A 57671-nucleotide genomic window follows, 5' to 3' on the forward strand; every position below is an offset into this window, starting at 1 on the left:
GTCCGTATTTTGAACAGTCTGTATTGGCATACTGCCAGTCGCTCAGAATGCTGTTGTCTTTCACTGATGGCAAGATTCTCATACAGTAACTCGGCCGCCTTATGCTGTTCAAGCGCAAACAATTCCTCTGCAAGTTCAAATGTAAGCGGAGCATAGTACGTAACATTATCCATGAGTACGGATACAACTTGAGCTATGCAATCAAGTCTATTCAATTCTGTGCAGCGCTGTAAAAATGCTTTGACCCTGCGCCAGTCCACAGATGCATCTACTATATACTCTTGCACATAACGGCTATAAAAATAATCCTCTGGCTTTCCCAAGGCCCTCGTAACACAATCTAGCTGGTGCACAGACATGGCACGATTGCTCATGACCATACCACTAACTGTCCCTGCATTAAGTCCAGCCAGAGTTGCAAATTGACTCATGTTCAACTTATGCTCTCGCAAATAATTTTGGATTTCTGCTTGTATCGTAGGTGTGATTTGCATAGATAAACCACCCTTCCAGTATGAACTTATATCAAAAGAATACAGCCTCTGCAATTGAACATGTGAAGTTTATATTTCATTTTGAAACCATACTATTATACCAAGTTTTGGAACAGGTGCATATAACTCAGTATGGAGCCTACTGTATTTCAACTTTCTGGATCAACTGTAAATATAAAAATAGCCATTTTTTAAAAGATATAATATTCAAAACCGTGACAATAGCATTCAGTAAAGAATTCACATTGGGTTAGCATAACACCAACAGCGCTCCAAGATATGGCTATACAAACAAGGAGCGCCGCTAGATATCAATTGTACAATTCAAAATCAATGTCTTACAAATTATCCTCAGGCTATCGTCTTGCTCTTCTACCGCTTGGCAGACACCTCTGCGTGCAGCTGCTCTATTAGCGTACTGGCCTCCATACTGCTGTTCTCGTCCGTTCCTCGCTTCCGAACAGACACCAGATTCGCATTCATCTCACTCTCTCCGACGATGATCATATATGGGACCTTGTGCAGCCCGGCTTCTCGGATTTTGTAGCCAAGCTTCTCATTACGACTATCGAGCTCGACCCGGAGCCCCGCTGCTGCGAGTGTACGCTTGACGCTCAATGCATAGTCCACGTACCGATCAGACACTGGCAATATCCTTGCCTGGACAGGCGCGAGCCACAGTGGAAAAGCACCTGCGTAGTGCTCGGTCAGAATCCCGATGAAGCGATCTATAGAGCCGTAGATCGCACGGTGGATCACCACAGGACGATGTTTGCCATTATCCTCTCCAATGTAGCTAAGCTCGAACTTCTCCGGCATCTGGAAATCCAGTTGAATGGTGCCACACTGCCAGCTTCGCTTGAGCGCATCTTGAATATGGAAGTCGATCTTCGGTCCGTAGAAGGCCCCGTCGCCTTCATTAAGCTTGTAAGCCACGCCGCGTTTCTCCAGCACGCTCCGTAGGGATTGCTCCGCCTGCGTCCATAGCTCTTCCGAGCCCATGGAATCATCTGGACGTGTAGATAACTCAATCTCATAGGAGAAGCCGAACACACCGTACATGTAATCGATCAGATCAATGACACGCCCAATCTCCTCTTCGATCTGCTCTGGCAGGACGAACAGGTGCGCATCATCCTGACAGAAGGTCCGTACACGAGTCATTCCGCCAAGTGCCCCAGAGAATTCGTGACGGTGTACCTGACCGAATTCGGACAGACGGATCGGCAGCTCACGGTAGGAATGACGGCGGTCCTTGTAGATCAGCATGTGGCCCGGACAATTCATGGGCTTGAGCGCGTATGTTGTGTCGTCCACATTGGTGAAATACATATTATCCTTATAATGATCCCAGTGGCCCGACTGCTCCCAGATCCGGTTATTCATCATCAGAGGTGTCCGAACCTCCTCATAATCCAGCTTCCGCTGAACCTGGCGAGCGAAATCCTCAAGCTCTGTACGCACGGTCATCCCGTTCGGCAGATAGAACGGCATCCCTGGTGCCTCCTCAGAGAACATGAACAACCCCAGCTCCTTACCAAGCTTGCGGTGATCACGCTTCTTCGCTTCCTCCAAAATGTGCAGATGTTCATCCATCTCTACTTTCTTCACGAATGCTGTTCCGTATATCCGCTGTAGCATCTTGTTCTTGCTATCTCCACGCCAGTATGCACCAGCTACATTCATCAGCTTGAATACTTTAAGTCTGCCTGTCGAAGGGACATGCGGCCCGCGGCACAGATCCACGAACTCACCTTGCTCATACAGACTGATGATGCTATCCTCAGGCAGTTCCTGAATCAGCTCCAATTTATAAGGATCACCCAGCTCTGTAAACAGCTTAATGGCTTCCTCACGACTGACTTCTTTACGCACAATCGGAAGATTCTCATCTGCAATCCGCTTCATTTCCTTCTCAATCCTGTGCAGATCTTCGATATTGAGCGAATGCTTCAGATCCATATCATAATAAAAGCCATCTACGATAACCGGACCTACACCGAGTTGCACCTCCTTGCTGCCATACACACGCCTAACAGCCTGTGCCAGTAGATGCGCCGTACTGTGCCGTATGACCTCAATGCCTTCGGCTGTGTCCTGAGTTACAATCTCGATCTGGGCTCCTTCCATCAGCTTGGTGGACAAGTCTACGATCCTTCCATTTAGCTTGCCTGCCACAGCATTCTTACGTAGACCACTGCTGATCGATCCAGCCACATCCTCAATACTACTGCCCTCTACATACTCCCGAACCGAGCCGTCCGGCAAATGAATACTTACTGCCATTTCTGCTTCCTCCTCGTTCTTGCTTTCTTTTGCCCGGGACGTATGCTGGTTATGTGAATGCAAAAAAACACCCGTCCCGGTATCAAGGGACGAGTGTGTGCTCGTGGTTCCACCCTAATTCGACCATTAGCAGACTCACAGCAATGACGAGATATCAATGCGGGCAGCTTCAGGTCCTTAATTGGCATCCAATAACGTGGACGAGTCGGCGGCCTATACTAGCGTCTCTGAACAAGACGGGGTTCCAGGCTGCGGCTACAAAGGGGTAACTCCACATTCGACAGCTGAAGAGGCTCGCACCAATCACCCCTATCTCTGGCAGCCCGACATGGGAATCATGTCTTTGATCATTGCCTTTGAATATGCTTTTTATCATACAAGGAGATTTTTGAAAATGTCAAGCAACTTTTTAGAATCCGTACGCCAACCCGCATCATAGCGGGAAATAAGGACCCAAGAGGTCAGGGCAAGCAAAGCATTCGCTATGATGTCTGCCTAGTGATGTCTGCTTAGTTCACATCGCCTATGTACACATTTGCTTGGATACGGTCACGAATGATCCGTCCGAGCTTGCCAGGATACAGTCGAATGTCCTCCAGCTCCTCCAGAGCCACCCACTCAATCCCGATCTGGTTAGGATCTGGTACGGCCCCACCCTCAAGCTTCACGGTCGGGTTCTTCAGCTCACATTCAAAATAAAACTCCACCTGATGATAATCCGAATCCCATTCCGCGAATTCATGATTCCGACCGATATATTCACGGATATGGATGATATCCTTGACGATCACCTCGGCTCCCAGCTCCTCCAGACATTCGCGATATACAGCCTCAGATAGCGGCTCACTGTGCTCCTGCCCGCCACCGGGGAACAGGTAAGCCTCCCCGAACTGATCGCGATTCTTCGTAAGCAAGAGCTTGCCACCCTGCACGATGACAGCCTTGCAGGAATTACGAATTGGCTTCATCTGTATTGTCCCTCCATCAGGTTTGCTTCCGAATTGCTCATAACTTGCTTATGACTTACTCGTGAATTACTCTTCACTTGTTGGCCCGTTCATGCTTCTGACTGATGCATGGACTTCTCTCTTGCAATTGACAGATCTTGTTTACTCTTGCAGAGTATTGGCCAATTCTACCAGCTATCAAGTACTACAGGACCTCTTCAATACCTGCGCGAATGCTCTCGATCGAGGACACAGGCTCAAAGCGCTTGACGACACGCCCCTCAGCATCAATCAGGAATTTGGTAAAATTCCATTTAATCGCATTACCATGCAGCCATTCTGGAGCCTTGTCGGCCACCATCAGCTTCAGCAGCTTCGCATTGATATCGTCCTCGTCGAAGCCCTCAAAGGCAATGGCTTTGCGCAAATAATCGTACAATGGATGAGCGTTCTCCCCATTCACATCAATCTTGGAGAACATCGGGAATTTCACGCCATAGTTAATCTGGCAAAAAGCTTCTGCATCCTGGCTGCTGCCCGGCTCCTGCTCGGCAAACTGATTACAAGGAAAACCAATGACCTGTAAGCCACGCTCCCGGTATTCATCGAACAGCTTCTGCATATCGTCGAATTGCGGTGTATATTTACATTTGCTAGCCGTATTCACAATAAGTACAGGTCTTCCTTCATATTGATACAGCGGAAAGCGCTCACCATTGGTCTTCGTTACATTAAAATCATAAATAGTCGCCATGTTGTCCACTACTCCTCGCTTTGCTCAGCATTCGTAAGATGCTTAAGATATAAAATTACGGTGACGCTTACCATACCTGAAAATTATAACGGGTACATCTGCATAAGGAAAGCTGTCTATTGCGGTGCATCCTTCACGAACAAAGCCATAGCGATCAAATCCGCATAGCTGCCATCCTCCAGCCTGATTTCGTGACGAAGCACCCCCTCCTCCATGAACCCAAGTGATCTGTACAACTGGATCGCCGCCTGATTATGCTCGAACACCTCTAGTTTCAGCTTGGCAACACGATCATGTGCCCTCGCCCAATCAATCAGCACCTCCATCAGCGCACGTCCAATACCACTTCCGCGATAATCTTGATGTGTACTAACACTGAAGCTTCCCATGTGGGCAATTCTAGATTTGTGTCCACCGTGAAAGGACAGAAAGCCCACAAGCTGCTCTTCATGTTCCGCCAGCAGGATGAGATGATTGTCCTTGTGCTGGATCTCTTCGATCCACATCCGTTCCTGCTCAGCCGTAATTGTGAATTCTTCAGGTGTTGTTAGCAAATACTGCTCTGAGCGAATAATGGTCTGATTATATGCCAGGACACGCTCAGCATCCATGCCTGCTGCAGGACGAATGAAGATATGCCGTCCCACCTTATCTACCAAGTGACGTATACACGAATGGCTCATTTCTATGCACCCCTCCTACTCAAGTAAGTATTCCTATTAAATGATTTTTAGATCAGCTCATTCTTATGAGTTTCTACATAGTCATAGAGATACACAAATAGCTCACGATCGGTATACACGTATAGCTGCTGTGCTATATCCGCGATGAATTCAATGTCGATGCCATGTCTGTCCTGAAAGCTCGTTATGGAATGCACCTGGAGGGTTATTTCTGGACGGCTTGACTTCAATTCCAGTCCCTGCTCCTGTTCGTCTCTGAGCCAATCCGTTCATATTCAACTCCGTGTCCAGCTCGATCATCAGCATCACATCCTGCAGCACGCGCGGTAGCAGCTCGAAGCTCTCCCACAGCTGAGTTCGTGGAGCTCCGTACATGCTGTCGCATATCTCGCCCACGATGTCCTCTCCACTCCCATGTGCTAGCGTATCAGTCGAGATTACCGTGAGGAGCAGCTGTCTAATGTCCACAAAACTCGCCCTCCCTCACAAGCTTCCCCGCAATAGTCCATTTTCCTCCCCTGTCAATCATGCATCAGTGAGCTCTATCGGTCCCCTTCTTCCCGTTCATTTCATTTCTTGTATATGTAGCTTGACCTCATCAATCCATTGGTGATCAGCATCTGCCAGAATGGTAGTCCAGCCTATGGCCTTGCCCATTGCCAGATTCTGCTCAGCATCATCTACGAATACAACTGGCTGCGAGCCGGGTAACTGCTCCTGAACAAGCTGGAATATACTCGGATCAGGCTTCGAGCAGCCAACAGTACTGGAGATTGTCATAGAGGTTATATATTCGCTAATTGGTTCTAACACAGGAACAATCCACTCTGCCCGATGATTGCTGAGCAAGTGGATCTGGAAGCATTCGCTCCATTCCTTTAATTTATCCCACGCGGGCAGCGGTTGAAGATGCTTGGTAACATGGACATTGCTCAATACTACATTTTCGTTGGAGGACTGCTGCTGGAGCCAGGCCCAGAACCCATCTTCGCGGATCGTTCCATCCCACAGTTGCTGGCGAACTTGATCCTTATAGAGACTTCGTAGCGTTGTATATGGTACCTTGAGTAGCTCAGCTGCCTCCTCCCAGAATACAGGCGTGATATTGGTTAGCAGCACTCCTCCAACATCCAATACTAAATTTGGTTTTTCAGTATGCATATGTCCCTCCATCTGTCCTATATCCCATAGTGAATTACGGATTGTTTTGATACAAGTGCACTGTCTACGACTTGGATAATTAAGCTAAATTGATGAATAACACACTTTACGATATCTATCATATTATTACTGAGTAGCAAATGCTATCTTCTAATAGATTCTTCATGAGAGCACCTCTTGGTGCCGACCTAGCATTTACATTCCGTGATCTGCCAATTATAATAGGACTATCAAAAGAGCTGGCACTTCATGTGTGAATAAAGCGATTAAAGGATGTAACTCTCCTTTAATCGCTTTTTTTGTGTGAATTCAGTCATAAATGGAGGTATTGTCTGTGAAGAAAAGAATCTACGAATTACTCATGCTGGTTATCGGGGCATTTCTATTTGCCCTCGCTGTCAATTTATTCGTCATACCGAACGATTATGGTGAAGGCGGCGTAACGGGGATCACCATCATTTTATACTACCTCCTCGGCTGGTCTCCGGCAATGGTCAGTATCGTTCTTAACGGGATCTTGCTGATTGTCGGCTACAGGCTGCTGGATAAAAAAACGACACTATATACGATCATAGCGGTAGGCTTTAACTCACTGTTCCTGTATCTGACCGAGCATTGGGAGATATCATCGAGTGAGGCTTTCATTAACGCTATTTTTGCAGGGCTGTTGGCTGGAGTCGGCATCGGGCTGATCATCCGCGTGGGCGGTACAACCGCAGGGACGACTATCCTGGCGCGTCTAGCCAACAAATACTGGGACTGGAATATTAGCTACGCCCTGTTATTCTTCGATCTGATCGTTGCTGGCTTCTCGATCTTCGTCATTGGGATTGAGAAGACTATGATTACGGTCGTCATTCTTTATGTAGGAACGAAGGTCATGGATTTCATTGTGGAAGGCTTAAATCCAAAAAAAGCAGTGACGATTATATCAGCACAGCATGACAGCATTGCAGCGCAGGTAACGAAGCTCATGGACCGGGGTGTCACGGTGCTGCGGGGCTCCGGCTATTACACGGGGCAGGACAAGGAAGTGCTGTACATCGTCATCAGCAAGCAGGAAGTGTCCATGCTGAAGAGAATTGTGCGGGCAGAGGACAAGAACGCCTTTGTCACCATCCATGACGTGCGTGATGTTTTTGGCGAAGGCTTCATTGATATCTCGAAGTAATTATCAGAGTGTGCCAGTACCAACATCATCAAATCGTCGGATCATGGTATGTCCATGAGGCACGAACGTATCCGAGCTTCATACCGACATGCTCCATATTCCGGTGGCTTTGGGACAGATACGCACATTGTCCGACCACGAGGCCGCAATTCGTGGCGTAGGCTTCCGTTATCCGTCTGATCAGCAGCAGCCGATGCAATCCTTGCTGCCTGAATTCGGGAAGAGTTGCCGCGAAGGTCAAAGAAGCCTTGCTATCCTTGATATACATCACTGCGGCCGCAGCTGGTCGATCATCCACGTAGGCTATGTAGAATTTCCAGCCTGGGCGATGAAGCAGCACCTCATTGTTGCGGGTTACATAAGGAATGCCGTCATCTGACAACCCCGCGCCTCTGCAGTGAATGGTGGCATACAGCTCCATTTGTCCCTCCTTGACCTCTTCAAGGCGAACCTGCTCTGCAGGATTCAGGATGTGCCGAGGCTCCGCAATGAGGGAGCAGTGATGGCCTGCTGGATACAGGCCCAGCTCCGACAAATGCCTGATCAGTCGCTCGTTCGCCTGTTCCGGAATAATCTCCAGCTGAGGCTTGCGCCCTCTCTCACGATAGAATTCTAGTATCGGCTCAATATACTCAAGATCTGCGCTCGTTATCCCTTTTACCGTATTAAAAGAAGGCCAGGGCATAGTCTTGCTATAGTAACAGACCGCATGTCCGAACCTCTGCAGCTTGATTCCCTCCGGGTTCCCCTCTCTCTGCTGTATAGCAAGCATACGATCTGTCATGTAATCGATCTCCGCACGCTCGATCTCCTGTACTAGTAACAGGGACGGAAGCAATTCACTATGCTGATTCACTTTACATCACCTTCCCTTGTAAAAATCTCCTTAATTGTCCGTCATTCCAATGGCTCATCTCTAACAGACCCAGATATGGATCACCCTGCAGACCAAGCAGTTCACCGAAGGCTGGCTCCGTCTTCAAGCCCTGTCTCTTCAACTCCCGAACCCTCTCTCGATATGTGCTCCCGAGCAGTGTCAGGATTTTATGCTCAATCCGCATGTGCCGATAGCCATTTTGCTCTACCGTCGGGATTGGCTGGCCGAACACTTCAACCCACTGCCCTTCCTGTTGGAAGGAGATTACGATTCGCTGAATACCGTGTACTGCGCGAATGGCCTGACGAAACCCAGGCTGCTTCCTGTAAACCTCCATGATCGCCGAGCAAGCCTCCATATCATGAACCTCACATATAATATCCAGATCGCTATCCGGTAGAGCTATATCAATCGGTATAGTCCCTACTAGCAGTGGGCTGAAGCCTTCCAATCGCTCCATAATTCCCAATCGCTTCAGAATATCATAGCATCGTCTCTGTCTGGGATTACCTTCCTGCATATAGTCTATGCTCCTGAAATCCTCACTGTAGTCAAGCTCTATCATGAAGCATGATCTCCTGTCAGCTTGCAGAGCTTCCCCAATCGGCCTTGAATCTCCAGTAAGACTGTTCCTGAACAACCTGACTGGTCGGCTTGCTGACCGAAAAATTTCATTATGGACTCAGCGGCCTCAGCATCTACAGCGTTTATCCACATGCATTCCAGCATGGTATTCATCCCATCCTTCCGTTCTGACTGGCTAATGCATTCATTAGCCAGTACTTAGCTTAGACATTAATAGCATTGGAGTTCAGCATCGTCACTATATTTACCAAGCTAACGCACAAGAATGTGTCTCTTATCTGAAGGTATATCCGCCCACGCCTCCTGTCAAAGGATTCCTGCAGGTTACGTTCCCCACCTACAGATCTATTAAGTCAATTCGTATCCCCGGGCGCCTGCCACTGCTGTCTGTACTCACTGGGGTACATCCCTGTCTTGTTCTTGAAGATTCGGCTAAAGTAATGCGGGTCACTGTAGCCGACCGACTTGCCTACATGCTTGATATCCATATCCCCGCAGGTCACCAGCATCCGCTTGGCCTCATTCAGCCGCAGGCCTGTCAAATACTTGAGAGGCGTCTCGCCCGTCACCTTCTTAAAGCATTTCCCAAGATAGTCCACCGAAAAATGCAGCTGCCCCGCCATATCCTGCAACGTAATTTCATGCATGTAGTTCTGCTTCAGGTACAGCTTGACAGCCTCGGTTATATCTTCGGCCTGAAGCTGTTCATCGGTCACCGCGCTTACCCGGGCCAGCGAATCATTCACACGGCCCAGCTTGATCTCAAGTGAATGCAGCAAGGCACGTAGCTGTTCCTCCGTTAGCGGCTTGAGCAAATAATCTTCAACCTTATAGGTGATGGCCTGTCGTGCATATTCGAATTCATGATGACCGCTTAGGATAACAATTTTGACATGAGGATACGCAAAATACAGATGCTTCGCCAGCTCCAGCCCATTCATAATCGGCATCTGGATATCCGTGACGACCAGATCCGGTACAGCCTGCTCCATCAGCTTCAGTGCCTCCTGCCCGTTCCTGGCTTCGCCAATGACCTCAAAGCGGGAATCCAGTTCACGGAATTTACGGGACACATTGCGACGGATGAGTGCTTCATCCTCCACAATGATCGTTCTATAGGTCATCGCCATCGTTAACCGACTCCTTTCGAATAGAACCAGAGATTGCAATTTCCACCCCACCAGTGGGTAGATTCGTGATATGCATATCTGCCGCATCGCCATACCATAATTTCAGCCGAATCCATATATTTTTCATACCCATTCCGTTAATGCGCATATTGGGCATACGCTGCCAATCTCGTGAGGATTCCATATACTCTTGCATAGCCTTCATGGCCTCCGGCTCCATGCCTGGGCCATTATCCTCAACTGTTATTTTCCATATATTGTTCGTCTTATCCTGCTCACCCATAATTCGTACACGCCAGGGAGGTGTATCACGAAGACCGTATTTCATGGTATTCTCCAGCAGCGGCTGGATCAGCAGCATCGGAATCTGATTATTCTTCATTTCCTCCGGGATGCTAAATTCATATTGCAGATCGTCCTCAAAACGAATCTTCATGCACTCCAGGTAGCGCTCACAATACTCCAGCTCCTCTGACAACGGGACTCCGTTTTTGCTGGACCCTGAAATGTATCGAAGCATCGCTGTAATATGCCCGCAAAAGGCTACAATCTCGTCGTTCATCCCCTCCTCTGCCATAATGCTGATGTTAGCAATATTGTTATACAGAAAATGAGGATTCATCTGGGATTGCAGCGCCAATAGTCGAGCTTCAGCTTCTTCGGTCTTGAGTGCTAACAAATCCTGAAAGGACTGTACCAGCTGCTGATTAAGCTTGAAGAACGTATCATTCAGCTCATCCAGCTCGCGAATCGCCCCAGGGTTCTCCAGCTTGAGTAATTGGCCGGGCTTCTGTCCCGTCGCCAGAGCTTGCGCATCTGTAGTGCGTATCAACTGCTGGAGTCGGTGCAGCGGAAGGGTCACGCGCTTGGATATGAGATAAGATATCAGCAATATACATGTGAGTGTAGCGAGGGTCGCTCCAACCACCAGCAGCGTGACCCGATTCAGTCCAGCGAAGAGTGATCGCTGTGATTGTGTCACGACGATTGTCCATCCCGTCTCTGGTGATACGGCATACGTCATCATCTGCTTGGCAGTACCGCCAAATTCAGCCACCTCATGCATCGTCTCAGGCGAGTAATGCCTGCTGTGGATTAATTCCTCATAATAGTCACCGACAGCAGACCATTCCCCAGACTCGGAAGTAAAGGGATATAATACGGCATCCTGCTCATCCAGCACATAGATGGAGACCTCCTTGTTATCCGCGACCAGCTCATGGGGGTAACGGAACACCGTCGCTGCGTCCTGCAAAATCTCCACTACCCCCTGGCTAACATAATTTCCGTCCTTATACACACGGGTTAGCGACAGGTACCGATGCTCGGAGGGACCAGATGCCGTGGGGACTGGGAGGGAGCCGCCCTGTAGCATTTGCAGTACACGCCAGCCATTTCGTCTCCAGGTCTCCTCATACCAGGGTCTTTGTGTCAGATCAACAACCCGCTGGCCATTGAACGCTCCGGCACCGAGCATTTTACCGTTGCTATCATAGATATTGGCCTGCTGTGCCGTATTCGAGCTGCTGATAATTGCCAGTATGACGTCAATCAGCGTGGTGTTGTCCTTGTAGAACAACGGGTCCACAGCAGCACGTTTCTGCTCATCCTCTGCCAGAGACAAATAATGGCTAAAGTGCTCCTTCACCAGATTGGAATACACAATATTCATGGAGAGGTTGTTCATCTTGATGATTTCCTGATCCAGATTACTCACAATGGATGTGACCAATTGCTTCTGCTGATCAGCACTGCGACTGCGGATGTCATTTGCCAAAAATACATACAACAGGCTTGCCACCAGAAGTGAGAAGATAATGAATACGACCGAGTAGTAGGTAAAAAGGCTTTGCTGCAGCGTTCTAAAACGATATCGCATGTTGCTTTCACCTCTCCAAATCATCCGCGTTGCTCACTTCCATACGAAAATGTCCACCTCAACAGAACGCTTTTGTCTATTGAGTGACCTCCACTTTCAAAGTAAAGTTATGCACATAAGAATACGCTTACATTTCCGATTCTGCAAGCGATCACAAGCATATTTTAGGGGAGGCTCACTCATGAAAAAAAGAATTCTCGCTCCACTTGCAAGCTTGCTGCTGCTGTCCGGCCTATTGCTGGGCGCATGTAGCTCGTCAGGAGGCTCGGGCGGCTCCGACAAAGTAACTCTGACCTTTGGAACCAGCCAGACGGGTATCCCTCGTACAGGTATTATGCAGGAAATGGCTAAGCAATACGAGCAGGAGACTGGCGTTAGAATCGACTTTCAGGTCGTTCCAGATGCCCAGTGGCGTGACCTCATTAAGGTGAAGCTGGCCTCGGGAGAGGCTCCGGATATTTTCAACGTGGACGTAGACCCACTCAGCATGCCTGCCAATGTGCGACCTGAGGAGAACGCCATTGACCTGACGAATGAGGAGTTCACCTCTCGCATGTCTGAGGAGATACTGCCTACCGTTAGCCACAAGGATAAAGTATATGGCGTCTCCTTCGCCCCGTCCAAAATCTGGTACGTCTACTATAACAAACGCATCTTCAATGAGCTTGGTATCGAACCTCCAACCAATTATGCCGAATTCAAGGAGATCAGCCAGAAGATCATGGATAAGGGTATTACCCCATTCTATCAGGCTCCAGCTAGCGGCTGGTACCAAGTGCTCCCATTGTTCGAGACGGGACCCAATTATGAGAAGCTCGCACCTGGGACCTATGACAAGCTGAACAATAACGAGATGAAGGTCGAGGAGCTGACGCAGCTCAGAACGGTGCTGGAGCAATTGAATGAATTCGCAGAGCTCGGGTATTTTGGCAAGGACTTCCTGTCCAATACGGTAGAAGCTGGCATCGAGGCCTTCGGTCAGGAAAAAGCGGCCATGCTGCTACGGGTGCCAGGTACAGAGAAGGAAGTATCTGATGCATATCCTGCTATGAAGGACAATATGGGATTCTTCGTTATGCCTTGGGGAGACAATCAGACGATTGGCGTCAACCCCGGGGGATCGGCGGCCATGTTCGGCAACAAAAACAGCAAGCATCCTGAAGAGGTGCTGAAGTTTTTCCGCTGGATTACGCAGCATGACAATCTGCAAAAGGTATTTGACGGGGGTGAGGGCAATCTGACGATTTGCTGGCCAGAAATCGAACCTAAGCTGACTCCGGACTATATCGAGTATGAGAAGGCACATGAGAAAGGCACGGTTATGCAGGCTGCTGTCAAATACATTGACCCGCAATGGATGGATATTGGCAAGGACATCTCAGGAATGTTCGCAGGTGCGATGACGCCGGAGCAGATTCTACAGAATATTGATAAACGCCGGGCAGAGCAAGCCAAGGTGCTGAAGGACGAGGCGTGGCAATAAGCCGCGCATTCCTCCGCAAGCAAGCCTGCTCACGGCAGGAAGGAAAGTGTGACCTGATATGAACCCTAACAAAATCTATCCATGGTACTTCTCTTCCGGGGCGATTGTGTTATATGCACTTTTCATCGTCGCTCCTGCTGTGCTGGGAATCTATTATTCCTTCACAGACTGGAATAGCTATAGCCCGGACAAGAACTTTATCGGACTTGAGCACTTCCGCACCATTCTGGCAGGCGATCCAACATACCTGTTATTCATTAAGAATACGGTGCTGTTCACGCTGGTGACCTCCATTGCAAAGACAATCATGGGTCTGCTCCTCGCTCTGCTGCTCGTCAGCGGAGTGAAGGCGGCCAGCCTGCATCGGATGATCATCTTCTCCCCGCAGGTGCTCTCATTCCTGATTATTGGTCTGGTCTTCAAGAGTCTGCTAGATCCCAATAACGGCTTCGTCAATGTCACCCTGCGTTCGCTCGGTTTGGATGCGCTCGCTCAGAATTGGTTGGGCTCACTCACCTGGGCGATGCCATCCATTATGGCCGTGGACACCTGGAAAGGGATGGGCTACATCATGGTGCTATTCATTGCTGGCCTACTCGCCATTCCCCGGGACTATTACGAAGCAGCTGCGATTGATGGGGCTGGCTTCTGGCAGCGGCTACTTCGCATTACGCTTCCCATGCTGATGCCTACCATTACGATTGCAACCGTGCTGAACATTACGTACGGACTACGAGTATTTGACGCCGTCTATGTGCTAACGAACGGAGGCCCAGGGAACGCAACGGATGTCATCAACACCGCTGTCTACTCTTCCTTTGCCAAAGGATACTGGGGTCTGGGCAGTGCGCTGTCTACTATCCTGTTCCTCATTATGGCCATCATCTCCGTGTTCATTATCCGCTTGATGAGCAGAAAGGTGGAATTGTAAATGCAATGGCGCAAAAGGCTTACCTCCATCGGACTCAATGCGCTTGCCTGGATTCTGAGCCTGATCGTGCTCATTCCCTTCGTGGTTATTGTGCTGAATTCATTCAAGTCGGACGCTGAGGCGAAGGTGCTGAAGCTAAGCCTGCCTGAAAAATTTATATTCGAGAATTATCAGATTGTCTATGAGCAAGGACATTTGGGCCAATCCTTCTTGAACAGCCTGCTACATGCGACTTCGTCCTCCTTGCTGCTGGTATTCGTAGTAGCGTTCTCGGCCTTCACACTCTCGCGTAATCACTCCAGGCTCAGCAACGTTCTGTACTTTTTCCTGATTCTCGGCATTACCCTGCCGCTGAACTACATTCCGCTCATGGAGGTCATGAAGACGCTTGGCATGATCAATTCCCATCTGGGCATGATCCTGCTCTACACAGCTATGGGGATACCGATCTCTCTATTCATCACGTATGCATTCGTCTCAGGCATTCCCAAGGAGCTGGATGAGGCTGCGATTATGGACGGCTGCAACGGCATCAAGCTATTCTGGAAAATTATTATGCCGCTGCTGGGCTCCGTACTAGTGACTGTCTTTGTCCTCAACTTCCTGAGTGTGTGGAATGAATTCACCGCGCCGCTGTATATGCTCAATACGGTCGATATGTGGCCGATGACGCTAGCCGTGTACAATTTCTTTGGACAATTCAGTGCACAATGGAACCTGGTCAGTGCAGATATCGTGCTTACGTCTCTGCCTGTGCTGCTCGTATTCTTGCTGGGACAGAAGTATATTGTGGGCGGACTTACCTCAGGGGCGGTTAAGGGATAGTGGCGTTAGCGGATACAATTCGGGAACAAAGGTCGAGAGCGGATGTGCTACATTTGTCCGCTCTCGACCTTCTGCTTCAGGACGATCCTACTCATCTTTTTTTATCCAAGTAAAGTTCGTTATCTCTACCCTGTAATGTGCGGCACCAATCCATTATTGGCAATGACGTCCTTATACCAATAGAAGCTCTTCTTCCGCTTGCGCTCCAGGGTTCCATTCCCTTCGTTGTCCTGATCTACATAGATAAAGCCGTAGCGCTTCTCCATCTCGGAGGAAGAATAGCTGATCAGATCAATGATTCCCCAACTCGTATAGCCCATAAGCTCTACTCCGTCCAATATCGCTTCATGCATCTGTTCGATGTGTGATTGGAAATAAGCAATCCGATAATCATCCTGAATGCTGCCGTCCTCTTCAATCTGATCATAGGCACCGATCCCGTTCTCCACAATGAACAAGGGTACCTGATAACGATTGTACAGATCGCACAGAGATAACCGCAGGCCAACCGGATCAATCTGCCAGCCCCAATCATTCGTCTGTAGGTACGGATTTTTGACCCCACCTGTGGTATTGCCACTTACCTTCTCCAATCCCTCGCTATTGGCACTGGCTACCAGGGACATGTAATAGCTAAAGGAGATAAAGTCTACCGGATGGGTACGCAGAATCTCATCGTCTCCCTCCAGCTTGTCGATGACAATTCCACGCTCGCGGAAGAAACGGTCCATATACCGTGGATAAGCACCGCGCACCTGTACATCGGTGAAGAAATAATTGAATTGATTGTTGCGGTAGGCAGCCAGCACATCCTGCGGATCACAGGTATGCGGGTACGTCAGCAGCCGGGTAAGCATGCAGCCAATCTGGGAGCCTGGAATCAGCTCATGGGCATATTTCACAGCGAGACTACTTGCTATGAATTGATGATGCAACGCCTGGTATACAGCCTGTTCGACATTGTCGAAACGGTCCGGTACAATCCCCCCACTCGTGAATGGATGCCGTACAAGACTGTCAATCTCGTTGAAGGTAAGCCAATACTTGACCTTGCCTGAATAACGTTGGAATACAACTTTACAGAAGCGGACGAAAAAATCCACTACGCGACGATCCGTCCAACCACCGTACTCATTGACGAGATGCATGGGCATTTCATAATGAGACAAGGTCACCAGCGGCTCAATTCCATGCTTGTGCATTTCATCAATCACGTTATCATAGTACAGCAACCCGGCTTCATTCGGCGCAAGCTCGTCTCCCTTTGGGAAAATCCGTGTCCAGGCTATGGAAATCCGAAGCGTCTTGAGCCCCATTTCTCCGAACAAGGCCATATCCTCAGGGTAGCGATGATAGAAGTCGATCCCCCTGCGCTTTGGATAATCTCTGTCGGATTCATCCTCTAGCGCCTGCTGAATCTGCTCCTCCGTGATGGCTTGATGCTTCTTATAGTCCTGCTTGCTGACATTTTTCTTGAAGATCGCAATATCCGCTGTGGATATCCCCTTTCCATCTACATTCCAAGCTCCCTCTGCCTGGTTAGCCGCAATGGCTCCTCCCCACAAAAAATCCTTAGGAAATGTTCTGGTGATCTCTGCCATGTCTGTCTCCTCCTTAATTATCTACATGTCTGCTTCTATTGTGGTCAAGTGAACCATTCTAAGAGTCGAGTAGCTCATTACCTGCTAATGACGCGGTTAATATGGATGATCAGGTACATCGTCTCTTCGCTGGAAATATGATAGCCGAATCTCGCTTCAATATAACGTCGAATGGACTCTGTACACAGCTCTTCCTCCGGGTACTTGCTCATAATTTGCCCAAGTAGATCATGATCCTGGGACTCTAGCATCTTCTGCTCCAACAGACGCTGGACGAAGAACTGCAAGTGCGTCAGAAATCGAGAGTAGTTAATGCTCGTCGTATCCAGCTCAATACCGAAATGAAGCTTGACGATATTCAGAATGTCCTTGACGGTATTTGTCATCAACAGCACCTGGTTCATGTTATCCTCGGTCTGTGACGCATTCACCAGATGGAAGGCAATATTGGCGCCCTCTTCCTCGGGAAGAGCAACACCAAGATGCTGCTCCATTAGCCCCAAGGCATGAAGCCCGATCCCGAATTCCTGTGGATAAAATTTCTTGATCTCCCACAGCATACGATTCTGCAAGGTCATACCCTCCTTGTAACGTTTGACCGCCATATACAGGTGATCCGTCAGGGACAGGTATAAATGCTCGTTCAGTTCCCTAGATAAGGCTTGCTTGGCATAGGATATGATTTCGTCCGCCACGATCAGGTATTCCTTCGGCGTCTCCTTCATTAATGCAGTCAGATCGGAGGAAATACTTTCATTCTCAAGGACATATATTTTCTCGATTTCATGCTCCTGTATTTCATCCTCCGGTTTGCTTTTGAATCCGATGCCCTTCCCCATCACGATGACTTCCTTGTGGTCATCACGCCTCGCAAGCACAACACTCGAATTGAGAATCTTAATGACTTTCATATCCTATGACCTCTCACTTTCTAGGCTGATTTCTCCTGGTGTCAGAATGCTGTGATCAGGGGCTTGTCCGGCCCGATCTCATCCCCGGCTCCGTGTCCGAGCACCTCCAGGTAAGTGCCTGCATTCGTTATAATGACTGGCGTTGTCGTATCATAGCCTGCGTCCTCAATGGCATTCAGGTCGAACTCTATCAGTAGATCACCATGACGAATGGTATCGCCTTCCTGGACATGGACGTTAAAGTGCTCTCCCTTCAGCTTAACCGTATCCAGTCCTACGTGGATGAGCAACTCTACCCCGTCTACAGACTTCAATCCGATGGAATGCTTGGTCTTGAAGACCGTCTCTACTGTACCGTCAAAAGGAGCTACCACTCTACCCTGATGGGGCCTGATCGCCATCCCCTGTCCCATAGCTTGCTGGGCGAAGGCTTCATCCTGCACCTCACTCAGCGGTAATGCTATCCCTTCGATTGGTGCAAATACAACACTTCGAGACTTAATGTTCTTGCTCCGCACTTGGGACATCTCAGCTGCTGCTGTGACTCCTGTAGTGTGGGAAGGAGATCCACTGGCGTTACCAGACGGCTGCTCAGCGGTCGTTGCTGAAGCCTCGTCCTTGAACCCAATCACATATACTGCGATGAATGTTACCACGATCGATATTGCCGACGTAATTAGCGCATTCACCAGATTCGAGCTATCTTCACTGATAAACATCGGCAAGGATGCCAGTCCCGGCCCAACCGCCGCGAAGGCTTTCAAATTCACCAATCCGGCGTATAATCCAGCCGCAGCCGCGCCGATCATACTGGCGAATAAAGTCTTCTTGAGCCGTAAATGCACACCATACAATGCAGGCTCAGTAATACCGAACAAGCCGGAGATCCCTGCTGGCAGAGCAATTTGCTTTAGCTTAGGGTCCTTAGTCTTGACAGTAACAGCCATAGCGCCTGCTCCTAGTGCCATATTCGAGCACAGCATGGCAATGAGCACAAGCGTCTCATAACCTGGTGAAGCGATAGCTGCAAAGATGATTGGATACAGTACCTTGTGCATACCGAACATTACGATGATCGGCATTAATACCGACAAAATGACTACGGTCAGCCAACCGATTCGTTCCTGAATCCATACCACGCCCGCGGACAAGCCAGTACCAGCATAGTTGCCAAGTGGTCCCAACACAATCAGAGCGATTGGCGCTACAATGACGATTGTAATCAGCGGCTTCAGGAAGATCTTCACAGGTCCTGGCGAGATTTTATCTGCAAATCGTTCAATATAGGACATGAACCAGACAGTCAATATAATGGGAATGACCGAGGTCGAGTATGTGACGGACGGGACGGGTAATCCCATGAAAGATACAGGCGTATCTCCTCCTAACAAGCTAATCAGATTCGGATGCAGCAGTACGCCACCAAGAGCTACAGCTACAAACGGATTGGCCTTGAATTTCTGAGCACTTGTAAAAGCTAAGAGTACCGGCAAGAAATAGAAGGCTGAGTCAGCGATTAGGCTTAGAATAAGATACGTCTGACTTTCCTTGGACATCACACCCGTCACCGTCAACAACAGCAGCAATGCCTTCAGCATCCCCGATGCTGCAATCGCTGGAATAATCGGCTGGAATATGCCCGCAATCATGCTCGCAAAGCTGTTAAACAATCCCTTGAGACTACGATCTGCCGGAGTCGTCCCTTGCGAGGTTCCCTCTGTATTCATATCCAGCATCTTTACTAATTCATTATAGACGTAACCAACATCGTTCCCTACAATCACCTGATATTGTCCGCCACTATTGACCGCACCCATGATACCGTCCAGCGCCTTGATCTCATCTGTCTTCGCCAGCTCCGGCTGGCGGAGATTCATACGTAGACGAGTAGAGCAATGGATGACGTTGCTGATATTGCCTTGTCCGCCCACCTTGTCGAGTATAGCGCGGGCTGTCTCTTTATAATTCATGCTTCAACACTCACTTTCCGGAAAATAGAGAATAAAAAAAGACCTAAAGAGGGTAGGAACATAAAATGCTCACTACCCAATTCAGGTCTTGCCTGCCGAACAGTAACACGCCAGATTGGATATGATGTATGGAATGCACAGCTCTGTGCATCAAGTTAGATATGTTAATTAATTATGCTTATAGACCTTTACCTCACGAAAGATCATTGTCATACAATGTCCCGGGCTCTCTCGTGAAATAAAACGTTTACACGAATCAATATATCATTGCCTCCTTGAAATTGCAAGCATTTAAGACAAGGGAATTCTGTTCCCGCTTTGAAGCGGTCATCTATCTAAGATAACCGCCATTATTAATATCGAAGGTAGCACCGGTATAGTGCCTCGATTTGTCTGATAGTAAAAAAATTACTGTATCAGCAACACTCTCGGGGCTTAGCGGCTGTTTAATCAGTTGGTGATTTAAATATTGTTCCTTTCTCCATACAGGGATCTCCTCCATCATGCTAGTATCTACCATCGTTGGGGCTACCGCATTTACTCGGATATATGGGGCAAAGTTCATAGCACAGCTCTTGGTTAGCCCTAGAATGGCTGCTTTGGACATCCCGTAGACGGCATCTGAGCTTCCTTCCAACCCGGATACAGAGGACATATTAACGATCGTTCCCTGACGCTGCTGCTGTAACAGCATTTCACCAAAGCAACGTGAGACATACACGCTCCCCATAACATTTACGTTCATCACCTTGGCCATTTCGTCAGGTGTATAGTTCAATAATGACTTACCTAAGTAAATGCCTGCATTGTTCACTAAGCCATTCACATCGGGGTGCTTCTCTGATATGTAAGCAAAGAAGGAACTCACGTCCTCGTATTCGCTGATGTCCAGCCTGTACGTAGATAGCTGCTCCGTATTTGCATCGGCCTGAAGCTCGGTTAGCGCATCTTCATTGATATCACATGCCATCACTGCCGCACCTTCTTGGAGGCATTGCAAGGTAATAGCCTTTCCTATTCCTGAGCCACTTCCCGTGACAATAACCTTCATATGCTGTAGCATAGCTGCTCCTCCTTTAATAAACAGTGCTCTTCTAGCGGCCCCCTCCTGAGCGAGAATAGTACGAACTAGCAGGGCGCTCAGGGAAAGCTCCTTAGATTTCTCATACTCCATGTAGAGTTAGTTATGACTCCCTGAATGGACAATCAAGAAGAATAATCTCTTGGGTCCCGGGACGTAGCTCGATTCGACCTCCCAGAGGCAAGATCAGCTTCGGGTCCGTATGCCCCGCATCAAGATCCACTACAATCGCTATATGATCAGCCCCGAATTCATCCTTGATCACATTTACAATGATTTCATTCAATCGCTGCTTCTCTTCCTCCGTATAATCCTTGGCTCTACCAAACATAACACCTTTGATTGGGGTGAATATTCCCTGCATTCCGTAGTTGCGGAGCATATAGCCTACTTGATCAGGTGAAGGCTTGTCCTCTGAAGTTTCGAAGAATAGTATTTTATCCTGCCAGAACGATCGTTCAGGCCAGAATTCGGTGGCTTTCATAAATTCGAGCACTTCAATGCAACCGCCCCACAACGTACCTTGCTGTACGGAATCTCCCTGTAAAAAAGTCCAGCCCTTCTCATTATCGTAGAATTCCTTGCACTCCCCAAGCGTCTCCAGCCTGCTCCATTTCTGATACCCATTTGTCCATCGGGGATACGGAGCATAATGATACGGAAAATGATCCGTGAAGAGCATTGCCCTTACATGCTCCAGATGCTCAGAAGGAAGACTCCTCATCTGGGCGATTCCAGCCATAATAGACGGCCCATAAAAAGTAACCATGCCTAATTGATTGATGTACGCCAAAAAGGTGGTCGCATCTGAGAAGCCCATAATAAACTTTGGATGATTGATGATGGCTTCCTGATCTAGATACGGTAAAATTCTTATAGACTCATATCCGCCAATAGAAGTGATTACCCCATCAATTGTGTCGTCCCTGAAGCATTGGTTAATATCCTCCGCACGTAACTGAGGATGTCGATACAGATCGTCAGGAGACATTCTTGCCGTCGGCATTTCAACAATTTCAAACCCCAGAAGCTCTTGGAGATTCTTCAGTCCTAACTCATAAATATCTGGGAATAGGTAAGGTAAGCCATTTGACGGCGATATGATAGCAATTCTTGAACCTGGCATGATCCTTTTAGGCTTCAACATATAGTCCCTCCTATACATCCCTACTGTCTCTTCGATTAGATCTTCTCCGCCAAAATATATCTGATAATATATTCCTTAGTTTGATTGTTCTGATAGAGCAATGTCTCCTGCCTGCTCCCCATATCCAGAATATGCAAATCTGCAAAATGCTCTCTTAAATCTTCCTCTCCAAAAAAGTGAGCATACTTCCCAGAGGTATACTCGTATGTACCCTTCTCCAGCTCTCGACCCATACCGAAATGCTGATCCTCGTCGGAAAAACAGGTGAAATATAGCATGCCACCAACTCTTACATCATCAATGCAGCGTGCAATAAGCTGTCTCCGCTCAGGCTCCAAAAATAAATGCAGCACATCATAGCAATAGATCGCATCAAACTGCTGCGGAGATATGACAGGCTCCAGTACAGAACCCTGAATGTATTCACTTGCTGTGTCCCATTGACGTGCAAGCTGAATAGCCTCCGCTGATAGTTCTATACCTGTTACCTGAAAATGGGCAGATAAAGCTTTGCTGTTCCTGCCATAGCCCGCCCCTGGAATAAGGACTCTCTTAACATGATGTGACTTGAATAGCTCAATCGCATGAAATACGGTAGGACTCGGCTCGGTTCCCCAGATCATTCCTGACTGTAAAAAGCGCTCGTTCCAATATGATCCCATCTTTATCTCTCCTAGTTCACGAATAGTCAGCACATTGCACATTGTGCATTGATCATCCAAGTACAGCCTGAACTAAAATAAATTACTAATCTGCTAGAAGCTATAATTCCATCGAATATTTCTTTATTATATATCTTCTTCAAATAATTAGATGTAATAAAAAGGACCAGACATAAAGTCTGGCCCTGAATACTTAGCTTTCCATAATAACATCAATAGCTTCTATTGAATAAGTTCGGATTGCTGAAGCAAATTTTGAAGCAGCTGCGCTACCTCTGCACGAGTAATTTCTCCCTTAGGGGCAAGCAGCGAAGCTGATCGACCCTTGGCAATATTCTGCGACAGATTGGCAGCCATATGCGCCCTTGCATAGTCCGCAATGGAGGCTTGATCCTCGAACGATGCCAGTTCGGCTTCTATTTGCTCCTGGGATGCGGTCTTCTGGATGCCAGTGAGCTCCATCGCTTTGGATATGATCGTCATCGCCTGCTCACGAGTAATATGATCCTGTGGAGCAAATCGACCATCCTCATATCCTTCGATCAGTTGATACTCACGTGCGGTCTGGACGTACCCCGCGAACCACTGGGAGGCTTGCACATCAGTAAAGGCTGTATCCCCTTGGCCAGGAGTCAGTCCCAATGCTCTGACCACCATAGCCGCAAACTCCGCCCGCGTAATATTCCGGTTCGGCTCGAATCTGTCTGAAGCAACCCCTGTAACGATCATGCGGGAGCCCATATTGGAAATCGCATTCTCCGCCCAGTGATTGACCGTATCCGGGAAGGTAACAGGATGCCACACCAAGGAATACATACTGTTCGTCAAGCTGTTAATGACCGCGTAATACTGACTGTCCTGCTGCCGTACATAAGTAGGTACATGATGGATAGAGCCATCTGCTCCTACCACTACTCCAGTCGTAATCTGATTAGGATCAACCGTGTCTGGAATAAGCAGGTCTCGTCTTACATAGCTACTAAAGCGATTAATATCCGTAGTAGTATCCTTGTAGGTAGCTGTCATCGTAAAATGAACCGGCTCCACCAGCCATGTAGCGCCTGCTTGGGAAGAAGCAGCCTGCAGCAGATTCTTATCCGCTGGGCTGGCCTTGGCAATCGTAAGCTTAAAGTCTACGTCTGCAAGGTTGGCAGCTGCACCTAAGTCGATTGCTATATCACCAAGTGGTAATTGGCTGGCTGATAATTGATAGGAAGCACTAGGTGTTGTGAATACCAGTACAGCAGATCGATCTGCCAGCTGTTGCACAATACCTCCGTTGAGTACAGCCGTAGTCATATCCGAGTCTACCTGTACCGGAATCGTTACCACTGCGTTATTCCCTTCCCGCTCTAGCCACTCAAGTAGCTTAGCAGAATCAGGTGTAATCGTAGTGATCGTCTGATTATTGACAGTTGTTGTGTCCAACGTTCCGATATTCTCGGCTCTTCCATTCACGAGCACCGGAACACCATTTGGCAATGGCTCCGTTGGAGTTGGATCGCTCGTCCCTGGAGTATTCGGTGCAGGTGTTGTTGAACCTCCATCTTCACTGCTCCCCCCACCAGAGCGTCTTGGCTGGACGACAAAGGTAACGGTAGCTGTAGCAATAGCTCCTTCTCCATAGACGGCACTTACTACAGTCGAATATGTGCCTGCAGTCAACCCAGCTATCGGCTGAATTGTCCAACTGTCAATCGTCTCACCTGACCCTATATTGGTAGCACCCGTATGAAGCTCAAAGGAATTAGAATCACTGGAGTATACACTTTCGATTACTGCCATGGTATTGCCGGCATTGGTCATCAGCAGCGGTCTTGCTGCAGGACGTGTATATCCAGCCCGAACTTGATCAAATACAGGTGCAGCCATAGCGAGCTCTGAAGTCTGTTCACCAATTTCCTCGAACTCTGCAGTTACTGTTACGTCTCCCGCTGGCATTAGGAATGAGCCATTGCTAATTGGGAAAGCTTCCAAGTCGAAAACGTACTTCAGGGAGCCTGGTTGAAGTCGCTTCCCTGCTTCAGGCACAACGGACACTGTAATTGGGACTCCTGCAGAAGCAGTTGTCGGATTAACCGTGATTGTACCTCCAGCCTGATTAGCAACATGCACCGTGTACTCCACTGGAACCTCAGGGGCGGCTGTCACTGTGATCGTCGCTGTGCCTTGCTTGCTGCTGTCTTCCGTGGACGTCGCCGTGATCGTGTACGGACCCGGTGTCGCTGTTGCAGACACGGTAACCAGGCCCGTGTTGCTCACCAACACGTTACCCGTCAGATCGCTACTGCTCCACGTTACCGTCTGAGCTGCGCCACCACTGACGCTCACCGTCACATTCAGCTGTTCCGTTGCTCCCTGCACCACACTTGCTGTGCTTGGGCTCACCGTTACGCTGTTCACCGCTGGAACCTCAGGGGCGGCTGTCACCGTGATCGTCGCTGTGCCTTGCTTACTGCTGTCTTCCGTGGACGTCGCCGTGATCGTGTACGGACCCGGTGTCGCTGTCGCAGACACGGTAACCAGGCCCGTGTTGCTCACCAACACGTTACCCGTCAGATCGCTACTGCTCCACGTCACCGTATCCGCTGCACCACCACTGACGTTCACCGTCGCACTCAGCTGCTCGCTCGATCCTTGCACCACATTGGCTGCACTTGGAGTGACAGTCACGCTGTTCACCGCAGGTGCTTCTGTCACCGTGATCATCGCTGTGCCTTGCTTGCTGCTGTCTTCCGTGGACGTCGCCGTGATCGTGTATGGACCCGGTGTCGCCGTCGCAGACACGGTGACCAACCCCGTGTTGCTCACCAACACATTGCCCGTCAGGTCGCTGCTGCTCCACGTCACCGTATCCGCTGCGCCACCGCTCACGTTCACCGTCACGCTCAGCTGCTCGCTCGATCCTTGCACCACATTGGCTGTGCCTGGAGTCACCGTTACGCTGTTCACCGCTGGTGCTTCTGTCACCGTGATCGTCGCTGTGCCTTGCTTGCTGCTGTCTGCCGTGGACGTTGCCGTGATCGTGTACGGACCCGGCGTCGCCGTCGCAGACACGGTAACCAGGCCCGTGTTACTCACCGACACCTTACCCGTCAGGTCGCTGCTGCTCCACGTCACCGTATCTGCTGCGCCACCACTGACGTTCACCGTCGCACTCAGCTGCTCGCTCGATCCTTGCACCACATTGGCTGTACTTGGAGTGACAGTCACGCTGTTCACCGCAGGTGCCTCTGTCACCGTGATCGTCGCTGTGCCTTGCTTGCTGCTGTCTTCCGTGGACGTCGCCGTGATCGTGTACGGACCCGGTGTCGCCGTTGCAGACACGGTAACCAGGCCCGTGTTGCTCACCAACACATTGCCCGTCAGGTCGCTGCTGCTCCACGTCACCGTATCCGCTGCGCCACCGCTCACGTTCACCGTCACGCTCAGCTGCTCGCTCGATCCTTGCACCACATTGGCTGTGCCTGGAGTGACTGTCACGCTGTTCACCGCAGGTGCTTCTGTCACCGTGATCGTCGCTGTGCCTTGCTTGCTGCTGTTTTCCGTGGACGTCGCCGTGATCGTGTACGGACCCGGTGTCGCCGTTGCAGACACGGTAACCAGGCCCGTGTTGCTCACCGACACATTGCCCGTTAGATCACTGCTGCTCCACGTCACCGTATCCGCTGCACCACCACTGACGCTCACCGTCGCACTCAGCTGTTCCGTTGATCCTTGCACCACGCTTGCTGTGCCTGGAGTAACACTCACGCTGTTCACAATAGGTACGACTGCCAAGGTCGTCGTATTGATAATGCCTGTCGTGAAATCCTGTGTGTAACCCACAGCTACCGCTTTTCCGCCTACCACAGCAATGTCTGCATAATCAGCCATGATTCCACTATTCCCTGGATTTTCCTGCCAACTCATCCCATCCGTGGATACGGCCACTTTTTCAAGCTGACCTGCCGTGTAGAATTGTCCTGCGGCAAAAATGACTGAATTCAACGCTAGTGTATTACTCACAGCATTATTCTGAGTCCATACCAATCCGTCACTGGAGACATAGGATTTCCCTTCGTCTCCTACAGCTACGAACCTGTTGTTGCCGTAGACTATGTCCGTAATCACTTGAGCTGATGGTGCAGTGTACACCAGGTTCCAATTCACTGCATCAACAGACCGATAGATTCGGCTTGGCTGATCCTGCGTATAGGTTGTGGCTACATACACACCATCACCATACGTTAGCCTGTAAAAATCCAAGCCGTTCCCCCCTGTAAATACCACCGCAGGCGCTGCATTGCCGATGTAAGAGTATACTCTGTCTCCTCCTACCATAACGTAGCGGTCCTCAGCAGGATTATAGACTATGTCCTGAATCAGCGTATTATTCAATGAGCCATGAACAGGTACCCATGATGAGGAATTTTGAGGAGTCGTCGTTCTGAGTACACCTTCCGAGCCCGTAAGATACCAGGTCGAATTCAAGTGCTTGAGATTCGTCGGTTCAAGGGCTAGACCCAGATTATATTCAGTCCACGTTGTCGTATCTGTGGAGAGATGATAATCCAGGAAATACCCCAAGGACATCCACGTGCCTCCACCGTATTCCGTCAGCGTTTGAAAGCTGTTCGGGACCTGCTTCGCGTTAACCCATGTTGAAGCACTCGCCTTTGGCGCCCAAGCGAACAGGCCCAAGGAGTGAATTAGCAGGACAATGGCTAGCGTAGCCCGGATGACACTTCTTACACCTTTTTTTCTTTTACAAACAATCGCTTTCACCCTCCTCGTTCATTGAATCTGCTTCATACAACTATGTAATTTCCCTGAGAAGTAGACCAAATGCTGGATATGGAAATCACTCTCAGTATAAAGGAAAATCGGTCATGCGTAACACGAAATTTGGTTCATTTTTCCTTCGATAAGAGACTAAAGACCTATGTGTGTTGTATATTATTTTACATTAATAGATGAAAATAACTTCAACTTTTCGTAATTCGAGGTAAATTTCCAAATTCTTAATGACAATTACCAACATATTCTGATATAAACATCATATAGTAACCTTTCCGCTGACAGACAGCCTGATAGGAGGACTCTATGTGATCACTACTGTTGCTGCCAAGCCCGAAGATGAATTCTTTCTGTTTCAGTTGTACTCCTTAACGCGCCAAGATGAATTGTTGAGCTGGGGATGGGGAGAGCAGGAGAAGCAAGCATTCTTGAGTATGCAATGGAGGGCACAGACCATGTCCTATGCCGCTGCTTACCCGAAGGGGCTTCGGGAAATTGTACAGCAGCAGCAAGCCCCTGTTGGTCAGCTGTATACCAGCTGTCACGGTAATCAATGGTTACTTATCGATATCTCGCTTCTTCCAGAGTATCGTAATCAGGGAATTGGCTCCAGCTTAATTCAAAGACTGCAAGAGCAAGCCCGTAGAGCAGAAGCTAACATTCAACTGAGTGTGCTTCCTATGAGCAGCGCAGCACGGCTGTATCATAGATTAGGCTTTCGGCATGTGAGTAGCTCTGGATTGCACCACATCTTGGAGTGGAGCTACCTACACAACGACAACGACCAATCCAAACATTGATGAAGAAGGGTGTGTGTTAGATGGGTGAAGGGTACTTGGGTGAGATCCGCCTGTTTGCAGGCGACTTTGCTCCAGAGGGATGGGCATTATGCAACGGCCAGTTGCTTCTGATTAGTGCGAATGAAGCATTATTTAGTCTAATTGGCACCACTTATGGTGGAGATGGTCAGACGAATTTTGCGCTTCCTGATCTACAGGGCAGAGTAGCCGTGCATCGCAGTCAGACCAATTTGTTGGGACAAAAAGCAGGCAGTGAGACCGTTACTTTAGCTTCGTCTCAGCTCCCGGCACATACTCATATCGCTAATGCCTGGACAGGTGCGACAGACAAGTTGGACAGTCCAGAGAATGCTTTATGGGGCGATTCTCCTCGGAAAATTTATTTTTCAGGGACCCCGACGGCTACGGTCAATATGAATGCTAGTACCGTTAGTAGCGTTGGCGGCAATCAGCCCCATGATAACATGATGCCATCTACTGCGATCTCGTTCATCATCTGCTTAGAGGGTGTATATCCATCTCAATTCTAGACGGTGCTTTTTCCTAATTCATTTAACAACGTTTTTATAATAGTTTATGAGTGAAAAAATGAGTTCCAACAGACTTAACCATTTTTATTAGGAGGTCATACTATGGAGCCGTTCCTAGGCGAAATTAGACTGTTTCCCTATAATGCCATCCCCAAGGGATGGGCCGCTTGTGAAGGTCAAATTCTTCAAATCAATATGAACCAAGCACTATACTCCATTCTCTCCAATGTGTATGGAGGTGACGGCCGAACGACTTTTGCGCTCCCCGATTATCGTGGACGCACGCCTATTCATGTATCCACCAGCATTCCTCTCGGTACTTCTCAGGGAGAGGCTTCGCACACACTGACCGTTAATGAGATTCCACAGCATACACATCAGGTATTCTCAAGCCCTGAAGCTCCAAAAGTGGCTTCTCCCAATGGAAATACCTGGTCCGCTGTAGCAGATTCCTTCAGTCAGCATGCGACAACTGCAGGCACAACCGGGGGAAATGCTACACAAATGGCCATTGGAAGCATCAAAGAATCGGGGAGCTCAGCTGCCCACAATAATATGCAGCCTTATCTCGTACTGGTCTACGCTATTGCTACTACAGGGATCTACCCCCCAAGAAGTTGAAGTAATTATAAGGAGGTAAGTACATGGCTGACGCATTTACTGGCGAGATTCGAATTTTCTCTGGCAATTATGCGCCCCGCGACTGGGCTCTGTGCAATGGTCAATTACTCAAAATTACCCAATATACTGCTCTCTATTCCGTCATTGGCGTTCAATATGGAGGAGATGGGAAAACTACTTTTGCCCTTCCTAACCTCATGGGCTCAGCCGTTCTGCATCAGGGACAAGGCGCTGGTCTTACTCATCATATCGTAGGGTCCACAGCAGGCTCAGCTCAGGTAACGCTGATCTTATCCAATACGCCTAACCATACCCATACAGCTCAAGCTGTTGCTGCTAACGGTAATGAGAACAACCCAACAGGTAGCTACTGGGCACAAGCTCCCAAGCCTGCTCCTACCTTGCCACAGCCGCTTTTGTATAACTCAACCCCTGCTGCCCAAATGTCTCCTCTGTCTTTAGGAACAGTTGGCGGATCGCAGCCTCATAACAACATGCAGCCCTTTATTGCGCAGAATTTCATCATCTGCCTGAATGGAGACTATTACCCCATCCGTTCATAAACGGAAGGTGTTTATGTATTGCACCATGTCCAGTCTTTACGATTGGACATGAAGAAGCTCAGCGCAAGCGCTGAGCTTTTCTTCTTGTCATCAATGCTAATATCGCAATCATAGATCTTGCAATCACAATCATAGGTCTTACAATCGCAATTATGAGATCTACAATTCAATAATGATAGCTTCCGATACCTCATGTTCTGGAGATGCTGCAGCACCCACCACGTACATTTCATGATCCTCGAATACCGATATCGCCTTGCCTTTCAGCGCTAATTCTTCAAGCTTACTATTGCTCTTGACTGGCTTCCGGCCTGTATAAGCTACAGCGGTGCCGTCAAACGTCATTACGATCTTGTTCACATCCTTGAGGTCTACCCCTCTATTCAACGGATCATTGTTCAAGTCCTCTAGGGGTATTTCTATGGACCACAAAGCTAACAGTCCCGGCATGATTCGGCCGAGGCCATCTCCTGCACTGCCTCCCGAATAGCTTTCGATTTTTTCCGTCACACCTTGTGGAACTGCTGGAGTAATTGAGACCTGATATTCATAAAAACCCTGGCTTTTCTTATGCACAAAATCAAATCGCTCTCCCTGCGGGTCCAGGAAGGTAGAAGAACCCATGTGAGTGAATCTCACATGAACATTGCCGGAGTCAAGTCTCGCTCCCGGCAGCTGAACCTGGCATTGACTAGCCGTCATATGTGCTTTCCCCGCAATTTTCTCTCTCACGATCTTATTGTCCAGGGACAGGGCGAAGAACGCCTGTTTATGCTCACGCAGCGCTCGGAACTGCTCCGGATAAGTAACTTCATTGAAGATCACGGTAATATTGCGATACGTCTGGATTGGCGTCTCCGAGTGATTCACTGCATCTATGATTTTATTCGTAATCGTCGCATGAATCTGGCTTAATTCGGCTACGTGGCTGCCACGAATCTGTGGGAATAGATCATGACCCAACACCATGTAACGGAACGCCTGATATTCCTGATACAAGAAGTCAATCAAGTTCTGCTTGGCATCATTGTACATGCTGAAAATGTACGTATGGAACAAAGGTAGCGATGGGTCTACTTGATCACCCAGAGCCTGACGGAGACGCTCGTCCTCAGCGCGCAGGCGCGTAGCATCTGCCAACAGCTTTTCTTCCTCAAGGAACTTGGCACCGTAGCTCTGCACCTTTTCTTGGTAGCCCTCCACCACTTTCAGATAATCATAGAAGGCATTGCGATAACTCTCCACTTTCTCCGCGGGAACCTTTTTGTATACAGGCTCCAGCATGCTTTCGAATTCCTTGCGTGTCATCTTGAACATGGAGGCACGATAACCGAATTTATCTTGAGCTTCTCCCATCTGCTTGCCGATATCACGCAACTCACTGCCGCTTTGATATAGCCCATAAATAGAAGAAAACCCTTTTTTCACACTATTTATGGATTTGCTTAAGGCCTCTTCTTGTTTCTTCTTCTCCTTCTCAACCTGCTCCGGATCTGTGCTATGATTGCGAACCGCTACGCTTGCCTTGGACTCGAAGCAGCTACTTACAGCGGAATAAATGGCTCCCCCCGTGCGCACTGCCGCCATAACGGGGGTTACGCTAGTGACAAGAGCCACTCCATTGACGACCAGATTGAAGGTGGCCTTCATTGAATCCAGCGCCAGTTGATTTCTTAATGCCTCCACGAACTCACCTGCGGTTGTCTCTAATGTCTTTTCCTTCTCAAACAAATTGCCCAGCATGCTGTCAATGTCGTTTTTGAGCTCTGATCGATCCGCTATAGACTTAGCCCGCTCCTTGTCCATTGCAACAATATTGTCGGCTGAAATCGTCAGTGCCTTCGTCAGCGCACCCTCTCGGTTGTGTTGACTATTTTGTGCCTGCATATACTCGATATAGAGATCCTCGGCCTGCTTCGCCGCCGTAATCAGATCGCTTCCGCGCTGCTGATATTCTTTCAAAGGCATTAAAGGCGTCCAGTTCCAGGGGTTTCCAAAGTAATCCAGTCCATCACCTAATTGCGCGAGGAGAATAATCGCTTTACTGCGCAATGCCAGCCACTGAACCGAACTAGTGAGAAATAGCTTCATGAATGCTGTGGTCTGCACATCGCTTGCTCGCATCTCGTCGAACCAGTCCTCATCCGGCAAGGTGTTGATTAGCCATTCCAGCAGAACAGCTGCTTCATTCAAAGTGTCTTCACTCCCGGCCATATAAGCCACGCTAGCTTTGTGAAGTATCAGCGTTTGTTGCTCTAATGAGGCGCACAGCATCCCGTTCTGATAGAACGTAATAAATTCTTCCTGTATAGAGACTGGCTCGATTGGCGAGCCATGGAATTGAGCATGCTTGATCAACATCTTTGCCAGTTGGCCTGCCTTGCCTGGTGAAGCTGGAACAGCTCGCGCCCCATCTTGACCATCTATGCCATCTGCCCCGCTGTCACCACGTTTATCACTCTGCACAAAAGTTGGTGGAAAAACAACAAACTCTAATTCATGAGCACCTATTCCTCCCTTTCCCCCTGAATTGCCTTTACCTGGCTCGGCTTCCGCTCCAGGCTGCCCCGCTGCACTGTCCAGTGTAATCAGGTGCTCTGAGGCTGATTTCACATAGCCCACGAATATATCGCCACCATTACCTCCGTTACCGGATCTACCCGCATTTCCACCGTTACCGCCATTCCCACCATTTTTCCCGGGAGCAGCACCAAAAAGATAACGCCGCTTGGCATTAAACTCGATATCCTTTCCTTCCACTCCATCTGTGCCTACGGCCCCCTCGCCGCCATCTTGTCCACGCCCACCTGGACCGCCACTGGCAATCAGCTTGAGTTCTCCTCCCAGCTCATAGCGCTCCGCTACCAATACAATATGTCCACCTGCGATCCCTTGTCCTCCGTCTTTACCGTTGGCCCCGTGCTCCCCATTCATGCCTTTCTCTTCCTTAGCTGTGCCCGATTTTGCCGGATTGTTTTCGTAGTCCTCTACAGGTATTCTTGTATAAGAAGTATCAATGGTTATTGGACGATCTGACCAGATAATGCGAGCATTCATAGTGATATTTCTGCCTGCAACTACTAAATTCTCGCACAAATGGATTGTGTCCGCCTGGATAACGTAGTCGGCACTTACATCCTTGAAATATTCCTTGGTGAGCTCCAGATCCGCTGCAACCAGATGGATCGTGTCTCCGATTCGTCCCCGTTGAACCTCTGAAAATAATAGTGATTGTGCCACTTCCTCTGGTGTCATGAACCCGTTGTCTAGCGTCGTCATGGCAAAAACCTCCCATAATTTGATGTAAGTTAAGCTTGGCATTTCCCATAGAAGTATGTCGATTGATGTTTTGGAAATTACTTTCATCATAATTGAAAAATGGACCATGAATTCCACTAATTTTTGCTTACAACTGGCCTGTTTGGGTAATTAGAACTATATATTTAATATAAATTTTTACATTTATTATATATAATTAACAATTGTTCTGAACAAAGTGACATGGTTCAAATATCATTACAGGCCATATCCATCACCTATTCCTCAGGCCGGCTGAGAACCGGTGCACGACAGAAGGACCTTAGCCCAATAGCTAAGGTCCTTCTTATTATGAATGCGACAGTCCAATCATCGGACTTACAATTCAATAATGATGTTCTCTGCCCCTTCAGTTCCTGGAGCTGTCACTGCATCTGCATCATACACCTGTTCGCCCAGAGCCGTAATATCTTTTTCATCCCGTGCTGGCTTACTGGTACCTCTCAAAGGCTTCCGATCTGTATAGGCTACAGCAGTACCGTCAAACGTCATCACAATCTTGGTAACATCCTTGAGGTCTACCCCACTATTCAACGGATCATTGTTCAGGTCCGCAAGCGGTACCTCGATGGACCACAAAGCTAACAGTCCCGGCATGATTCGGCCAAGGCCATCTCCTGCACTGCCTCCTGAATAGCTTTCAATTTTCTCCGTCACTCCACCTTGTGGACCTGCAGGAGTAATAGAGACCTGGTATTCATAAAAGCCCTTGCTTTTCTTATGCACAAAATCGAATCGCTCCCCCTGCGGGTCTAGAAACGTAGAAGAACCCATATGAGCGAATCTCACATGAACATTCCCCGAATCAAGTCTCGCACCCGGCAGCTGAACCTGGCATTGACTAGCCGTCATATGTGCTTTCCCCGCAATTTTCTCACGCACGGCCTTATTGTCCAGGGATAGGGCGAAGAACGCCTGCTTATGCTCACGCAGCGCTCGGAACTGCTCCGGATAAGTAGCTTCATTGAGGATCACGGTAATATTACGATACGTCTGGATTGGCGTCTCGGAGTGATTCACTGCTTCTATGATTTTATTCGTAATCGTCGCATGAATCTGGCTTAATTCGGCTACATGACTGCCCCGAATCTGCGGGAATAGATCATGACCCAGCACCATGTAACGGAACGCCTGATATTCCTGATATAAGAAGTCAATCAGATTCTGCTTGGCATCATTGTACATACTGAAGATATACGTATGGAACAACGGTAGCGATGGGTCCACTTGATTGCCCAGAGCCTGACGAAGACGCTCATCCTCAGCACGAAGGCGCGTAGCATCTGCCAGCAGCTTCTCTTCTTCAAGGAACTTGGCATTGTAGGTCTGCACCTTTCCTTGATAGCTCTCTACCACATTCAGATAATCATAGAAGGCCTTGCGATAATTTTCTACCTTCTCCTTGGATACCTTCTTGTAGACAGGCTCCAGCATGCTTTCGAATTCCTCTCGTGTCATCGTAACCATCGAAGCACGATAACCGAACTTATCGCGGGCCTGTTCCATCTGCTTGGCAATATCTATTAGCTCACTACCGCTTTGATAGATTGCATAGCCAGAGGAAAATACCTTTTTCACATTATCCATCGACTTGCTTAGGGCTGCTTCTTTTTTCTTTTTTTCCTTATCGGTCAGCTCCGTACTTGTACCGCTATCCGCTGCTTTTGATTCAGACTCGAAGTAGCTATTGACAGCCGAGTAAATGGCTCCACCTGCACGTAATGCAGTGATGGCAGGGGTAACATTGGTGACGAGAGCTACTCCATTGACGACCAGATCAAAGGTGGCCTTCAGTGAATCCAGTGCCAGTTGCATTTTCAAAGCCTCCACAAACTCATTTGCGGATTTTGCCAATTCATTTTCCTTCTCAGACAGGTTACTCAGCATACTATCCATCTCGGTTTTGAGCTCCGAACGAGCTGTTATAGACTTAGCCCGATCATCCTCCATTAGAACAATATTGTCCGCAGTAATAGACAAAGCCTTCTTCAGCGTGCCTTCTCGGTTCTGTTGATTATTTTGTGCCTGCATATACTCGATGTAGAGATCCTCGGCCTGCTTCGCCGCTGTAATCAGATCGCTTCCACGTTTCTGATACTCATTTAAAGGCATTAGTGGCGTCCAGTTCCAGGGATTCCCGAAATAGTCCAGTCCCTGACCTAATTGAGCAAGGAGAATGACCGCTTTACTACGCAACGCCAGCCACTGAACAGAGTCGGTGAACAATTGCTCCATGAAGGCGGTCGTCTGCACCTGTCTTGCTCGCATCTGGTCGAACCAACCTTCATCTGGCAAAGTGTGTATTAGCCATGTCAGCAGAACCGCAGCTTCCGTCAGACTTTCTTCGCTCCCAGCCATATAAGCCACGCTAGCCTTGTGAATGGTGAGCATTTGTTGCTCCAGCGAAGCGCACAGGATACCCTGCTGATAGAATTTAATAAACTCTTCCTTTACAGAACCATGCTCGATGGGCGAGCCGTGGAATTGAGCGTGCTCAATCAGCATCTTTTCCAATTGGCCTGCCTTGCCTGGCACAGCCGAAGCAGCTCTCGCCCCATCGTGACCAGACTTACCGTCTGTCCCACTGTACGTACGTTCATTACTAATATAGGGAACCGGAGCCCTGTCTCCACGCCCTGGACCGTACTTGATGATCCGACCGCCCAATCCTCCTTTTCCCCCTGACTTACCGCTACCAGGCTCTGCATCCGCACCAGCCTGCCCGGCTGCACTATACAGCGTAATCAGATCCTCCCTGGCTGATTCCACATAGCCTACTAATATATCGCCACCATTACCTCCGTTACCGGATTTCCCTGCATTTCCACCATTTCCGCCATCGCCAGCGTTTTTCCCGGCAGTAGGATCATCATTCCAAAAGAAACCGACCTCTGCATCCTTCCCTGCCTCTCCATCTGTTCCAGCAGCACCATCGCCGCCATGTTGTCCACGCCCGCCTGGACCACCGCTGGCAATCAGCCTGAGCTCCCCTCCCAGCTCATAACGCTCGGCTACCAATACAATATGTCCTCCTGCGATACCATGTCCTCCATCTTTACCATGAGCCCCATCTTCCCCATTTGCACCCTTATTTGGCTTTACTGTGCCCGACTTGGCTGGATTGTTTTCATAGTCCTCTACAGGCACTTTGGTATACGACGTATTGATGGTTATTTGGCTGTCAGACGAGATAATACGAGCGTTCAAGGCTACATTCCTGCCCGGAATCTCCAGATTTTCACGCAAATGGATTGTGTCCGCATGAATGATGTAGTGAACATTTACATCCTTGAAGTATTCCTTGGTCAGCTCCAGATTCGCCGCAACCAGATGGATCGTGTCCCCAATGAGACCTCGCTGAACCTCTGAAAATAATAATGATTGTGCTACTTCCTCCGGTGTCAGGAACCCGTTGTCTAATGTAGTCATGGCAAAAGCCTCCCGTAACTTGATAATTTGATGTAAGTAATGCTTGTCAATTCCCATAGAAGTATGTCGATTGATGTTATGGAAATTACTTTCATCATAATCGAAAAATGGAGAATGAATTACATTAAATTCAGGCCTTTTATCACGATATTAGGAAATTAGAACTATATCTTTTATATAAATTTTTACTTTTTTATTAAATAAATACCATTTATTCCGAACAAAATGACCTAGTTCTATGATGTTATATGTAGACGAAGAAATCGGTGAATGAGTTGCTGAGATTGCATTGCTGGTGAAACCGATATCTGATATATTGGTTTTATGGATAAACATATCATTAAGCCCATTCAACGCCTGTCGTTGCGTGATGAAGTCTATCACACGTTAAGAAGGTCCATCATTACACTGGAGCTACAGCCTGAAGAGCGGCTCAGTGACAAGGACTTAGCTGAGAAATTCGGAATTAGCCGCACCCCTGTCCGAGAAGCGCTCAAGAAGCTGGAGGATGAAGGTCTGGTGGGATCGCTTCCGGGGTCATCTACTTTTGTTGCTCCATTACATGTGAAGGAGGCTGAGCACGCTTTTACCGTGGTCGCTGTCTTACACGCTTTGGCGGCCAGACTTGCAGGTCCTCTATTAGAGCCCGCAGATATTCATGCTTTGGAGGACTGCAATGCCTCATTACAGCATGCCATTGAACAAGGTAATGCGATTCAGGCTGTAGAGGCAGATACGAGCTTTCACAAGGTCTTTCTGGATGTTGCAGCAAATCCTGAGATTATATTGGCACTGGAACGTAGCATACCCAAGATTCAGCGGTTGGAAATATCACAATTCAATACCTTGAATGGCCTACAATCGGTAGAGCAGCATCTTCAAATCATGGATGCATGCAGGCTTAAAGACTACGACCGCGTCGCTCGTCTCGTTGAAGACAATTGGCTGAGTCTCGGGAAGCTGCTGACTGAGCCATCCGAACTGAGGTGACGTGGATGTGAAGCCGATTGTTATTGGTATAGCTGCGTCTTTCTTTTTCGCCTTCACCTTTGTACTCAATTCATCCATGCAGCAGTCAGGTGGAAGCTGGGTATGGAGCGCTTCGTTGAGATATCTGTTTATGCTTCCACTTCTCCTGTGCCTGGTGCTGTTCAGACACAGACTTCGTCCTCTTTTAGCAGAAATGAAGAAAAATCCCGGTAGCTGGGTGCTATGGAGCACGATCGGCTTCGGCTTCTTCTACGCTCCCCTGTGCCTTGCTTCGGCCTATTCGCCAGGCTGGCTGATTGCGGGTACATGGCAGATGACAATTATATCTGGTACTTTGCTCGCACCGTTATTTGTCGAGACCATCCTCACCAGTAACGGCCCTGTTCAACACCGCGGGAAAATTCCGGTTAAAGGACTGGCCCTGTCTCTCGTAATTCTTCTGGGCATTGTTCTGATGCAGGTTGAGCACGCGCAAGGAATATCACCGAAAAGTCTCCTGCTAGGTGTCATTCCTGTGCTGCTCGCTTCTGTCGCCTATCCACTAGGCAATCGTAAAATGATGGAGCTCTGCGGGGGACGACTGGATACCACCCAGCGGGTACTCGGCATGACCATAGCCAGTCTACCCTTCTGGCTGCTACTCTCCTTGTATGGTCTTGCCACCTCAGGATTGCCCAGCAGGGAGCAGAGCCTTCAAGCGCTGCTGGTAGCTCTATTTTCCGGGGTAATTGCTACGGTTCTGTTCTTCAAAGCAACTGATCTGGTGCGGGGAGATCTTCGCAAACTAGCCTCCGTCGAAGCTACCCAATCTATGGAGGTGCTGTTTGCCTTGGCTGGTGAACTGTTGTTCCTGTCGCTTCCTCTTCCGTCTCCAGTAGCCTGGTTCGGTATGATGCTGGTGGTCATCGGTATGATTTTACATAGCTATGCATCACATCGAACGACGTCACCCCATGCACGTATCCAGAACACGAGGCCCATCGAGCGATAATATCAGAATTGTCCGATAGACCCAAACGAATGAACGCGCAGCGATGTCCTGTAGTCAGGGCTCACTGCGCGTCTTTGTTGTACAGCCATATATCGCTCTACTTCTGCTTCCTCCCCAATTCAATAAGTGCCTGTGTCGTTGCTGCCCGTACTGCTGGCTGTTCATGCTGCTCAAACCTGGTCACGATCGGAAGGTAAGCCGCATTAAAGGTAAGCCCTAGCGCGTAGATCGCATCTGGAAGTAGCTCAGGATCCATATCCATCAAATGCTCCGCCAGATAATCGAGTCTGTCAGAGGCGTATTCGCTCAGCAGCTGAAGAATATCCTCCTTCACAATCTGCACGTTGCAGCCGAATAGCTCCCGCTCCAGTAGCTGTATTAACTCCTCCTTGAAGGACAGCTCATAGCCAAAGTATGGATCAAGATATCGGTCCAGGCAAAAGAGCAGGCTTCGCTTCTCCACAGTATTGGCACCCTGCCAATACTCACGTATAGCCCGTAGCCCCTGCCGAACCAGCTCCATATGCTGCTCGGTATACGTTATGCTGCTAACCTGTTGATTGTCCAAGGTTCCTGCCCCTCTTATATGCCGATCTTGTACTCTCTTGCCTACTACTGTTGAACAACATGCTTCAATTCTGACTTATTCAGCGTAAGCCCCTTCTCCTGTGCTTCCTTTGTAAGGTGGTAGCTGAACTGCATCACTTCATTGTGGGCAAAGTATACGTATTCCACATGGGGTTCATCCTTGAAGACTACCGTTGCGAAAAATGGGGGTAATTTGATGCCCCAAATTCCTTTGACAGATGCAATGTCTTCACGTGTGTAATGCTCTTGTCCGATCAGATACTGGCTTACCCGATTGGCGTAAATGACTTTATTCACTTGTACATATACGACAGGTGTCAGTATAACGACTACAACAATCGTCCAGATTACAATCGCGACGACCGATCTAGGCTTGCGCTTGGACATTCTTATTCAATCCCCCCATAGCTGTTCAATGACTGGTGGATTATATTCCTGTGGGAACCATGCCACGGCTAACCATAATGTCAACAAGATGCAAGCTATCCAAAGCAAACCCTTTATGAACAAGTTCAATTTCCTGGTCACAAAAAGCGTTGTCACAATCAGAGCCGTATTCGTGAATAACATCGCGGGCAAATATATAATTCTACCAAGGCCAGTATAAGGGAACCTATTAATCAGTAGAGCGATGACCAGCATGGATGGTCCCCATGCAATCAGCATCTTGCTTAATGGATCGTTCACACCGATCAGCCCAGTAACACTGCACTGCGGTGCAAGGCCTAACTCTATCCGATTACATTGTCGACAGATATACGGATAGGGAATAATGATTGGAATGAAGCCAGGATTACGCCAATACCTACATCCCCGCTAAAAGCCCACCCTACTAAAATAACGTAACTGGAGAGAATAAGTCTGCTTAGGAAAGAATGGGCTTGCTTCAGCTCCGAGGTATCACATGTTGGACAAGTGTTCATCTGCGCCGATTTCCTTTTCTACAAATTGAGCTTATTAGATTGTGTGGCTGAGTGGCAGGGTCATGTCTAAGATATGGCATTCTCATCTCGAACAACCTGGAATGAAAGCTTGGAGACTCTAAAATACCCTAGTATTTGGGACAAATTCTCTCTACTCTTTCCATAATCAATCACTGTAGTTCGAAGTGCGGGTCTGCTGTCAATTTCAATTCTCCACCGTTGCTCATCCACCGACTCCATTTGAAAGGATACGACCTCTCCCCAGGTGAGCCAATTTACGCCAGTTGTTGCGACAATCATACCTCTGGCCAGGTTATGCTCCTTGAGCTTGGTACGAGTGAGCATACGTAATGAAGATGTACAGGTCTCGAAGATCTCCTGCTTCGTTCCTTCAACTTCGAGCTCGATGGTATTTCGGACTTGGATCTTCCCCTTCTCATAGCCCAACCGCTTCAGGTTAATCCACTGGATCAGTGAGGCAATCCCTGTCATGAATAGCCCGAATACCACGCCAAAGATCAGTGAGGATACAAGCCATGAGTCGCTGTATACTCTCATGAACAATCCCATACACAGTCCATAGGGGACCCCTGTAGCAAAAAACAAAATAAGCTTCTGCTTCATCGCTGCTCCCTTCCTCTCTGTAATACATTTGCCTTTATGGCTAACTAAATATTTAACACGCTAACCTTACATCGAATCAATCCATGCTGCGAATTCCCTTACACTACCCACAGGGTTAATGGCCGTATTCATCTCAGCGATCTCGTCATTATATTCCAACTCATGAATGAGCAATGGGACGATACGACCGAACACACGTTGTACGTCTCCTCGATCGTGCAGCCTTTGAATGACACCCTTCACCAGCTCAAAGAAATTCGCTACAATCTGGTTACCCAGCTCCATAGCCCGGTTAAAATCTGCTGCTTCCAATTCATCCGAATAGTATGATGGCAGAGACTTAACCCATTGATCTCTCAACAGTAGCGTCTCGGATGCCTCATCGTCGTAGCTATCGCCAATGACAATCTCCTCATTTTGCAGCCAAAATGCATAATTCCATCTGGCTTCAGCGGGGCCCGATGCATCGGACAGGCTATTATGTACCTGAGAATCTGTGTTATAGCCGAACACCAGCCGCGGCTGTCTAGGATCATCATCCTCACATTCAATGTAGAACGATAACACATACATATCGTCCAAGAGCTGCTGCTCCCAAGTCTCCATTTGCTTTTGAATCATTTGATATATCGTATCTTCTAGGCTATTCGTTTCTTCCAGGCTATTCATGCTCATGCCCCCAATAATATTTAATGTGATGAATTAGTTGCTTGACCAGATCAACTATAATGTAGAGCCGCTGCAAGCGGGGAGCCTGTTGACCGCTGTTAAGCTTGTTATTCTTCGATCTATACTGAATAGCTGTTGAACAGCAAGCTGAAATCATATTCGTTCAAGATAAAAGTTAACCTATGTAATTATTACTCTACTTAATAGACATACCATGTAGCACTCACGAGCTATTGGGCCCCGTACCATCCGAATATAGCATTCAACCTCATATCACTAGCTAATCCTTGTTCATGATAACCTAAAATGTGGAATTTGCGAAGTACTTGTAGTTCTTTCATTCCAATGGCCACCCAAAAAGAAGGCACCCTTCTCTTTGGAGATCCGGGTGTCCTTCTCAGTAACTACACTACGTGCTCTAACTTATATTACATACTTCAGCCTAGACTACATAGTCAATCGTATGACTCCCCATACGCTCTTACATGCCGTCCCTAGACTAATACTCGTTTGCAGCTACTCAGCTCTCCAGCTCATGTCCAATGAACATGGACACCTTGCGGATACCGTCGACACCGATGACAACGAGCCCTTGATCAGACAGGCGAATCTCGGGAATCACGACCAAAGCGAGCAACGACAGGGTCATAAATGCATTATTAAGCTTACAGCCTGCCTGCTGCAGTGCAAGACTGATACTCTCCGATTGATGAGCCACCTCGGCAAATGGGGCATCGGACATCAGACCTGCAATCGGCAGCGGGAATATTGTAGCATCTTCATTCGTACACACTACTGCTCCACCTTGCAGCTCAATGACTTGATTTGCGGCCTTGGCCATCAGTTCATCATCATTTCCGATCACGAGCAGGTTATGGCTATCATGCGCCACGGTCATGGCAATTGCGGCTGGAATCGTAAAACCAACACCCGTCACCAACGCTACCGAGCCTGCGCCCGTCCCCTTATGTCGTTCGAATACTGCAATCTTGCACAGATCGCTGGTCAGATCAGCGGTGACCACACCATTACTCACAGCGACCTTGCGTTGCACTTCCTTCGTCTCTACGTGATTCTCCGTCACCTGGATGACACGCACCTCCGCTGCTCCATCCGGGCACGGGGCTTGAATGGTGAAGCGGTCCGGGGTGAACTCCGCCTTCAGCCGCACAGTGTTCTTCACCTCGTCAGGATAGCGGAAGCTGTCCCAGTCTGCGATCATATGACCATGCTCGGCTACCAGCTGACCAGCAGCAATCGTGGCGCTCACTTGTACATCAGCCAATCGACCGTCCAGCAAAATAATATCTGCAATCGAACCTGGTGTCACCGACCCGATATCCCGAGCAACCCCGAAGCGCTCAGCCGTATTAAGCGTAGCCATCTGGAATGCTGTAATAGGCTTCACTCCTTGCGCAATGGCATGACGCACGACATAATCCATCTGCCCTTCGTGCAAGAGCGATTCCGCGCTGCGATCATCCGTTACCAGCATCATGCGCCGTGTATCCAGCCCCATCTCCGTACAGGCACGGATCGTCTCGGCAACATCATGCCAGGCTGACCCCTGTCTCATCTTGGCGTACATACCAAGTCGAATGCGCTCGGCTACATCCTCAGGCGTGACGCATTCATGATCCCCCGAGACACCACTTGCTGCATATACCGGAAGCCGCCAATCATCCGAAGCCCATGTGAAATGTCCATCTGCAACCTTGCCTGCACGTAATGTCGCTTGAATTTCGCCGATCATCGTCTCGTCCCCATACACGACACCCGGGAAATTCATCACCTCACCAAGACCGATCATATCCGGTCCCCATGTCAGTGCTTCTGCTACCTCCTCAGGACCGAAGGCAGCCCCTGAAGTCTCAAGCTCCGCACTCGTCGAAGGTACACATGAGGCTACCTGCATGTAGGCTGCCATAGGCGTGGTCCGCGCATCCTCCAGCATAAGCCGCAGTCCTGGCAGTCCCAATACATTGGAAATCTCGTGTGCATCGAAGAAGCCACCTGTAACTCCTAGCGGTAGCACCGCTTTGGCGAACTCTGTAACGGTGAGCTGAGTGCTCTCAATATGACAGTGCCCATCCAGCAATCCTGGGGCAATATAACGACCATTCGCTTCAATAATTACAGTCTCCGTACCGATCGTATGCTCTACATTGGCACCTACATAGGCAATTCGACTGCCCTGAATAGCGACCGACATATTCGGAATGATCTCGCCAGAGGTCACATTTACGAGCGTTCCACTCCGAATGACCAGAGATGCAGGCTTATCCCCTCTGGCTGTAGCCACCAGCTCCGGTACACAATCCGCAAGTGGCGGACGTTGAAATTGATTCATTACACATGACCTCCATAAGCAATAATACAAGCTATTCCATTCGACCCGTAGAATCAACCTGCAAAAATATATGTTTCGTATTATAATCCTGTGGCATGGATATGTAAATCATCTTTATCTCGACTGTTCGATCCACCAAAAAAGGCGTACAAAACTGTGCATTCACCGAATACGCTGTCATTTGTGCGATATATTAGCTTACACTTTATCTATGCAAATTATATTAGCTCATGTACGTGATGAGTTATTGAGTTAGGAATGATAAGGTTATATCAGGATGATGTCCATACGTTATCCGTGCATGTCCATATAATGTCTGTGCAGTGTCCATACAATGTCTGTGCAATGTCCACACAGTGTCCGTGCAATGTCCATACAGTGTCTGTGCAATGTCCACACAGTGTCCGTGCAATGTCCATACAGTGTCTGTGCAATGACCGCCCTACAACGGAAAGGAGACTATCTCATGTCCCTCTATAACACACAACAATTGATTGATCAGATTATGACCCATCTCCACGGCACCACTCTGCCTCAAGACAACCTCTACAAGATGGTAGAGGCTTTATTCGACGAGAAGCATTATCCTGATCTCGTACCGCACATTATCGTTGAGCCCACTTGCTACCGACTGCAATTACATGAGCGTGGGATCCTCATTCAGGAGCGGCGCACCATTCAGGCGGAGGATGCCATCTATCTGGTGCTGGAGCAGGTCATTCACGATTCGGCATATGTGATGCTTCTTAAGAAATACAGTAAGGATAATATCACAGCACACCTGAAGCATACTCCAGACATCATTAATGAACTGATGAGCATTATTCATCAGGCCTTTGAGAAAATAGGAGGTATTTTCGACGAATGGCATCTGTCTGGCAGATTTAAAGAGCTTCTAAATGAATAGCTTTTAAAATAAATAAGAGGAGCGGAATATCCGCTCCTCCCTTATCACATTGATTTCACTGATTTCACCACACGCTGCAAGACACTCATGTCCTTGGCTACCTGTTAACTTAGATCTGCTGTATAGCCATCAGCCGCGCCTTAGGTGTCAGTTACACATTCACATTCGCTTGCTCATAGGTACTAGCAGCCTGCTCGGTGATGAAGCGGCTCGGATCACCGAGCGAATACAAGTGTAGTGAATGCATAGCTCGGGTACAAGCGGTGTAAAAGAGCTTACGCTCATGCTCATGTGTGTACTGCTCCTCGGAAGCATTGTAGATGAGCACCCCATCGAACTCCACGCCCTTGGCAAGATAGGCGGGTATGACATGAATGCCCTTCTCAAAGGCTGGTGTAGTCTTCTTGATCAGCTTCGGCTTGGCATCCACATGTCTTGCTGTCAGCTCTTGCTCCAGTCTTTGGTATACAGACAAGCTTTCCTCCGCTGTCTTGCAGATCACAGCAATCGACTCATAGCCTTCCTGCAGAAGCTGCTGGATATCGGAGACGATCGCTGCATCATGCTCCATCTGATCTCCAGTCATGTACACCCTTGGCTTATCCCCGCTTCGGTTGAACGGTACGATCTGGTCGCCGCCCGGAACCATTCCCCTCGTAAATTCAATAATCTCCTGCGTCGATCGGTAGCTGCGAGTTAACGAGATCAGCTCGGTCTGCTCCGGTCCGTACAGAGTACTTAGAGGACCCGCATCCTGCAGCACCGAGGAATGTGCATAGATCGCTTGATTAAAATCACCGAGCGCTGTCATCTTGGCCCGTGGAAACAGCTGCTTGATGAAGGCTAGCTGGAACGCGGAATAATCCTGTGCCTCATCTATGAAGACATGATGAATATCGCTATTGGAGCGGAAGCCCAGCATAATCTCATGAAGGTAGAGGTAAGGTGTGGCATCCTCATAGGCCAGCTCTCCCTTGCCGATACGATCGAGTGTAATTCGGCAGATATCCTGCCATTCTAGAGGCAATCCATCTCCGTCTGCCAGCTCACGATAGAGTTCCTCATTCGTGAATAGCTCACTATATAGCTTCTTGATGTCCACGAACCGTAGCGTCTTGATCCACTTGCGAAGCGGCTTCAGACGATTGCTGACCACCATTTTGGCCAGAATGTCACGCTCCATGTCGAAATCATCAAAGCTTCCTGCCAGATTTCCTTTCTTTTTGCGACGAAGGCGATTATACGCACGCTGATATTCTTCCTTATCCAGCAGCTCGATCTGATCATCGACCCATGAAGCCGACAACTCCTCCTTGCCAAATCGCGATAGCTCCTTCAGCATCCACTCCCGCAGCTGCTCCAGCCGATTAGCCAGACGGACCGATGGATCGAAGCTATAGAATTGGTGATGAATCATCTCTGATGAGATGATCTCCCGTCCCTGGAAGCGAACAGGCTTGAAGATCATCCCTTGCTTCTCCAGTCTACTTCGATAGGCACGAATGACCTGAAGGAATCTCTCAGAGGATTTGTACTGCATGCTAGCAATTCGGGCCTTATAATCAGGTGTCTCTGGGGCAGAGAGCACATATTCGAGCTGCTCAAATGGGTCCTCCAGTTGGAACTCCCTGCCTAGTCGCCGTTCCAGATATTCCTGGAAGGTGGCCTGCTGCATGTTTTCTTCGCCGAGCTCCGGCAAGACTGTGGACACGTAGCTGTTGAACATCGGATTCGGCGAGAACAGCACGACCTGATCCGCGCTTAACCGCTCCCTGTATTTGTACAAGAGGTATGCCACCCGCTGGAGCGCAGCAGACGTTTTCCCGCTACCAGCAGCACCCTGCACGATCAGCAGCCGTGTTCGATCATCCCGAATAATACGGTTCTGTTCCTTTTGAATCGTGGCAACAATGCTCTTCATCTGAGCATCTGAGCTACGGCTCAGTACCGCCTGCAGCAGCTCATCTCCAATCGTGACCCCCGTATCAAACATGAACTTGATATCACCATCTCGAATAACGAACTGCCGTTTGAGCGTTATTTCCCCGGAAATGTTACCGGAAGGTGTCTTGTACTCCGCTGGGCCTGGCATACTGTCATAATAAAGATTTGAGATTGGTGCACGCCAGTCGTAAATCAGGAAGCTCAGCTCATCCTCGTCGAGCAAGGAGGCGATGCCCAGATATATTTTATCTGCCTTCTGCCCCTCCTCTGCAAAGTCAATGCGCCCGAAATACGGGCTCTGCTCTAGCTTGCGAAGCCTGCCTAACGTCTCGAAGGATAGCTTATGCCGATGCTCACGCTCAGCCAGTACCTGTGATTGCTGACGCATACTGGTCGAGGTCTCCCCTACATCATCAGACTCGGACAGGTTGATCGTTACTTCATCCCAGAATTCCTTCCGCATCGTAATAACATCTCCGCGCACGTCCCCAGTTTCGGCTTCCAGCTTACGGATCTGCTTGTGAATGAGTAAAGTGACGGAATCGACTCGTTCCTGTTCTGTTTTCCACTCTTGTTCGGCACTCATCTATGAATCTCCCCCTTATTTTGTGTTCAGCGCACTGCTGCAATAACCAGCGTTACTGGCAAAGGCAGCAATCCTTGTGAAGGTGCGAATGAATTACCACTCGTAATGAAGCTTTTATGACTGTGAAAATCAGGGATTGTTCTAATATTGAAAATGTAGTATAATAATATTATCTAAGTAAACTTTCGAATTTTATAGGGAAGCTATATTGTTTACTTAACCACATTGAATCAGGAATATGGCTCTTTCTGGAATGAACAGAGCATTCATCATTGTAGCATTTTAAGCCACCATGTTCAAATTGAACAGGTGGCTTTTTTAGTTATCCTGTGGTCAGAAGTGCTTGCTCAATGTGTCGGCAACTGTAGCTGCAAGCTGACAGGACAGTGATCACTGCCCAGGACATGACAGTCAATCTGCGCCTCCTGTATAGCCTTCTCCAGCTTCTTCGATACGAGGAAATAGTCGATGCGCCAGCCAACATTGCGTTCACGAACCTTCGGCATGTAGGACCACCAGCTGTAGACGTCTGTACGATCCGGATACAGATGGCGGTAGCTGTCCAGATATCCGGCGGCAAGCAGCTCTGTCATCTTGCTCCGTTCCTCCAGTGTGAACCCGGAGTTACCCATGTTGGGCTTGGGATTCTTCAAATCCATCTCCTGGTGAGCCACATTCAGGTCCCCGCAAATAATAACCGGCTTCAACTGCTCCAACCCTAATACGTAGGCTAGAAAGCGATCCTCCCACTCCAGTCGGTAAGGCAGACGTGTAAGATCACGTTTGGCATTAGGCGTATAGACGTTTATTAGGTAAAATGCCCCGAATTCCAGTGTAATCATTCGTCCCTCCGGCTCGCTGTCTTCCTCCATGCCATAACGAACACTCAGCGGCTTCATCCGAGTGAATATGGCCGTACCCGAATAGCCCTTCTTAAGCGCATAGTTCCAATATTGATAGACATCCTCTCCGAGGTTCAGTTCAATCTGGCCTGCCTGCAGCTTCGTCTCCTGCACGCAGAATATATCTGCTTGCATTTCTTGATAATAATCCATGAATCCTTTATTTACACAGGCTCGCAAGCCATTGACATTCCATGATATCAGCTTCATGCTCTCTCCACCTCTCACTCACATCACAACAATAAAGCACGGGCTTCATGACCCATAACAGGCAAGCGGAGTACTCTCTATCTCCGCAGCCATGTCACGGTATTGCGCCCCTGCTTCAGATCCCGGCGATGAATCCGGTCAGCCAGTCGGTTCATCCGTTCCAGCTGATGTCCGTAATCGTACATGCTTGCTGCAACTACTGCTAGCCTCAGCATGCCATTATCGTCCTTCTGCTCGAAGCCCTCGATCGCCTTGTTCATGAAGTCTTCATTCATTCTCTCAAAGTTACGAGATTCCTCTTCATTAGGCTTCAGCTTGTCCTCGAATTTGAGCAGCCCATGCTCATGGAACTTGATCTGCCGCTCCAGATGCTCATCGAAGAAGCGATCCGCTCCTTCGGGACGCTCCGCCTGAAAATAATGGCGCTCAATCGCATTCAGCACCTCATAGCCCTTTTCCAGCCCCAATAGCATTTGCTTATACACGACCAGTTGACGGCTCTTGCTGTAGCGCGCACGCTTTAGCTTCTTCTGCTCTTCCTCGAACAGATTATACTTATCGGATAGAGACTTAATCGCTGCCCCCAGACTGCTCTTCTCGTCTCTGAATACCGTCTCCTTCATCTCATCCGATATCGCCGTACGCAGCAAGAGTGACATCTGCGAGAACACACTATGTATCTGACTCAGAAATTGCTTCCTTGGCTTGGGAGGAAAGACCGTAATATTAATAATGAATGCCGACACAATACCGATCAAGGTCAACACAAAGCGCGTAATAGCGAACTGCCAATCGTCACTCGCCTCCATGACAGATACGACCGTAACCAGCGTCAGACCGATTGTCTCTCCCATCTTCAGCTTCAGACAGATCATAATAACCAGACTGCATACTAATCCGACTGCGATGGGCTGGTTCGAGATGAACATTCCACCGAGAAGTGCCATCCCTGCCCCGAGCGTCGTCGTCTGTACCTGATCGAGAAAATACCGCCATGACCTGTAGATCGAAGGCTGCATGGCAAAAATAGCAGCAATGGCAGCACCTACGGGCGATTGGGCATCAATCAGCATGCTCAAATACAGAGCCAATGTGACTGCTATACCAGTCTTTAACACCCTTGCTCCAAATGCCAAGCTAATCCCTCCTGTGACGCAAATACAATGCTGGCACAATTCGCTCATCCGCGAATATACCTTATATTTGCCCAATACCTTATGATTTCAATGAAAAATATGAATGTAGTCATGCCGATCTACTATATAGAATTCAGCGACTATTGTCTAGAAGTATTATACCCCATACGATGAGGTATGAAATGATGTATAAAACAAGCTTACATGACCTGCTACAGCATTATACCTCAACATGACGATACTCTGCCAATACGCTTGATTACGATCTGTTCACATCCACCAAGAACCACGAATTCACAAAGGAATATAGGCAGTGGATCTGTTGCACGCAGCAAGAACCTGTTAGAATAACAAGATTGGCATGGGATACATTGAGTTCCTGACCGGTATAGAGTCAGGTTACATAAGGATCGGGGGATTACCGCTCGTGGAAGGCTTCATACAACGGCTGCAGCAATGGCCACGCAATGTGCGATTGTTCTTTATAGCGAACATGCTTTACCAGATTGGTGGAGGAATGTTCTCTGTTCTATATAATCTCTATATTCAAGGACTAGGCTATTCGGAGACTATGAATGGACGAATCATCAGTGTACAGTCACTGGTGACCGCAATCATGTTCATTCCCGTCGGCCTTCTGGGCGACCGGCTAAGCCGCAAAACACTGCTGATCCTAGGCGCGTGCTGTAGCGGACTTTTATTCGTCGGGCGCTCCTTCTGGGCAGAGGGCTCAGGCATGCTTCTGCTGGCTGGCGTGTCAGGATTATTCGCCGCCTTCGTGCAGGTGCTGGCCATCCCCTTTTTGGCGGAAAGTGTAAGCAAATCCGAACGACTGCGCGTCTTCAGCCTATACTCTTCGATTGTGCTCGCATCACAGATTATCGGGAGTCTGGGTGGTGGGGTATTTGCAGACGGACTGCAATGGGCTGGACTGAATCACATTACTAGCCTTCAACTGGTGCTATGTGTAGGTGGGATTGCAACTCTGCTGTCTTTCATTCCTCTGCTTTATATGTCCGAGGCCCCTAGCAGGGGCAAGATCGTCCAGGCAGCTGCAGCGACAGAGCAAGCCGTGAATACTGTCCGTGCGCCGCAGGAGCAGGGAGAAGCCTCTTCAGCTCCCACGACCCAGACAGTACAGCTACAGCGCAGAGATCAGAATGCGGACGGCTCGAACGATAGGAGGATTATCAGCCAGTTCGTACTGACTCAGCTCCTGATCGGATTCGGGTCTGGACTCGTCATTCCGTATTTGAACCTGTATTTTACGAACCGCTTCAATGCCTCACTCAGCGGTATGAGCCTGCTGATCGCTCTGGGACAAGTCATGACCATCGTCTCCATGCTAATCGGTCCATATCTGGCGGCAAGGCTAGGCTCAGTGAAGGCAGTCGTTTGTTTTCAGGTATTATCGTTGCCTTTCCTGCTCATTACAGGCTTTACGAACCTGCTGTGGGTAGCTTCGATTAGCTTCCTGTTCAGACAAGCACTGATGAATGCAGCTAATCCCATTCACTCCTCGGTCCTGATCGACCGGGTATCCGATCGCAGACGTGGAATTGCCAATTCCATGATGCAGACAGCATTTATGATCGGATGGGCCACCATGGGCCCTGTTCAATCCTATTTGATTACGACGTACGGCACCTACTGGGGCTATGCTATCACCTTTAGCATCACCGGAGTTCTGTATAGCGTATCCTCACTTCTGTATTACTTTATGTTCCGGGAGTCCCGATCTGCTTCACCCGTCCGACCTGGCCACTCGTAAGCCGTACCTTGATTCCATGGGGATGCTGCGCCGAGTTGGTCAGGATGTCCTTGACGATCCCCCGTGTCAGCTTGCCGGTGGCCTGATCCTGCTTCAATACAATGGCCACCTCTAGACCCGGTCTGATGCTTGCTCTGTTCTGTCCATTCATGATTGGTCCTCCTGCAATTATTCTTCTTATTTTAATATAAATTAAACCAAACACTTCTTCACAAGCTTGCTACGCGGTCACAAATCTAATGAACGATGCTCCGTGGCCCGGCCACTATGGGATATCGCCCAAATGAACATATAGCATGTCACCAGGAACATGAAAAACATCCCTGCACCACTCATAAAATGATTGGCTGCCTCTGCATCTGCCAAGAGACTGCTGATCTGTTGGTAGAGAAGCAGAGGGTCCATGACCATATCCCACGTGTTCGCGCGCAGAAATCTTCCTAAATAAATCCCAACAGACGTCAGACCCAGCACAATGAAGGTGAACGTCCAACTGAGCAGCACTCCATAGCTATGACGGACAAGCTGCCGTACCGATTCCAGCGAGAAGTAGCCGAGCATGATTCCACAGAAGCCCACTAACATCATGGGCAGCAGATGGCTCCAGAATGTAATCTGCATCCAGAAGCGCCCTTCCGCTACCCAAGGCTGCCTCACTACATGCAGCATATCCGTAATTAGATAAGGGGTATTAGGGTAAAAAAACAGCCAGATGGCTCCGGCAAGCGACAGATACACCGTACGCAGCAGCCCTTTACGAGAGGCATAGCCTACATCCAGCAATACAGCGAAGATGACCGGAATCAATGCCAGCAACATATTCCATGATACGAAGCGATATGCAGGTGCCCCGGAGGGAAGCTGCACCCGAATCGCCCACACCGTGCTCACCACTGCTACTAAGATGATGACCAGTAGGGCACTCAGCTTTCGGGGGTAATTCATAGCTCTCAATTTTGCGTACATAGCTCCTCCTCTAACCTTTGCCGCAGAATGATAACAATAACTCGATTGTCTCACTCCCAGCCTTTCAATAGAACGCGATGCTTCGGACAGTGTACAACAATTGGTCCTGTTCGACAACGCTCCCAGACCACTCCTCTTATCTTACCCCTGTCATGCAGCAACAAAAAACCGTAGGCTCCGAGTGACGGAGAATACGGTTGTTATTGTGTGTAGAATAACTATTTGCGGAGCGCGGATACGATCTCCCGTGAACGGTGAAGCTCCTTGTTCTTCGTTCCAAACACCACGACCAGAAGCATAACAACACCCAATGCAGCACTAATGACACATGCCAGATTCATTAAATCAGGCCCACCAATATCCAGCAAGAAGCCGTTCAGCGCATTTCCCATAATTCCAGCAACGCCCACGAAGACCATGCTGAAAATACTTTGTCCAGTCGCCTGCATACTCTTGCCCGATACTCGTGCTACATATTCTACTGCCGCAATATAGAAGAAGCCAAAAGACAGTCCATGCAGCGTTTGTACCCCGATCATGACATAAGGATGCGGGAATACGATCTGAATGGCCCAACGCAGCATATATGCGATAGCAGCCAGCAGCATCGTACGCTCCAGTCCCATTCGCTTAATCACCTTCGAAGCAATCAACATGGACGGCACATTCGTAATGGCCGCTAGCATCATAGCGAGACCAGCCAGATTATCCGAGCCCCCAGCGATACGGAATGCCAGCACAAAATACGTATTAAAGGCCGTCAGCGTCTGGTTCAGCAAGAGCGAGCCAGCAAGGAAGAACAGGAATATACGGTTCCCGAGCAGCTCCTTAATCCCCTCCGTAAAAGATTTGCGCAGCGAATGATCCTCCTCCGCTTTGCGTGGCAGCAGGAGAGCAACTGCAGCCGCCAGCCCATTTAGCACCAGATAGGGAATCCAGATATTCGATACATCTGATAAAGACACGAGCCAGCCGCCAGCATAGCTCCCGATCGCAAAGCCGAGACTTGCCAGCAGCCGAATGCTGCCATACGTAACTCCCACCCGCTGGGCGGTTACTATGGCATAAGAGTCTGCAATCGGAGCCTGCGTAGCCGCAAAGACCGTAATAATACTATATACAAGCATAATAATCAGAAATGATTGGGATTGATAAAACAACACCATGATGCCTGGCACCGCTACGCTAAGAATAAGGACAAGCCTCATCTGCTGATAACGGTCCGCGATCACTCCCCACACAGGCTGTGCAAAGATGGATACCAGCGTGCCGACCGCCATAATGACGCCCACATCACTGCTTGTCAGACCATTATTCACTAGCAGCAGCGTCAGATAGGGGCTGAATGATCCGCTAGCCAGTCCAATGAATAGGTAAAAGCTTCGTAATTTGTATAATTGACCGCTCTGCATAAGCTGTAAGCTTCCTCTCCGCAACCCACCGTTGTTGCTCGCTACTACAACATATCTCTCTATCTGCATATCATACCTGATTCTGCCTGCCATGAATACAGCATATGTTACACATTCTGCGAACTCACTATGAGCTGCACAAAAAGAACCGAAGACGAGTATACGTCCCGGTTCCATACGATGATAGGGTGAACTTGACGCGTGGGTACAGTCTCTTATATCACCTGTGCATCTCCTTCTCTGACGCCTCATAGGAATCCAGTATAGTGCTCAGCACACCTGGAAAGCGCGCTTCCAGATCCTCAGCACGCAAGGATATAAAGCGCTGGGTACCCTGAATGCGCGTGCGGACAATCCCTGCTTCTCGCAAGGTGCGCAAGTGGTGGGAGAGCGTCGACTTGGCAATAGGTACAGTAAAGCTGCTGCAGGCCTGTTCACCGCTGTGCCGGATATCACGGACGACAGCCAGACGGATCGGATCGCTCAAAGCATATAATACGGTGGACAACACCAGGTCCTCCCGCGACGGATGATGGAGCTGCTTCATAATCATACTTCTCCTTAGTTGTGATTAAGAGAAACGCTTACTTCACTTCCACATTGAATTTTAGCGGATTCCATGATATATTTCAAATGTTCGATAACTATAGAACAATAAAATTAAGAAAAAGAGTGGTGAGACTGTGAACTCCGTTCCAACAGACAGCACAATTACAGAACAGCAAGCAGCATCGGAAAGCGGCCTTCAACGTGAAGGATTGCTGACTCTTTTGCTCGGGTTCGCTGTCATACTTGTCATTATGAACACAGCCATGTTCAATCTGGCCCTGCCTGATCTGACGAAGGCTTTCAGCCTTACTTCTACGATTACCTCGCTAATCGTGACTGGCTATTCGATTACATTTGCCATCTCCTCCATTACATTCAGTCGCCTGTCGGACTTTCTACCGTTACGTCGGCTGATGACGATCGGACTGCTGACCATTGGCCTTGCTTCGATTGCGGGGTTATTTGCCACGAGCTTCTGGCTTGTACTCGCCGTGCGAATTATTCAGGCTATGGGAGCTGGAGCCATCATCTCCTTATCCATGGTACTGTTCACGCGCTACATTCCGCTCTCGCGAAGAGGCAAAATGATGGCCGCCATCATGTCATCGGTATCGCTTGGCCTAGGTCTTGGTCCTGTCGCAGGCGGCGCCATCGTAGAATATATGGGCTGGCGATATCTATTCGGTGTTACCGCATTAATTCTAATCGTACTCGCATTCCTGTACCCTCTTCTTCCTAAGGAGAAGCCAGCACGTGGTAAATTCGATGTTATTGGCGCATTACTAGTCAGTGTTAGTACGACAGCCCTGCTGCTGTTCCTGACCAATAAATCCTGGCTGATGCTGCTTGCGGGCGCACTTGGTCTCGTGCTGTTCATTGTCCGCATTCGCCGGACACCAGAGCCGTTCGTTCAACCAGCCTTATTCGCTCAGAATAACTATATGCTGCTGATTGTGATCGGGATTACGTCCTATCTGTGCAGCTTCGCGACGCTATTCCTGATACCGCAGATTCTGGTGCATCATTATGAGATGACGGCGAGCCATGCCGGATTCATCATTTTCCCGGGATCATTGCTGGCAGTTATCGTATCGCGCAAGGTCGGCTCAATCATTGACCAATACGGAAATGCAGCCATTCTAAGATATGCACCACTTGTCATATTGACCGCAGTGCTGCTGTTCGCACTATTTGCAGGACATTCCTGGCTGTCGATCCTGTTCGTGTATATGGTAATGAGCTTGGGCTTCACCATGCTCTCAAGCAGTGTATCCAATGAGATTTCACGGATTCTGCCGGGATCGCAGATTGGTTCTGGTATGGGACTGTTTCAGTTACTGCAATTTTTCTCAGGTGCATTCAGCGTAGCATTGGCCTCCAGTGCCCTGGAATGGCAGCATCATCTGAGCTTGTCCACAGCGTTCTCCAACATCTTCTGGGGTCTACTGCTGATAGCGATCCTGTCTGTGGTAGCATCCTACCGATATATGCAAAATGTAACTGCTTCACTCCGTTGCTCCCGCAGCTCGCTTGAAGCATAGAATGCGTACCTTGACCAGATCAAATATGAGTATGCCGCAGCAAGCGGGGAGCAAATGAATCAAATATAGGCCTCGCGCGTAAAATTGCACAAGCGGCCATCCAGACGCTCCTTCAGAAGATATCTGAAGACAGCGCAGGATGACCGCTTGTGCTATATTCGGGTCTTTGTAGTGTTACTTTATAGAGTGAACGGGCTGAATAAGGTCATTCAGCGAATACACCGTGAGCTTCGGCATCTGCCCTTCTTGGACTGTAGCTTGCTTCTGTCCCTGCTCCTGCTTCTGCCCCTGTCCCTTGTCCACAGAGTAACCCTGAGGAACCGCTCGTGGTCTGAAGCCAATGAGCTTGGTCTCTCCTGGGAGCAGATCGAAGTTATTATCTGTGAACATGCCATCCACCTCGGCAGACAGCCAGACATATTTAGCCAATACATCTGACTGCACGCTGAACCAGTGGACATCATCATCCGCCCACCATGTTGATGAAATTTTCGCCGCATGGGTGAAAAGGGAAGCCTTGTCAGGCTGATCAGACGGGTCAAACAGACCAGCCAACTCACGAACCGTAATCTTTGGAGCAGGTAACAGAGTAGACTGTAATGGGGCAAGCAGCTGCTCGCGACGGTCCAATACGGTGCCGTCCTGCTCCAACGCTGCAACGAGCACATATTCGACTGCACCTCGGCCCTGCAGCAGTTCATGAATAGACAGTGTGCTCGCCACAGTCGCTCCCAGCTTCGGAATCTCTACAGATTGTGTCCGTTCCTCGACCAGGCCGTCGCGAATGTGGTAGAGAGCTACACGAAGTGTCCCTTCGAGCGGCTCAAGCGTATCATTAATCAGATGGATGGAGATGATGTTACGGTGCTGATCTTCAGCCTGCTCTGAATCCTCTGTCAGTAGCTCGATAGACAGCATGATGTCCTTGAAGGAGCGCTTGATCGTATATTGAGCTGCCTTCCAGCGACCGTAGTAATCCATGCTTGCCCAGGAAGCAACCGGCCAACAATCGTTCATCTGCCAATACAGTGTCCCCATACAATAGGGCTTGCGTCGTCGATGCGCTTCAATGGCCATGCCCATGGCATCAGCCTGCAGAATCTGGCTCATATGCATGAAGGATACGAAGTCGCGCGACTCCTGCATATAACGATCCATGTAGGTCTTGATCAGCTGGTTACCTCTGCCATTCTTCTGATGGGCAAGCATCACCTCAGATTCCAGTGCAAGCTCCTGCTCCTCTGCATAGGTACGAACCGTCCGATAGTCCGGGAAAGACTGAAATCCATACTCACTCATAAATCTGCCTACATATTTACTGTAGTTATCGAAGGGCTCTGAATTGTGCCACACTCCCCAATAATGGATGTCGCCTTCGGTGGAATCATTTCTCGTATGTTGTCTGTCATCACCAGTCAGGTCAACCAAGGGTGAGGATGGCCAGTACGGTATCTCCGGCATGAGCTCCTGCACCCGATCTGGTAGTATTTGATGGAACACAGCCTCATAATCCGCCCAGAGCTGCTCCCGCTGCTCGTGAGTGAACGACTGCTTCCAGCCCCATCCGCGTTCCTCCACATAATGTGACCAGGCCGAATCAATTTCATTATTGCCACACCATAGAGCGATGGATGGATGATGACGTAGACGCCGGAGCTGATCGGCCGCCTCCTGCTTCACACTATGGAGGAAGCGCTCATCTCCTGGATACATGGAGCAGGCGAACATGAAATCCTGCCAGACCAAAATGCCATGCTCATCACACAGGTCATAGAATACATCTGCTTCATAAATGCCTCCCCCCCAGACGCGCAGCATGTTCATATTGGACTCCACAGCGGAACGAATCTCATGCAAATAACGATCCGAAGTGACCTCCGTTACGAAGCTGTCGTTAGGAATGTGGTTAGCCCCTTTGCAGAAGACCGGGATTCCGTTCAGCTCCAGATAAAAGCTGGCTCCTGCCTCATCCCGCTCGCGGACCAGACGAACGG

46 protein-coding genes (2 of these 46 cut by a window edge) are annotated in these 57671 nt (G+C 48.9%); 13 read left to right on the forward strand and 33 right to left on the reverse strand.

The genetic code is table 11. The features are described from left to right. The 7 genes from D328_RS0103570 to D328_RS0103600 form a co-directional block, all read right to left on the reverse strand. Positions 1-494, reverse strand: the 5' end (the start) of a protein-coding gene (locus D328_RS0103570; protein WP_018883584.1) for a hypothetical protein. 871 nt of this gene lie to the left of the window's left edge; 494 of the gene's 1365 nt are visible here — the first part of the coding sequence; the start codon lies at positions 492-494; its stop codon lies off the left edge, out of view. Between the two features lie 372 nt (positions 495-866). Further along, a complete protein-coding gene (gene thrS, locus D328_RS0103575) occupies positions 867-2780 on the reverse strand; it encodes a threonine--tRNA ligase (RefSeq protein ID WP_018883585.1) in 1914 nt (637 codons plus the stop codon). A 509-nt stretch (positions 2781-3289) separates the two neighbouring features. Beyond that, positions 3290-3748 (reverse strand): NUDIX domain-containing protein, encoded by a 459-nt coding sequence (locus D328_RS0103580; protein ID WP_018883586.1) that lies wholly within the window; start codon positions 3746-3748, stop codon positions 3290-3292. 184 nt (positions 3749-3932) lie between these two features. Beyond that, positions 3933-4481, reverse strand: coding sequence for a glutathione peroxidase (locus D328_RS0103585; RefSeq protein ID WP_018883587.1), 549 nt, complete (start codon positions 4479-4481; stop codon positions 3933-3935). A gap of 116 nt (positions 4482-4597) precedes the next feature. Then, positions 4598-5164, reverse strand: coding sequence for a GNAT family N-acetyltransferase (locus D328_RS0103590; RefSeq protein WP_018883588.1), 567 nt, complete (start codon positions 5162-5164; stop codon positions 4598-4600). A 150-nt stretch (positions 5165-5314) separates the two neighbouring features. Next, on the reverse strand, positions 5315-5632 hold the full coding sequence (locus D328_RS0103595; protein WP_018883589.1) for a hypothetical protein: 318 nt from the start codon (positions 5630-5632) through the stop codon (positions 5315-5317). A gap of 96 nt (positions 5633-5728) precedes the next feature. Next, positions 5729-6325, reverse strand: coding sequence for an HAD family hydrolase (locus D328_RS0103600; protein WP_018883590.1), 597 nt, complete (start codon positions 6323-6325; stop codon positions 5729-5731). A 334-nt stretch (positions 6326-6659) separates the two neighbouring features. Here D328_RS0103600 and D328_RS0103605 point away from each other — a divergent pair, with 334 nt between their 5' ends. Continuing rightward, positions 6660-7496, forward strand: coding sequence for a YitT family protein (locus D328_RS0103605; RefSeq protein ID WP_018883591.1), 837 nt, complete (start codon positions 6660-6662; stop codon positions 7494-7496). Positions 7497-7524: 28 nt separating this feature from the next. On the opposite strand, the gene D328_RS0103610 is transcribed toward D328_RS0103605, so the two are convergent. The 4 genes from D328_RS0103610 to D328_RS0103630 all read right to left on the reverse strand — a co-directional run bounded on the left by D328_RS0103610 (position 7525) and on the right by D328_RS0103630 (position 11967). Continuing rightward, complete coding sequence (locus tag D328_RS0103610; RefSeq protein ID WP_018883592.1) at positions 7525-8352, reverse strand: GNAT family N-acetyltransferase; 828 nt, start codon at positions 8350-8352, stop codon at positions 7525-7527. Position 8353: 1 nt separating this feature from the next. Beyond that, positions 8354-8938, reverse strand: a complete 585-nt coding sequence (locus D328_RS28290; protein WP_018883593.1) for a DUF4269 domain-containing protein — start codon at positions 8936-8938, stop codon at positions 8354-8356. 373 nt (positions 8939-9311) lie between these two features. Further along, on the reverse strand, positions 9312-10088 hold the full coding sequence (locus tag D328_RS0103625; protein WP_018883595.1) for a response regulator transcription factor: 777 nt from the start codon (positions 10086-10088) through the stop codon (positions 9312-9314). Continuing rightward, entirely contained in the window at positions 10072-11967 is a 1896-nt protein-coding gene (locus D328_RS0103630) for a cache domain-containing sensor histidine kinase (protein WP_018883596.1), read from the reverse strand. The genes D328_RS0103625 and D328_RS0103630 overlap by 17 nt, the downstream gene beginning before the upstream one ends. Positions 11968-12148: 181 nt before the next feature. Here D328_RS0103630 and D328_RS0103635 point away from each other — a divergent pair, with 181 nt between their 5' ends. From D328_RS0103635 to D328_RS0103645, 3 genes are read left to right on the forward strand one after another with little or no spacing between them, the layout of a single operon-like run. Continuing rightward, a complete protein-coding gene (locus tag D328_RS0103635) occupies positions 12149-13450 on the forward strand; it encodes an ABC transporter substrate-binding protein (protein ID WP_018883597.1) in 1302 nt (433 codons plus the stop codon). A 58-nt stretch (positions 13451-13508) separates the two neighbouring features. Next, entirely contained in the window at positions 13509-14381 is an 873-nt protein-coding gene (locus D328_RS0103640; RefSeq protein WP_018883598.1) for a carbohydrate ABC transporter permease, read from the forward strand. Then, positions 14382-15206, forward strand: coding sequence for a carbohydrate ABC transporter permease (locus tag D328_RS0103645; RefSeq protein WP_018883599.1), 825 nt, complete (start codon positions 14382-14384; stop codon positions 15204-15206). Between the two features lie 125 nt (positions 15207-15331). Here the strand turns inward: D328_RS0103645 and D328_RS0103650 are convergent, their stop codons facing one another. The 7 genes from D328_RS0103650 to D328_RS30125 all read right to left on the reverse strand — a co-directional run bounded on the left by D328_RS0103650 (position 15332) and on the right by D328_RS30125 (position 27345). Continuing rightward, positions 15332-16807: a glycoside hydrolase family 1 protein gene (locus D328_RS0103650; RefSeq protein WP_018883600.1), complete on the reverse strand. Its 1476-nt coding sequence runs from the start codon at positions 16805-16807 to the stop codon at positions 15332-15334. Positions 16808-16884: 77 nt separating this feature from the next. Next, positions 16885-17718 carry a BglG family transcription antiterminator LicT gene (gene licT / locus D328_RS0103655; RefSeq protein WP_018883601.1) on the reverse strand — a complete coding sequence of 278 codons (834 nt, stop codon included), beginning with the start codon at positions 17716-17718 and terminating at the stop codon, positions 16885-16887. Between the two features lie 41 nt (positions 17719-17759). Continuing rightward, positions 17760-19688, reverse strand: a complete 1929-nt coding sequence (locus D328_RS0103660) for a beta-glucoside-specific PTS transporter subunit IIABC (RefSeq protein WP_018883602.1) — start codon at positions 19686-19688, stop codon at positions 17760-17762. Positions 19689-20019: 331 nt separating this feature from the next. Continuing rightward, positions 20020-20751, reverse strand: coding sequence for an SDR family NAD(P)-dependent oxidoreductase (locus D328_RS0103665; protein ID WP_026280993.1), 732 nt, complete (start codon positions 20749-20751; stop codon positions 20020-20022). 121 nt (positions 20752-20872) lie between these two features. Next, entirely contained in the window at positions 20873-21916 is a 1044-nt protein-coding gene (locus D328_RS0103670; protein WP_018883604.1) for a S66 family peptidase, read from the reverse strand. Between the two features lie 35 nt (positions 21917-21951). Next, positions 21952-22578, reverse strand: a complete 627-nt coding sequence (locus tag D328_RS0103675; protein ID WP_018883605.1) for a class I SAM-dependent methyltransferase — start codon at positions 22576-22578, stop codon at positions 21952-21954. Positions 22579-22800: 222 nt separating this feature from the next. Further along, positions 22801-27345, reverse strand: coding sequence for an Ig-like domain-containing protein (locus tag D328_RS30125; RefSeq protein WP_154658941.1), 4545 nt, complete (start codon positions 27343-27345; stop codon positions 22801-22803). A 320-nt stretch (positions 27346-27665) separates the two neighbouring features. On the opposite strand from D328_RS30125, the gene D328_RS28300 reads away from it, so the two are divergent. The 4 genes from D328_RS28300 (at position 27666) to D328_RS0103700 (ending at position 29871) form a co-directional block, all read left to right on the forward strand. Further along, the gene (locus D328_RS28300; RefSeq protein ID WP_018883607.1) at positions 27666-28157 is read left to right on the forward strand and encodes a GNAT family N-acetyltransferase; all 492 of its coding nucleotides are present in this window, start codon (positions 27666-27668) and stop codon (positions 28155-28157) included. Between the two features lie 20 nt (positions 28158-28177). Further along, positions 28178-28687 carry a phage tail protein gene (locus D328_RS0103690; protein WP_018883608.1) on the forward strand — a complete coding sequence of 170 codons (510 nt, stop codon included), beginning with the start codon at positions 28178-28180 and terminating at the stop codon, positions 28685-28687. Between the two features lie 102 nt (positions 28688-28789). Next, a complete protein-coding gene (locus D328_RS0103695; protein WP_018883609.1) occupies positions 28790-29308 on the forward strand; it encodes a phage tail protein in 519 nt (172 codons plus the stop codon). Between the two features lie 23 nt (positions 29309-29331). Next, entirely contained in the window at positions 29332-29871 is a 540-nt protein-coding gene (locus D328_RS0103700) for a phage tail protein (RefSeq protein WP_018883610.1), read from the forward strand. Between the two features lie 159 nt (positions 29872-30030). Here the strand turns inward: D328_RS0103700 and D328_RS0103705 are convergent, their stop codons facing one another. Together D328_RS0103705 and D328_RS0103710 are read right to left on the reverse strand one after the other, a co-directional pair. After that, positions 30031-33150 (reverse strand): hypothetical protein, encoded by a 3120-nt coding sequence (locus D328_RS0103705; RefSeq protein WP_018883611.1) that lies wholly within the window; start codon positions 33148-33150, stop codon positions 30031-30033. Between the two features lie 357 nt (positions 33151-33507). After that, positions 33508-36618 carry a hypothetical protein gene (locus tag D328_RS0103710; RefSeq protein WP_026280994.1) on the reverse strand — a complete coding sequence of 1037 codons (3111 nt, stop codon included), beginning with the start codon at positions 36616-36618 and terminating at the stop codon, positions 33508-33510. Between the two features lie 324 nt (positions 36619-36942). Here D328_RS0103710 and D328_RS0103715 point away from each other — a divergent pair, with 324 nt between their 5' ends. Next, positions 36943-37608: a GntR family transcriptional regulator gene (locus tag D328_RS0103715; protein WP_018883612.1), complete on the forward strand. Its 666-nt coding sequence runs from the start codon at positions 36943-36945 to the stop codon at positions 37606-37608. A gap of 7 nt (positions 37609-37615) precedes the next feature. Next, entirely contained in the window at positions 37616-38599 is a 984-nt protein-coding gene (locus D328_RS0103720) for a DMT family transporter (RefSeq protein ID WP_018883613.1), read from the forward strand. A 97-nt stretch (positions 38600-38696) separates the two neighbouring features. Here the strand turns inward: D328_RS0103720 and D328_RS30130 are convergent, their stop codons facing one another. From D328_RS30130 to ade, 5 genes are all read right to left on the reverse strand, one after another. Beyond that, the gene (locus tag D328_RS30130) at positions 38697-39167 is read right to left on the reverse strand and encodes a HEAT repeat domain-containing protein (protein ID WP_018883614.1); all 471 of its coding nucleotides are present in this window, start codon (positions 39165-39167) and stop codon (positions 38697-38699) included. A gap of 44 nt (positions 39168-39211) precedes the next feature. Beyond that, a complete protein-coding gene (locus tag D328_RS0103730) occupies positions 39212-39574 on the reverse strand; it encodes a DUF3139 domain-containing protein (protein WP_018883615.1) in 363 nt (120 codons plus the stop codon). 602 nt (positions 39575-40176) lie between these two features. Beyond that, positions 40177-40734, reverse strand: coding sequence for a hypothetical protein (locus tag D328_RS0103740; RefSeq protein WP_018883617.1), 558 nt, complete (start codon positions 40732-40734; stop codon positions 40177-40179). Positions 40735-40800: 66 nt separating this feature from the next. Beyond that, complete coding sequence (locus D328_RS0103745) at positions 40801-41403, reverse strand: hypothetical protein (RefSeq protein WP_018883618.1); 603 nt, start codon at positions 41401-41403, stop codon at positions 40801-40803. Between the two features lie 520 nt (positions 41404-41923). Next, entirely contained in the window at positions 41924-43753 is a 1830-nt protein-coding gene (ade, locus tag D328_RS0103750) for an adenine deaminase (RefSeq protein ID WP_018883619.1), read from the reverse strand. 466 nt (positions 43754-44219) lie between these two features. Here ade and D328_RS0103755 point away from each other — a divergent pair, with 466 nt between their 5' ends. Then, positions 44220-44660 (forward strand): Imm63 family immunity protein, encoded by a 441-nt coding sequence (locus D328_RS0103755; RefSeq protein WP_018883620.1) that lies wholly within the window; start codon positions 44220-44222, stop codon positions 44658-44660. A gap of 151 nt (positions 44661-44811) precedes the next feature. Here the strand turns inward: D328_RS0103755 and helD are convergent, their stop codons facing one another. The 3 genes from helD to D328_RS0103770 form a co-directional block, all read right to left on the reverse strand. Next, entirely contained in the window at positions 44812-47190 is a 2379-nt protein-coding gene (helD, locus tag D328_RS0103760) for an RNA polymerase recycling motor HelD (protein WP_018883621.1), read from the reverse strand. Positions 47191-47537: 347 nt separating this feature from the next. Beyond that, on the reverse strand, positions 47538-48302 hold the full coding sequence (locus D328_RS0103765) for an exodeoxyribonuclease III (RefSeq protein WP_018883622.1): 765 nt from the start codon (positions 48300-48302) through the stop codon (positions 47538-47540). 77 nt (positions 48303-48379) lie between these two features. Continuing rightward, positions 48380-49438: an FUSC family protein gene (locus D328_RS0103770; RefSeq protein ID WP_018883623.1), complete on the reverse strand. Its 1059-nt coding sequence runs from the start codon at positions 49436-49438 to the stop codon at positions 48380-48382. 361 nt (positions 49439-49799) lie between these two features. Between D328_RS0103770 and D328_RS0103775 the strand changes: the two genes are divergently transcribed. After that, complete coding sequence (locus D328_RS0103775) at positions 49800-51209, forward strand: MFS transporter (RefSeq protein WP_081625208.1); 1410 nt, start codon at positions 49800-49802, stop codon at positions 51207-51209. On the opposite strand, the gene D328_RS0103780 is transcribed toward D328_RS0103775, so the two are convergent. From D328_RS0103780 to D328_RS0103795, 4 genes are all read right to left on the reverse strand, one after another. Then, the gene (locus tag D328_RS0103780; protein WP_018883625.1) at positions 51157-51360 is read right to left on the reverse strand and encodes a YwbE family protein; all 204 of its coding nucleotides are present in this window, start codon (positions 51358-51360) and stop codon (positions 51157-51159) included. The genes D328_RS0103775 and D328_RS0103780 overlap by 53 nt on opposite strands. A gap of 77 nt (positions 51361-51437) precedes the next feature. Next, positions 51438-52175, reverse strand: coding sequence for a DUF1361 domain-containing protein (locus tag D328_RS0103785; protein WP_018883626.1), 738 nt, complete (start codon positions 52173-52175; stop codon positions 51438-51440). A 218-nt stretch (positions 52176-52393) separates the two neighbouring features. Next, the gene (locus D328_RS0103790; RefSeq protein ID WP_028592282.1) at positions 52394-53587 is read right to left on the reverse strand and encodes an MFS transporter; all 1194 of its coding nucleotides are present in this window, start codon (positions 53585-53587) and stop codon (positions 52394-52396) included. Between the two features lie 220 nt (positions 53588-53807). Beyond that, positions 53808-54134, reverse strand: coding sequence for an ArsR/SmtB family transcription factor (locus tag D328_RS0103795; RefSeq protein ID WP_018883628.1), 327 nt, complete (start codon positions 54132-54134; stop codon positions 53808-53810). A 136-nt stretch (positions 54135-54270) separates the two neighbouring features. Between D328_RS0103795 and D328_RS0103800 the strand changes: the two genes are divergently transcribed. Continuing rightward, positions 54271-55677, forward strand: coding sequence for an MFS transporter (locus D328_RS0103800; protein ID WP_018883629.1), 1407 nt, complete (start codon positions 54271-54273; stop codon positions 55675-55677). 174 nt (positions 55678-55851) lie between these two features. Here the strand turns inward: D328_RS0103800 and D328_RS0103805 are convergent, their stop codons facing one another. Next, positions 55852-57671 carry the 3' portion of a beta-mannosidase gene (locus D328_RS0103805; protein WP_018883630.1) on the reverse strand. 904 nt of this gene lie beyond the right edge of the window, so 1820 of the gene's 2724 nt are visible here — the last part of the coding sequence; its start codon lies beyond the right edge, outside the window; the stop codon is at positions 55852-55854.

Source organism: Paenibacillus massiliensis 2301065 = DSM 16942 (assembly GCF_000377505.1).
Lineage (GTDB): Bacteria > Bacillota > Bacilli > Paenibacillales > Paenibacillaceae > Paenibacillus > Paenibacillus massiliensis.

What these genes read in the sequence shown, in the direction of transcription:
- thrS (WP_018883585.1), bottom strand. Translation starts at nt 2,780, where the DNA reads ATGGCAGTAAGTATTCATTTGCCGGACGGCTCGGTTCGGGAGTATGTA.
- D328_RS0103580 (WP_018883586.1), bottom strand. Translation starts at nt 3,748, where the DNA reads ATGAAGCCAATTCGTAATTCCTGCAAGGCTGTCATCGTGCAGGGTGGC.
- D328_RS0103585 (WP_018883587.1), bottom strand. Translation starts at nt 4,481, where the DNA reads ATGGCGACTATTTATGATTTTAATGTAACGAAGACCAATGGTGAGCGC.
- D328_RS0103590 (WP_018883588.1), bottom strand. Translation starts at nt 5,164, where the DNA reads ATGAGCCATTCGTGTATACGTCACTTGGTAGATAAGGTGGGACGGCAT.
- D328_RS0103600 (WP_018883590.1), bottom strand. Translation starts at nt 6,325, where the DNA reads ATGCATACTGAAAAACCAAATTTAGTATTGGATGTTGGAGGAGTGCTG.
- D328_RS28290 (WP_018883593.1), bottom strand. Translation starts at nt 8,938, where the DNA reads ATGATAGAGCTTGACTACAGTGAGGATTTCAGGAGCATAGACTATATG.
- D328_RS0103625 (WP_018883595.1), bottom strand. Translation starts at nt 10,088, where the DNA reads ATGGCGATGACCTATAGAACGATCATTGTGGAGGATGAAGCACTCATC.
- D328_RS0103630 (WP_018883596.1), bottom strand. Translation starts at nt 11,967, where the DNA reads ATGCGATATCGTTTTAGAACGCTGCAGCAAAGCCTTTTTACCTACTAC.
- D328_RS0103635 (WP_018883597.1), top strand. Translation starts at nt 12,149, where the DNA reads ATGAAAAAAAGAATTCTCGCTCCACTTGCAAGCTTGCTGCTGCTGTCC.
- D328_RS0103640 (WP_018883598.1), top strand. Translation starts at nt 13,509, where the DNA reads ATGAACCCTAACAAAATCTATCCATGGTACTTCTCTTCCGGGGCGATT.
- D328_RS0103645 (WP_018883599.1), top strand. Translation starts at nt 14,382, where the DNA reads ATGCAATGGCGCAAAAGGCTTACCTCCATCGGACTCAATGCGCTTGCC.
- D328_RS0103650 (WP_018883600.1), bottom strand. Translation starts at nt 16,807, where the DNA reads ATGGCAGAGATCACCAGAACATTTCCTAAGGATTTTTTGTGGGGAGGA.
- licT (WP_018883601.1), bottom strand. Translation starts at nt 17,718, where the DNA reads ATGAAAGTCATTAAGATTCTCAATTCGAGTGTTGTGCTTGCGAGGCGT.
- D328_RS0103660 (WP_018883602.1), bottom strand. Translation starts at nt 19,688, where the DNA reads ATGAATTATAAAGAGACAGCCCGCGCTATACTCGACAAGGTGGGCGGA.
- D328_RS0103665 (WP_026280993.1), bottom strand. Translation starts at nt 20,751, where the DNA reads ATGCTACAGCATATGAAGGTTATTGTCACGGGAAGTGGCTCAGGAATA.
- D328_RS0103670 (WP_018883604.1), bottom strand. Translation starts at nt 21,916, where the DNA reads ATGTTGAAGCCTAAAAGGATCATGCCAGGTTCAAGAATTGCTATCATA.
- D328_RS0103675 (WP_018883605.1), bottom strand. Translation starts at nt 22,578, where the DNA reads ATGGGATCATATTGGAACGAGCGCTTTTTACAGTCAGGAATGATCTGG.
- D328_RS0103690 (WP_018883608.1), top strand. Translation starts at nt 28,178, where the DNA reads ATGGGTGAAGGGTACTTGGGTGAGATCCGCCTGTTTGCAGGCGACTTT.
- D328_RS0103695 (WP_018883609.1), top strand. Translation starts at nt 28,790, where the DNA reads ATGGAGCCGTTCCTAGGCGAAATTAGACTGTTTCCCTATAATGCCATC.
- D328_RS0103700 (WP_018883610.1), top strand. Translation starts at nt 29,332, where the DNA reads ATGGCTGACGCATTTACTGGCGAGATTCGAATTTTCTCTGGCAATTAT.
- D328_RS0103705 (WP_018883611.1), bottom strand. Translation starts at nt 33,150, where the DNA reads ATGACGACGCTAGACAACGGGTTCATGACACCAGAGGAAGTGGCACAA.
- D328_RS0103710 (WP_026280994.1), bottom strand. Translation starts at nt 36,618, where the DNA reads ATGACTACATTAGACAACGGGTTCCTGACACCGGAGGAAGTAGCACAA.
- D328_RS0103715 (WP_018883612.1), top strand. Translation starts at nt 36,943, where the DNA reads ATGGATAAACATATCATTAAGCCCATTCAACGCCTGTCGTTGCGTGAT.
- D328_RS0103730 (WP_018883615.1), bottom strand. Translation starts at nt 39,574, where the DNA reads ATGTCCAAGCGCAAGCCTAGATCGGTCGTCGCGATTGTAATCTGGACG.
- D328_RS0103740 (WP_018883617.1), bottom strand. Translation starts at nt 40,734, where the DNA reads ATGAAGCAGAAGCTTATTTTGTTTTTTGCTACAGGGGTCCCCTATGGA.
- D328_RS0103745 (WP_018883618.1), bottom strand. Translation starts at nt 41,403, where the DNA reads ATGAATAGCCTGGAAGAAACGAATAGCCTAGAAGATACGATATATCAA.
- ade (WP_018883619.1), bottom strand. Translation starts at nt 43,753, where the DNA reads ATGAATCAATTTCAACGTCCGCCACTTGCGGATTGTGTACCGGAGCTG.
- D328_RS0103755 (WP_018883620.1), top strand. Translation starts at nt 44,220, where the DNA reads ATGTCCCTCTATAACACACAACAATTGATTGATCAGATTATGACCCAT.
- helD (WP_018883621.1), bottom strand. Translation starts at nt 47,190, where the DNA reads ATGAGTGCCGAACAAGAGTGGAAAACAGAACAGGAACGAGTCGATTCC.
- D328_RS0103765 (WP_018883622.1), bottom strand. Translation starts at nt 48,302, where the DNA reads ATGAAGCTGATATCATGGAATGTCAATGGCTTGCGAGCCTGTGTAAAT.
- D328_RS0103775 (WP_081625208.1), top strand. Translation starts at nt 49,800, where the DNA reads ATGGGATACATTGAGTTCCTGACCGGTATAGAGTCAGGTTACATAAGG.
- D328_RS0103780 (WP_018883625.1), bottom strand. Translation starts at nt 51,360, where the DNA reads ATGAATGGACAGAACAGAGCAAGCATCAGACCGGGTCTAGAGGTGGCC.
- D328_RS0103785 (WP_018883626.1), bottom strand. Translation starts at nt 52,175, where the DNA reads ATGTACGCAAAATTGAGAGCTATGAATTACCCCCGAAAGCTGAGTGCC.
- D328_RS0103790 (WP_028592282.1), bottom strand. Translation starts at nt 53,587, where the DNA reads ATGCAGAGCGGTCAATTATACAAATTACGAAGCTTTTACCTATTCATT.
- D328_RS0103795 (WP_018883628.1), bottom strand. Translation starts at nt 54,134, where the DNA reads ATGAAGCAGCTCCATCATCCGTCGCGGGAGGACCTGGTGTTGTCCACC.